58 protein-coding genes, 7 tRNA genes and 1 riboswitch (2 of these 66 running past the window's edge) are annotated in these 56480 nt (G+C 58.4%); of the genes, 51 read left to right on the forward strand and 14 right to left on the reverse strand.

From position 1 onward, the window contains the following. From AC0CW1_RS03240 to AC0CW1_RS03345, 22 genes are all read left to right on the forward strand, one after another. Window positions 1–118 carry the final stretch of a competence/damage-inducible protein A gene (locus AC0CW1_RS03240; protein WP_488181645.1) on the forward strand. It extends 1166 nt beyond the left edge of the window, so only the last 118 of its 1284 coding nucleotides appear in the window; the start codon falls outside the window, past its left edge; it ends in the stop codon at window positions 116–118. 101 nt (window positions 119–219) lie between these two features. Next, window positions 220–1842, forward strand: coding sequence for a DEAD/DEAH box helicase (locus AC0CW1_RS03245; RefSeq protein ID WP_488181646.1), 1623 nt, complete (start codon window positions 220–222; stop codon window positions 1840–1842). A gap of 59 nt (window positions 1843–1901) precedes the next feature. Next, window positions 1902–2660: a DUF881 domain-containing protein gene (locus tag AC0CW1_RS03250; RefSeq protein WP_488181647.1), complete on the forward strand. Its 759-nt coding sequence runs from the start codon at window positions 1902–1904 to the stop codon at window positions 2658–2660. Next, complete coding sequence (locus AC0CW1_RS03255; protein WP_488181648.1) at window positions 2657–3655, forward strand: DUF881 domain-containing protein; 999 nt, start codon at window positions 2657–2659, stop codon at window positions 3653–3655. Before AC0CW1_RS03250 ends, AC0CW1_RS03255 begins: the two co-directional genes overlap by 4 nt. A 298-nt stretch (window positions 3656–3953) precedes the next feature. Continuing rightward, on the forward strand, window positions 3954–4991 hold the full coding sequence (recA, locus tag AC0CW1_RS03260) for a recombinase RecA (RefSeq protein WP_488181649.1): 1038 nt from the start codon (window positions 3954–3956) through the stop codon (window positions 4989–4991). Then, a complete protein-coding gene (locus AC0CW1_RS03265) occupies window positions 4988–5578 on the forward strand; it encodes a regulatory protein RecX (protein WP_488181650.1) in 591 nt (196 codons plus the stop codon). Before recA ends, AC0CW1_RS03265 begins: the two co-directional genes overlap by 4 nt. A gap of 360 nt (window positions 5579–5938) precedes the next feature. Continuing rightward, window positions 5939–7468 (forward strand): ribonuclease Y, encoded by a 1530-nt coding sequence (rny, locus tag AC0CW1_RS03270; protein ID WP_488181651.1) that lies wholly within the window; start codon window positions 5939–5941, stop codon window positions 7466–7468. A 147-nt stretch (window positions 7469–7615) separates the two neighbouring features. Continuing rightward, window positions 7616–8137 carry a hypothetical protein gene (locus tag AC0CW1_RS03275; protein ID WP_488181652.1) on the forward strand — a complete coding sequence of 174 codons (522 nt, stop codon included), beginning with the start codon at window positions 7616–7618 and terminating at the stop codon, window positions 8135–8137. A gap of 128 nt (window positions 8138–8265) precedes the next feature. Next, a complete protein-coding gene (locus tag AC0CW1_RS03280) occupies window positions 8266–9048 on the forward strand; it encodes a TIGR00282 family metallophosphoesterase (protein ID WP_488181653.1) in 783 nt (260 codons plus the stop codon). Between the two features lie 215 nt (window positions 9049–9263). Beyond that, a complete protein-coding gene (locus AC0CW1_RS03285; protein ID WP_488181654.1) occupies window positions 9264–9533 on the forward strand; it encodes a stage V sporulation protein S in 270 nt (89 codons plus the stop codon). 174 nt (window positions 9534–9707) lie between these two features. Continuing rightward, window positions 9708–10667 (forward strand): dipeptidase, encoded by a 960-nt coding sequence (locus AC0CW1_RS03290; RefSeq protein WP_488181655.1) that lies wholly within the window; start codon window positions 9708–9710, stop codon window positions 10665–10667. Window positions 10668–11078: 411 nt separating this feature from the next. After that, window positions 11079–12260, forward strand: coding sequence for an LL-diaminopimelate aminotransferase (locus tag AC0CW1_RS03295; RefSeq protein WP_488181656.1), 1182 nt, complete (start codon window positions 11079–11081; stop codon window positions 12258–12260). 101 nt (window positions 12261–12361) lie between these two features. Then, window positions 12362–12637 carry a hypothetical protein gene (locus AC0CW1_RS03300; protein ID WP_488181657.1) on the forward strand — a complete coding sequence of 92 codons (276 nt, stop codon included), beginning with the start codon at window positions 12362–12364 and terminating at the stop codon, window positions 12635–12637. A gap of 13 nt (window positions 12638–12650) precedes the next feature. After that, window positions 12651–12822: riboswitch (cobalamin riboswitch) on the forward strand. 92 nt (window positions 12823–12914) lie between these two features. Then, window positions 12915–14213 (forward strand): cobalt-precorrin-5B (C(1))-methyltransferase CbiD, encoded by a 1299-nt coding sequence (cbiD, locus tag AC0CW1_RS03305; RefSeq protein ID WP_488181658.1) that lies wholly within the window; start codon window positions 12915–12917, stop codon window positions 14211–14213. After that, a complete protein-coding gene (gene cbiE / locus AC0CW1_RS03310) occupies window positions 14126–15391 on the forward strand; it encodes a precorrin-6y C5,15-methyltransferase (decarboxylating) subunit CbiE (protein WP_488181659.1) in 1266 nt (421 codons plus the stop codon). The genes cbiD and cbiE overlap by 88 nt, the downstream gene beginning before the upstream one ends. After that, entirely contained in the window at window positions 15392–16108 is a 717-nt protein-coding gene (gene cobI / locus AC0CW1_RS03315) for a precorrin-2 C(20)-methyltransferase (protein ID WP_488181660.1), read from the forward strand. Then, the gene (cobM, locus tag AC0CW1_RS03320) at window positions 16105–16872 is read left to right on the forward strand and encodes a precorrin-4 C(11)-methyltransferase (RefSeq protein WP_488181661.1); all 768 of its coding nucleotides are present in this window, start codon (window positions 16105–16107) and stop codon (window positions 16870–16872) included. Before cobI ends, cobM begins: the two co-directional genes overlap by 4 nt. Continuing rightward, on the forward strand, window positions 16869–18128 hold the full coding sequence (locus tag AC0CW1_RS03325; RefSeq protein WP_488181662.1) for a cobalt-precorrin 5A hydrolase: 1260 nt from the start codon (window positions 16869–16871) through the stop codon (window positions 18126–18128). The genes cobM and AC0CW1_RS03325 overlap by 4 nt, the downstream gene beginning before the upstream one ends. Continuing rightward, the gene (cobJ, locus tag AC0CW1_RS03330; protein WP_488181663.1) at window positions 18125–18814 is read left to right on the forward strand and encodes a precorrin-3B C(17)-methyltransferase; all 690 of its coding nucleotides are present in this window, start codon (window positions 18125–18127) and stop codon (window positions 18812–18814) included. Before AC0CW1_RS03325 ends, cobJ begins: the two co-directional genes overlap by 4 nt. Further along, a complete protein-coding gene (gene cobK / locus AC0CW1_RS03335; protein WP_488181664.1) occupies window positions 18811–19599 on the forward strand; it encodes a precorrin-6A reductase in 789 nt (262 codons plus the stop codon). The genes cobJ and cobK overlap by 4 nt, the downstream gene beginning before the upstream one ends. Before the next feature lie 13 nt (window positions 19600–19612). Beyond that, entirely contained in the window at window positions 19613–19978 is a 366-nt protein-coding gene (locus AC0CW1_RS03340; protein WP_488181665.1) for a sirohydrochlorin chelatase, read from the forward strand. Further along, window positions 19978–20598 (forward strand): precorrin-8X methylmutase, encoded by a 621-nt coding sequence (locus AC0CW1_RS03345; protein WP_488181666.1) that lies wholly within the window; start codon window positions 19978–19980, stop codon window positions 20596–20598. The genes AC0CW1_RS03340 and AC0CW1_RS03345 overlap by 1 nt, the downstream gene beginning before the upstream one ends. A gap of 95 nt (window positions 20599–20693) precedes the next feature. Here AC0CW1_RS03345 and AC0CW1_RS03350 read toward each other — a convergent pair whose 3' ends face one another. Continuing rightward, window positions 20694–21299, reverse strand: coding sequence for an HD domain-containing protein (locus AC0CW1_RS03350; RefSeq protein WP_488181667.1), 606 nt, complete (start codon window positions 21297–21299; stop codon window positions 20694–20696). A 46-nt stretch (window positions 21300–21345) separates the two neighbouring features. Between AC0CW1_RS03350 and cobU the strand changes: the two genes are divergently transcribed. From cobU to AC0CW1_RS03405, 11 genes are all read left to right on the forward strand, one after another. Then, window positions 21346–21930 (forward strand): bifunctional adenosylcobinamide kinase/adenosylcobinamide-phosphate guanylyltransferase, encoded by a 585-nt coding sequence (gene cobU, locus AC0CW1_RS03355; protein ID WP_488181668.1) that lies wholly within the window; start codon window positions 21346–21348, stop codon window positions 21928–21930. A gap of 113 nt (window positions 21931–22043) precedes the next feature. Further along, window positions 22044–23669: a cobyric acid synthase gene (locus AC0CW1_RS03360; RefSeq protein WP_488181669.1), complete on the forward strand. Its 1626-nt coding sequence runs from the start codon at window positions 22044–22046 to the stop codon at window positions 23667–23669. Between the two features lie 6 nt (window positions 23670–23675). After that, entirely contained in the window at window positions 23676–24836 is a 1161-nt protein-coding gene (gene cbiB / locus AC0CW1_RS03365) for an adenosylcobinamide-phosphate synthase CbiB (RefSeq protein WP_488181670.1), read from the forward strand. After that, entirely contained in the window at window positions 24836–26413 is a 1578-nt protein-coding gene (locus AC0CW1_RS03370; protein ID WP_488181671.1) for a cobyrinic acid a,c-diamide synthase CobB, read from the forward strand. The genes cbiB and AC0CW1_RS03370 overlap by 1 nt, the downstream gene beginning before the upstream one ends. Continuing rightward, window positions 26413–26985: a cob(I)yrinic acid a,c-diamide adenosyltransferase gene (locus AC0CW1_RS03375; RefSeq protein WP_488181672.1), complete on the forward strand. Its 573-nt coding sequence runs from the start codon at window positions 26413–26415 to the stop codon at window positions 26983–26985. Before AC0CW1_RS03370 ends, AC0CW1_RS03375 begins: the two co-directional genes overlap by 1 nt. Before the next feature lie 113 nt (window positions 26986–27098). Then, entirely contained in the window at window positions 27099–28154 is a 1056-nt protein-coding gene (gene cobT / locus AC0CW1_RS03380) for a nicotinate-nucleotide--dimethylbenzimidazole phosphoribosyltransferase (protein WP_488181673.1), read from the forward strand. A 1-nt stretch (window position 28155) separates the two neighbouring features. Further along, on the forward strand, window positions 28156–29073 hold the full coding sequence (locus tag AC0CW1_RS03385; protein ID WP_488181674.1) for an adenosylcobinamide-GDP ribazoletransferase: 918 nt from the start codon (window positions 28156–28158) through the stop codon (window positions 29071–29073). 32 nt (window positions 29074–29105) lie between these two features. Beyond that, complete coding sequence (locus AC0CW1_RS03390; RefSeq protein WP_488181675.1) at window positions 29106–30023, forward strand: GHMP family kinase ATP-binding protein; 918 nt, start codon at window positions 29106–29108, stop codon at window positions 30021–30023. After that, window positions 30020–31147: a threonine-phosphate decarboxylase CobD gene (gene cobD, locus AC0CW1_RS03395; protein ID WP_488181676.1), complete on the forward strand. Its 1128-nt coding sequence runs from the start codon at window positions 30020–30022 to the stop codon at window positions 31145–31147. Before AC0CW1_RS03390 ends, cobD begins: the two co-directional genes overlap by 4 nt. Further along, window positions 31144–31785, forward strand: a complete 642-nt coding sequence (gene cobC / locus AC0CW1_RS03400) for an alpha-ribazole phosphatase (protein ID WP_488181677.1) — start codon at window positions 31144–31146, stop codon at window positions 31783–31785. Before cobD ends, cobC begins: the two co-directional genes overlap by 4 nt. 31 nt (window positions 31786–31816) lie before the next feature. Beyond that, window positions 31817–32113, forward strand: a complete 297-nt coding sequence (locus AC0CW1_RS03405) for a DUF1232 domain-containing protein (RefSeq protein WP_488181678.1) — start codon at window positions 31817–31819, stop codon at window positions 32111–32113. 131 nt (window positions 32114–32244) lie between these two features. Here the strand turns inward: AC0CW1_RS03405 and AC0CW1_RS03410 are convergent, their stop codons facing one another. Next, the gene (locus AC0CW1_RS03410) at window positions 32245–32544 is read right to left on the reverse strand and encodes a stalk domain-containing protein (protein ID WP_488181679.1); all 300 of its coding nucleotides are present in this window, start codon (window positions 32542–32544) and stop codon (window positions 32245–32247) included. Window positions 32545–32724: 180 nt separating this feature from the next. Between AC0CW1_RS03410 and guaB the strand changes: the two genes are divergently transcribed. From guaB to AC0CW1_RS03440, 6 genes are all read left to right on the forward strand, one after another. Continuing rightward, a complete protein-coding gene (gene guaB / locus AC0CW1_RS03415; protein ID WP_488181680.1) occupies window positions 32725–34182 on the forward strand; it encodes an IMP dehydrogenase in 1458 nt (485 codons plus the stop codon). A gap of 12 nt (window positions 34183–34194) precedes the next feature. Further along, window positions 34195–34596 (forward strand): hypothetical protein, encoded by a 402-nt coding sequence (locus tag AC0CW1_RS03420; protein ID WP_488181681.1) that lies wholly within the window; start codon window positions 34195–34197, stop codon window positions 34594–34596. Beyond that, on the forward strand, window positions 34593–35408 hold the full coding sequence (locus tag AC0CW1_RS03425; protein ID WP_488181682.1) for a Cof-type HAD-IIB family hydrolase: 816 nt from the start codon (window positions 34593–34595) through the stop codon (window positions 35406–35408). Before AC0CW1_RS03420 ends, AC0CW1_RS03425 begins: the two co-directional genes overlap by 4 nt. Before the next feature lie 66 nt (window positions 35409–35474). Continuing rightward, window positions 35475–36584: a ParM/StbA family protein gene (locus tag AC0CW1_RS03430; protein WP_488181683.1), complete on the forward strand. Its 1110-nt coding sequence runs from the start codon at window positions 35475–35477 to the stop codon at window positions 36582–36584. Then, window positions 36581–36931: a hypothetical protein gene (locus AC0CW1_RS03435; protein ID WP_488181684.1), complete on the forward strand. Its 351-nt coding sequence runs from the start codon at window positions 36581–36583 to the stop codon at window positions 36929–36931. The genes AC0CW1_RS03430 and AC0CW1_RS03435 overlap by 4 nt, the downstream gene beginning before the upstream one ends. A 13-nt stretch (window positions 36932–36944) precedes the next feature. Further along, window positions 36945–38939 (forward strand): ribonuclease J, encoded by a 1995-nt coding sequence (locus AC0CW1_RS03440; RefSeq protein ID WP_488181685.1) that lies wholly within the window; start codon window positions 36945–36947, stop codon window positions 38937–38939. Between the two features lie 178 nt (window positions 38940–39117). On the opposite strand, the gene AC0CW1_RS03445 is transcribed toward AC0CW1_RS03440, so the two are convergent. Continuing rightward, window positions 39118–40011, reverse strand: coding sequence for an NlpC/P60 family protein (locus AC0CW1_RS03445; RefSeq protein WP_488181686.1), 894 nt, complete (start codon window positions 40009–40011; stop codon window positions 39118–39120). 492 nt (window positions 40012–40503) lie between these two features. Between AC0CW1_RS03445 and AC0CW1_RS03450 the strand changes: the two genes are divergently transcribed. Together AC0CW1_RS03450 and AC0CW1_RS03455 are read left to right on the forward strand one after the other, a co-directional pair. Then, window positions 40504–41268 (forward strand): MCP four helix bundle domain-containing protein, encoded by a 765-nt coding sequence (locus tag AC0CW1_RS03450; RefSeq protein WP_488181687.1) that lies wholly within the window; start codon window positions 40504–40506, stop codon window positions 41266–41268. Window positions 41269–41273: 5 nt separating this feature from the next. Continuing rightward, complete coding sequence (locus AC0CW1_RS03455; RefSeq protein ID WP_488181688.1) at window positions 41274–42221, forward strand: methyl-accepting chemotaxis protein; 948 nt, start codon at window positions 41274–41276, stop codon at window positions 42219–42221. 177 nt (window positions 42222–42398) lie between these two features. Here the strand turns inward: AC0CW1_RS03455 and AC0CW1_RS03460 are convergent, their stop codons facing one another. Next, window positions 42399–42644, reverse strand: coding sequence for a hypothetical protein (locus AC0CW1_RS03460; protein WP_488181689.1), 246 nt, complete (start codon window positions 42642–42644; stop codon window positions 42399–42401). Window positions 42645–42857: 213 nt separating this feature from the next. On the opposite strand from AC0CW1_RS03460, the gene AC0CW1_RS03465 reads away from it, so the two are divergent. The 4 genes from AC0CW1_RS03465 to AC0CW1_RS03480 are packed head-to-tail and all read left to right on the forward strand — an operon-like array spanning window position 42858 to window position 47826. Next, the gene (locus tag AC0CW1_RS03465) at window positions 42858–43913 is read left to right on the forward strand and encodes a YheC/YheD family endospore coat-associated protein (protein ID WP_488181690.1); all 1056 of its coding nucleotides are present in this window, start codon (window positions 42858–42860) and stop codon (window positions 43911–43913) included. 4 nt (window positions 43914–43917) lie between these two features. Beyond that, the gene (locus AC0CW1_RS03470) at window positions 43918–45252 is read left to right on the forward strand and encodes a YheC/YheD family endospore coat-associated protein (RefSeq protein WP_488181691.1); all 1335 of its coding nucleotides are present in this window, start codon (window positions 43918–43920) and stop codon (window positions 45250–45252) included. Further along, window positions 45249–46355: a YheC/YheD family endospore coat-associated protein gene (locus AC0CW1_RS03475; RefSeq protein ID WP_488181692.1), complete on the forward strand. Its 1107-nt coding sequence runs from the start codon at window positions 45249–45251 to the stop codon at window positions 46353–46355. Before AC0CW1_RS03470 ends, AC0CW1_RS03475 begins: the two co-directional genes overlap by 4 nt. Further along, entirely contained in the window at window positions 46333–47826 is a 1494-nt protein-coding gene (locus tag AC0CW1_RS03480) for a putative amidoligase domain-containing protein (RefSeq protein ID WP_488181693.1), read from the forward strand. Before AC0CW1_RS03475 ends, AC0CW1_RS03480 begins: the two co-directional genes overlap by 23 nt. A 45-nt stretch (window positions 47827–47871) precedes the next feature. Here the strand turns inward: AC0CW1_RS03480 and AC0CW1_RS03485 are convergent, their stop codons facing one another. Beyond that, window positions 47872–48702, reverse strand: coding sequence for a methyl-accepting chemotaxis protein (locus AC0CW1_RS03485; RefSeq protein WP_488181694.1), 831 nt, complete (start codon window positions 48700–48702; stop codon window positions 47872–47874). Between the two features lie 308 nt (window positions 48703–49010). Here AC0CW1_RS03485 and gap point away from each other — a divergent pair, with 308 nt between their 5' ends. The 3 genes from gap (at window position 49011) to corA (ending at window position 51340) form a co-directional block, all read left to right on the forward strand. Continuing rightward, the gene (gene gap / locus AC0CW1_RS03490; protein WP_488181695.1) at window positions 49011–50015 is read left to right on the forward strand and encodes a type I glyceraldehyde-3-phosphate dehydrogenase; all 1005 of its coding nucleotides are present in this window, start codon (window positions 49011–49013) and stop codon (window positions 50013–50015) included. Between the two features lie 56 nt (window positions 50016–50071). Continuing rightward, the gene (locus AC0CW1_RS03495; RefSeq protein WP_488181696.1) at window positions 50072–50242 is read left to right on the forward strand and encodes a DUF2197 domain-containing protein; all 171 of its coding nucleotides are present in this window, start codon (window positions 50072–50074) and stop codon (window positions 50240–50242) included. Between the two features lie 126 nt (window positions 50243–50368). Beyond that, entirely contained in the window at window positions 50369–51340 is a 972-nt protein-coding gene (gene corA, locus AC0CW1_RS03500; RefSeq protein ID WP_488181697.1) for a magnesium/cobalt transporter CorA, read from the forward strand. 253 nt (window positions 51341–51593) lie between these two features. Here corA and AC0CW1_RS03505 read toward each other — a convergent pair whose 3' ends face one another. Further along, window positions 51594–52526, reverse strand: coding sequence for a S8 family peptidase (locus tag AC0CW1_RS03505; RefSeq protein ID WP_488181698.1), 933 nt, complete (start codon window positions 52524–52526; stop codon window positions 51594–51596). 187 nt (window positions 52527–52713) lie between these two features. Between AC0CW1_RS03505 and AC0CW1_RS03510 the strand changes: the two genes are divergently transcribed. Together AC0CW1_RS03510 and AC0CW1_RS03515 are read left to right on the forward strand one after the other, a co-directional pair. Further along, window positions 52714–53442, forward strand: coding sequence for a hypothetical protein (locus AC0CW1_RS03510; protein ID WP_488181699.1), 729 nt, complete (start codon window positions 52714–52716; stop codon window positions 53440–53442). Window positions 53443–53567: 125 nt separating this feature from the next. Further along, entirely contained in the window at window positions 53568–54296 is a 729-nt protein-coding gene (locus AC0CW1_RS03515) for a cytochrome c biogenesis CcdA family protein (RefSeq protein WP_488181700.1), read from the forward strand. A 161-nt stretch (window positions 54297–54457) separates the two neighbouring features. Here AC0CW1_RS03515 and AC0CW1_RS03520 read toward each other — a convergent pair. From AC0CW1_RS03520 to AC0CW1_RS03555, 8 genes are all read right to left on the reverse strand, one after another. After that, window positions 54458–54533 (reverse strand) — tRNA-His (locus AC0CW1_RS03520). An 8-nt stretch (window positions 54534–54541) separates the two neighbouring features. Beyond that, window positions 54542–54616: transfer RNA gene (locus tag AC0CW1_RS03525), tRNA-Gly, on the reverse strand. Between the two features lie 4 nt (window positions 54617–54620). Then, window positions 54621–54696: transfer RNA gene (locus AC0CW1_RS03530), tRNA-Lys, on the reverse strand. A 20-nt stretch (window positions 54697–54716) separates the two neighbouring features. Continuing rightward, a tRNA-Gln gene (locus AC0CW1_RS03535) sits at window positions 54717–54791 on the reverse strand. A gap of 4 nt (window positions 54792–54795) precedes the next feature. Then, window positions 54796–54880: transfer RNA gene (locus tag AC0CW1_RS03540), tRNA-Tyr, on the reverse strand. A gap of 6 nt (window positions 54881–54886) precedes the next feature. Further along, window positions 54887–54962: transfer RNA gene (locus AC0CW1_RS03545), tRNA-Phe, on the reverse strand. Window positions 54963–54964: 2 nt separating this feature from the next. Beyond that, a tRNA-Glu gene (locus AC0CW1_RS03550) sits at window positions 54965–55040 on the reverse strand. Window positions 55041–55154: 114 nt separating this feature from the next. Then, window positions 55155–55346 (reverse strand): hypothetical protein, encoded by a 192-nt coding sequence (locus AC0CW1_RS03555; RefSeq protein ID WP_488181701.1) that lies wholly within the window; start codon window positions 55344–55346, stop codon window positions 55155–55157. Between the two features lie 219 nt (window positions 55347–55565). On the opposite strand from AC0CW1_RS03555, the gene AC0CW1_RS03560 reads away from it, so the two are divergent. Beyond that, window positions 55566–56480, forward strand: the 5' portion of a protein-coding gene (locus AC0CW1_RS03560) for a PAS domain-containing sensor histidine kinase (protein ID WP_488181702.1). Its footprint extends 537 nt past the window's final position; the window shows 915 of its 1452 coding nt (coding positions 1–915); it begins with the start codon at window positions 55566–55568; its stop codon lies off the right edge, out of view.

Raw genomic sequence — 56480 nt, forward strand, 5'->3', positions numbered from 1 at the left:
CGGCGATCGGGTGACGATCAAGGAAAAAACAGCCTTCACCGTCCTCAACCGGTTGCGGCTCTACCTGCTGGGGGACGAAGGGAACGCCGACCGTCCCAGGGAACAGCGGAAGGGTTGAGCAAAAGCAGAGGGGCTTGAGAAGGCAAAGGGGTTCCTTATTAAAAGTCAGACAACAACCCTTAAGATAACTGTTGTAAGAAAAAATGAAGGAGAGCAAAAATGTCAGAAAACAAGAACATAGCAAACGATCAGGACAAGTCAAAAGATAAGGTGAGATTCGGTGAGATCGAGCTGAGCCCGAAGGTGGGCAAGGCCATTTTCGACATGGGCTTTGAAGAGCCCTCTCCCATCCAGGCCAAGGCAATCCCCGTCATCATGCAGGGCAAGGATCTGATCGGCCAAGCGCAAACTGGCACCGGCAAGACAGCCACTTTCGGCATCCCCATGGCGGAAACGCTGAACCCCCGCGACGGGCGCGTGCAGGCTCTCGTCCTTTGCCCCACCCGTGAGTTGGCCATCCAGGTCGCCCAAGAGATCAGCAAGATCGGCCGCCACAGCGATCTGAAGTCCCTCCCCGTCTACGGCGGCCAGTCCATCGACCGCCAGATCCGGGCGCTCCGCTACGGTGTTCAGGTCGTCATCGGCACACCGGGCCGGATCCTCGACCACCTGAGCCGCAAGACACTGCGCTTGAACAACGTGCGCATGGTCGTCCTCGACGAGGCCGACGAGATGCTGGACATGGGCTTTATCGAAGACATTGAAGCCATCCTCAAGGAAACGCCTGAGGAACGGCAGACGTTGCTCTTCTCGGCCACCATGCCGGGGCCGATCCAGCAACTGGCCCGCCAGTACATGAAAGAGCCTGAGTTTGTCACCATCTCCCGGGACAAACTGACGGTTCCCCTCATCGAACAGGTCTACTACGAGTGCAAGGAGTCCCAGAAGGTGGACGCCCTCTGCCGCATCCTTGATATGGAGGAAATCGGCTCGTCGATCATCTTCTGCCGGACCAAACGGGGCGTCGACGAACTGGTGGCCGCCTTGGAAACGCGCGGCTATTTCGCCGAAGGCCTTCACGGTGACCTGACCCAAGCCCAGCGAGATCGGGTGATGAAGAAGTTCCGCGACGGCAAGGCCGAACTGCTCATCGCCACTGATGTGGCTGCCCGCGGCCTTGACGTGGAGAACGTGACCCACGTCATCAACTACGACATACCACAGGACCCTGAATCCTATGTCCACCGCATTGGACGGACTGGCCGGGCTGGCCGCAAAGGGATCGCCATCACCTTGATCAACTACCGCGAATACCGCCAGTTAAAGCTGATCGAGCGGATCACCAAAGCTCGCATCCAGCGGCGCGATCTGCCTTCCATGGCTGATATCGTTGAGCGGCAGAAAGAAGCCCACAAGATGAAGATTGTCAAACTCCTCGACGCCGGCCATTTTGGCGAGTACAAGAGCATCATCAGCGAACTGGCCGAGGACTACGATCCCATGGAGATCGCAGCGGCCACCCTCAAGCTGCTCGTCGAAGGCCCCGAGGCGGAAACGGAGAAGGATGAAGCTCCTGACTTCGGCAACACCGGCGCCGAACCGGGGATGGTGCGCCTGTTCATGAACATCGGTCGCGCCCAGGGCATCCGTCCTCAGGACATCGTTCGTGCTATCGCTGAGGAGGCCGGCATTCCCGGCAATGTGATCGGCGTTATCAACATTTATGATAAGTTCACCTTTGTTGAGGTGCCCGAGGATGTGGCTGGCCGCGTCATGGGCGTCATGCACCAGAATATGATCAAAGGCCGTAAGATCAGCGTCGAACCGGCCAAAGCCCGCTAGAACCAGACAGAGGCCGGAACGCCCGGCCTTTCCTGGCAAGGGGAGAGGGGGAGCGAAGCATGCAATGGAATCGGCGCAACCAGGCCATCGCCGTGGTGACCCTTGTTTGCTTTTTCATCGGCCTCTCCACGACGGTCCAGTGGCGGACCCAGACAGAGATCGTCCGCCAGTCCTCCGCCGCTTCGGTCGACGAACTGACATCGACGCTGATCCAGACGGAGCGCTCCAAGGAGGCGCTGACGGCCCAACTGATGGAACTGAAAGGCCAGTTGGAAAAATACCGCGAAGGGGAGAACTCTAAGCAGGCCCTCCAGCAGTCCCTGGAAAAGACGCGCGTCACCGCAGGACTGACGCGCGTCGAGGGGCCGGGGGTGCTCATCACCCTCAACGACAGCCCCAAGGCGCAGCAACTGGAGACGATCCGAAAGGATGACCCCAACAACTACTACATCCACGACGCCTACCTGCGCGAACTGGTCAACACCCTCTGGACCGGCGGCGCCGAGGCGATCAGCATCAATGATCAGCGGCTGATCAGCACCTCGGAGATCTTCTGCGGAGGGACGACCATCTTCGTCAACGGCGAGTACATCACACCGCCCTTTGTCATCAGCGCCGTGGGCGATCCGAAGACGCTGACGGCCTCCGTCAATATGGCGATGACGACGCTCTTTTTGAAAAACCTGCGCCAGCAGTACGGCATCGTCTTTGATGTCGTCCCCAGCGACAGCATCGAAATCCCGGCGTACCGGGGAGAGGTCAAGTTTCAATACGCGAAAGCGGTGCAGGACAACCATGCGGCGGGGATACAGCCATGAATGTGATCAATGTTAAGATGCGATGGAAAAAATGGCAGGTGGCCGCCACCATCGTGGCCCTGGCTCTCGGCATCCTGCTGGTCACCCAGTTTAACACGGCTACCCTGATCGCTAAGGGGCGTTCCGAGATTCAGGAACGGCGCAACTCGCTCATGGCCATCATGGAAAAGATGGAGAACGACAACGAAAGTTTGGAAAAAGAGGTAGCTCGCACAAAGGCAGAGATCGCCAAGTATGAGCAGGTTGCCAAGGGCGTCGTCGGCGCTGGCCTGTCTGACGAGATCGACCAGTTGCGCATCCTCACCGGCTACTACCCGGTCAAAGGCCCTGGCATCCGTCTGACCTTGGACGATCACCTCGTTCCCAACCTTTCACTGGACATCTTCGACTTGATGGACATCGTCAACATCCTCCGCTACGGCGGTGCGGAAGCGATCGCCATCAACGGACAGCGCATCGTGGCCAACACGGAGATCTATGTCTCTGGAAACAACATCCTGATCAATAAGACACCGATCAGCAGCGGCCGCAATCATGTCTTTGTCATCGATGCCATCGGCAATGCCGATGAGTTGTCCCGCTACCTCCAGGTCACGGATGGTAAACTCGCCAGTCTGAAAGAAAACAAGATCGATGTGAAGATCCTCAAGCAGTCTGAGGTGGAGATCCCGGCATACTCGGATACGCTTAAGTTCCGCTACGCCAAACCAGTCATCAATAAAGCGGAGCCGGCTGTTGTCGGCGCGGGGAGAAACGTCGGCGGTGATCAATCGCCAGCGAGAGAACCGGCTCAACCGGCAACCCAAACGGGAACCGGCCGGACAGGGGGGACGGCAGGCGGCGGTAAAACCTCAGGGACAAAGGGCGACGCCGGAACCGCTGGAGCCGGCGGCAGCGCGGGAATCACCGGCGGGAACGGAACGTCTGGCGGAGCAGCAGGCCCGTTGAGAACGACCACCGGCGGCGGGACGAACAGCGCCGGCGGACAACAGTGACCTGTCCTGTCGGGCGGCGCCAACCCCTTGTAGAACCGTGGGTCTCGTTTAAGGAGGAGAAGCTGTGCGCGCTTTTTTCGCCACCTGTTGGTGCCGCGATTGCCGCTTCACCTCGTCCAGTCTCTCCGACTCGTAGAAAGCCGATTGACGCCTCAAGGGCCGCAGTACCGCACCTATCGCGACATCCTTTTCGGTTGAAAAAAATGTTTTAGTTGACATTCCGTGGGAAATAACGGTATATTCAAATCGAATCGACAGAGTTGGACAGGCTCCTAATCGAAAAAGGAGGACACGGCAGATGGCTGGCGATAACAAACTGCAAGCGCTCCAACAAGCCTTGAACCAGATCGAAAAGGCTTTCGGCAAAGGCTCGATCATGCGGCTCGGCGAAGCGACGGCAAAACTCTCGGTGGAGGTCATCCCTACCGGTTCCATCGCCCTGGACATGGCGCTGGGCATCGGCGGTGTCCCACGGGGACGGATCGTCGAGGTCTATGGCCCTGAATCTTCCGGTAAGACGACGGTGGCCCTACATATCATCGCCGAGGCCCAGAAGATGGGCGGCATGGCGGCCTTTATCGACGCCGAACATGCTCTCGATCCGGCTTATGCTCGCAATCTCGGCGTCGATATCGATAACCTGCTCGTCTCCCAGCCTGATACAGGCGAACAAGCTTTGGAGATCTGCGAGGCCTTGGTCCGCTCCGGCGCCATCGACGTGGTCGTCATCGACTCTGTTGCCGCCCTCGTTCCCAAGGCGGAGATCGACGGCGAGATGGGTGACGCCCATGTGGGCTTGCAGGCGCGCCTCATGTCCCAGGCGCTGCGCAAACTGACGGGCGTCGTCTCCAAATCGAAAACCTGCTGCCTCTTCATCAACCAGATCCGCGAAAAGGTCGGCGTCATGTTCGGCAACCCCGAAACGACGCCGGGTGGACGGGCGCTCAAGTTTTACAGTTCCGTCCGGTTGGAGGTCCGCAAGGTCGACACGCTCAAGCAGGGCTCTGATATGATCGGTTCCCGCACGCGGGTGAAGGTCGTCAAGAACAAGGTGGCCCCGCCCTTCAAAGTAGCTGATTTCGACATCATGTATGGCGAAGGCATCTCCCGCGAAGGCAGCCTCGTCGACCTGTCCGTCGATATGGGCATCGTCGAGAAGAGCGGCGCCTGGTACTCCTACAAGGGTGACCGCCTCGGCCAGGGCCGCGAGAACGTTAAGGAATTTCTGCGCAATCACCCTGATTTGGCGTCAGAGATCGAAAGCATCATCCGAGGACGCACCGAAAGCGCTCGTCTGGCTGCTGCCGCCGCGCCTGCCGCAGGAGACAACGAGTGAGCGTAGCCATAGGTTCTACGGGATTCAACGGCAGGCGGGGAAAAGGAAACAAAGAAAAGCAAGCTGTGACGCCAGAGGAGGCCTGGACAAAGGCGCTCCTCTGGCTTTCTCGTCGTTCCCTGAGCCGTCGCGAAGTGGAGACGCGGTTGCGCCGTGCCGGTCTTGCCGAGGAGAGCGCCGAGGAAATCATCGAGGATATCGTCCGGCGACTGCAAGAGCTAGGCTATCTCGATGACAGCCGTTTTGCTCGTTCCTTCGCCCGCTACCGCGTGGAAACATCCTCCACGGGCTCCCAGCGCTTGTTCCGGGACCTGGCCGTCCGCGGCATCGAAGAGGAGGAAGCGAAAGCGGTCATCGATGAGTTCCTCCCGGAAGCAGAAGAAGAGGCGCGGGCGCGCCGGCTTGCAGAAAAAAAGTTGGCCGAGTGGGCCCGGTCGGGACGACTCGTCGGCGATGACGAGCCGGGGCGATGTGCTCTGGCCGCCCGCCTGGGACGGCATCTGCAGCAGAAGGGTTTTCCCCTGTCAGTGATCTACCGTCTTCTGGACAGTCTGGAGGCGGAAGGGCGATTCACTTTTGATGTTTAGGCCTGCCACCGGGGTTGGCATGGACAACTTGACACAATATCTGAAAAATATTAAAATAGTCAAAGGGATGAAACTATTTCGTGGAGATTTCACATCGCTTGTGACGGGCGTTTCTTATATATTACATTCAACAGCGTTCCCTACGTGTGAGGATATAGGAGCATCTCGACCCTCTCCGGGTGCTGTGATGGGCATATAAGAAAATAGGCGTCACAGCCTGTCATGTGTCAGGCTGTGAGTCATTCGTCATCAACGCAGGTGGAATGAACCCTCCCGAAACCGAGTTTCTTCTCGGTTTTTTCTATTTTGCCAACTACTTTATTTATCGTTAAGCGGAATAGCAAGGAGGTGAAATATAGAATGGAATGGATTATTGCTGGCCTATTGGCCGTCATCTCTTTTGTCGGCGGGATTTTTTACCGGAAGTCCATCGCGGAAGGAAAGATCGGCTCCGCTGAAGACCGGGCGCGCCAGATCGTGGACGACGCCGTGAAAGAGGCGGAAGCAAAACGCCGCGAAGCGGTCCTGGCGGCTAAGGACGAGGTTCACCAGATGCGCACCGAGGCGGAACGGGAAAACCGGGAACGCCGCAACGAGTTGCAGCGTCTGGAACGTCGCTTGCTTCAGAAGGAAGAGACCCTGGACCGGAAGATGGAATCGATGGAGCGCAAGGAAGACAACCTGCAGCGCCGTGAAGATGAAATCGAAAAGCTCCGGGCTGGTCTCGCGGATACGCTGCAAAAGCAGGTGGCGGAACTGGAACGGTTGTCCGGCTTGACCTCAGAAGAGGCGCGGACGCTGCTCCTGTCCAATATTGAAGATGAAGTCAAGCATGAAGCAGCCATGATGATCAAGTCGATCGAGAACCAGGCCAAGGAAGAGGCGGAAAAGCGCGCCCGCGAGATCATTTCGCTGGCGATTCAGCGTTGCGCCGCCGACCATGTGGCCGAATCGACAGTCTCTGTCGTGGCCTTGCCCAATGACGAGATGAAGGGCCGCATCATCGGTCGTGAAGGACGGAACATCCGGACCCTCGAGACACTGACGGGCATCGATCTGATCATCGATGATACGCCGGAAGCGGTCATTCTCTCCGGTTTCGATCCCATCCGCCGCGAGGTGGCGCGGATCGCCCTGGAGAAGCTGATCCTGGACGGGCGGATTCACCCGGCTCGGATCGAGGAAATGGTCGAGAAGGCTCAAAAAGAGGTGGAAACGCGCATCCGTGAGGAGGGCGAACAAGCCACCTTCGAGACAGGCATTCATGGTCTCCATCCCGAACTGATCAAGCTCCTAGGCAGGTTGCGCTGGCGCACCTCCTATGGGCAGAACGTGCTCAAACACTCCATCGAGGTGGCCCACCTGGCCGGCCTGATGGCCTCCGAGTTGGGCGTCGATCCCGTCCTGGCTCGCCGCGCCGGTCTGTTGCATGACATCGGAAAAGCGGTCGACCATGAGATGGAAGGCAATCACGTCAGCATCGGCATCGACCTGGCTAAGAAATACCGCGAATCGCGGGAGGTTATTCACTGCATCGCCGCACACCATGGCGATGAAGAGGCGCGCACCATCGAGGCCGTCCTTGTGGCGGCGGCGGATGCCGTATCGGCTGCCCGCCCGGGCGCTCGCAGGGAGACCCTCGAATCCTACATCAAGCGGTTGCAGAAGCTTGAGGAGATCGCCGACTCCTTTGAAGGCGTCGAAAAAGCCTTCGCCATCCAGGCCGGACGCGAAATCCGCATCATGGTCAAACCGGACAAGGTGGATGATGCCGAGTCGCTCCGTGTCGCCCGGGAAATTGTCAAACGGATAGAATCTGAACTGGAATATCCCGGTCAAATCAAAGTCGTCGTCATCCGCGAAACCAGAGCGGTTGACTACGCCAAGTAAACCGTTGTCGAGCGAAGGCCGATCCGCTGCGGGTCGGCCTTCCTGTTTTGCCAGCAGCTTTCCCCAGGTTCGCGGACGAATAGGGAAGGATTTTGCCATCCTATGTAGAAACTGTTCACATTCGAACGCCGCGAGGAGTGACCCATTTTGAGCTTGCGTTTTAAACAAGGACCGGAAGTGAACGGCAGCATGGGACTGCTTATCTCGATTCTGGTCCGCTATCCGGAAGTGGGTACTGTCAATTATGACCCGGCTCGCCGGGTTTTAAAGTTCACCTTCCTGCTGCAGCGCGAGAGCGCTAAGGACAAGCTGCCCACGATCGCCCAGGGCGTCAAGACGGCTCTGGAGGTCTTTCACGAACTGGAAGGACTCTCTCCATCAGTCACCTCGGTCGAACCGCGTCACGGCGACGGTCTGGCTAGCCTTGAGGTCTACCGCGATGTGGAGACCCTCTCGTTGAATGAGATCGCCCTCCTGATCGACCTACTGAACCAGCAGGCCGGCCAGGCCATCCTCTCGGAAGACGAGGGAGAAGCCTTGCATGAAGAAGAGCGCTTGTGGCAGGAAGAGCTCATCTCCCATATGCTCGACAGTTTGAAAAGCGGGGGTTATGACCAACAGGTCTACGCCTTCCGGGAAGAAGGCCGGGTCATGGTCTATAATAAGTAAGACTTCCAGACTTGGGACATAGCCGGATCGGTTCTATGGGAAACTGTGGTTGACAGCAGCCACAGTTTCCGCCATAGTGGGGGAGAAACTGTAAGAAGCAATAGACGAATGTTGGAGGCCGAAGGGATTTGCGCATTCTGTTTATCGGCGATATTGTTGGCAAGCCGGGGCGGCGGGCCGTGGAATTGATGGTGCCGAAGCTGGTTCGGGAACGGGCGATCGATTTCGTCATCGCCAATGGTGAGAACGCTGCCGGCGGCAACGGCATCACCCGGGAGATCACCCATGAGTTGCTCGACCGGGGGATCCATGTGCTGACGATGGGCAACCATGTTTGGGACAAACGGGAGATCATGGACTTCATCGACAGCGAGCCGCGCCTCATCCGCCCGGCCAACTACCCTATGGGCGCACCAGGGCGGGGATGGGGCGTTTTCACACTGCCTAACGGCAAACGGATCGCCGTGGGCAATTTTTGCGGTCGTGTCTTTCTCGATAACCTCGACTGTCCCTTTTACGGGGTGGGACGCATGCTCGAATCGCTGCATGGCCAGACCGATTATGTATTCATCGACTTTCACGCCGAGGCCACATCGGAGAAGGTGGCCTTTGGCTGGCACCTGGATGGCCGGGCGGCGGCGGTGGTGGGCACCCACACCCATGTGCAGACGGCTGACGAGCGTATCTTGCCTGGCGGGACTGCCTATATCAGCGATGCGGGTATGACGGGCCCTTACGACTCCGTGCTGGGAGTGAAAAAAGAGGCGATCCTGCGCAAGTTCATCACCGGCCTTCCCGTCCGCTTTGAGACAGCGACGGGACCGCTCCAGTTTTGCGGTGTCATCATCACCTTAGCCGATAAGGGCAAAGCGACGAAGATCGAACGGGTCTTTGAGAAACTCGACGGGTAAAAGAAAAGCGTCACCAAAAACCACTCCATTCCATAGGTTCGTATAGGAGACAGGCGTCCCACAGACAGAAACGTTTGTGGGCTTTTCTTGAACTTATTTGGACAAATTAACAGGATAAAAATGGAGAAAAAATAGATTGAAAAAAAACAATTTTCGTTGTAATCTAGAAACACACATTAGTGGAAATTACATGAAAAAAACAGGGAGGCCGTGACATGGAAGTGCTCAAAGTATCAGCCAAATCTAGCCCGAACCGAGTGGCAGGCGCCTTGGCCGGCGTATTGAGAGAGAGAGGCGGCGCCGAGATTCAGGCCATCGGGGCGGGCGCCCTGAACCAGGCAGTCAAGGCGGTGGCGATTGCACGCGGCTTTGAAGCTCCTCGGGGGGTTGACCTTATCTGCATCCCCGCCTTTACCGATATCCATATCGACGGCGAAGAGCGGACGGCGATCAAACTGATCGTGGAACCGCGTAATAGGGCATAAAAACTGCGTCAAAGGAATCAGGATAATGAAGGGTTACGTACATAAAGTCAAGGTCTACCTGCCTCACGTGGGCAGGTCTCTTGCTTTCTGGACTTTGTTTTCTATCGCTGGGGGGTGACCATTGTTTTTTCAAAGATGTGAGATGAGTTTTAGGTTGCGAGAGGGGGATGAGGCTTGTTTCCCGTTGTCGATGCCCATTGTGACACCCTGTTAAAGGTCCGCGACGACGGTTTTTCCTTTTCCAGCAATGACCTTGCTGCTATCTGCGCCAATTCACTGCAGGCGGGGGGCGTGGTTCTCCAATTTTTTGCCGCTTACATCGGTGAAGCTTACAAACCATCCGGCAGTCTCCGGCGTACATTGGAGTTGATCGAAGCCTATCACCGGATGGTGAAGGAGAATCGTCAATCTCTCTTTCCCTTGCTGTGGAAAGGGGAACTGGCCGATGCTGGTCCGCGCTGCGGCGCTTTGCTGGCGATTGAGGGAGGGGAAGCTCTCGCCGGGTCGCTGGCGCTGTTGGATGTGTTCTTTCGTCTCGGTGTCCGTTCCATCGGTTTAACCTGGAATCAGCGCAACCTTCTCGCTGACGGGAGTTGGGAGGAAGGGACCAAAGGGGGCTTGACCCGTTTTGGACGCCAGGTGGTTGAGCGGATGGAGAGCCTGGGCATGGTCATCGATGCAGCCCACATCGCGGCAGCCGGTTTTTGGGATCTCTGTGCCCTTTGTTCGAGGCCCTGGCTGGTCTCCCATACCTGTTGCCGCAGTTTATGCGATCACCCCCGCAACATCGACGACCGCCAGATCTATGCGCTGGCTGAGCAGGGTGGTGTCATGGCGATCACCTTCTACCCGGAGTTTCTTGGGGAGTCGAGGGCTGATGTGGAAGGCGTCGTCGATCATATCGAGCAGGCTTTTCAGGCTGGAGGAGGTTATGAACACGTCGGTATCGGCAGTGATTTTGATGGCGCTGACTGTTTCGCCCGCGGCTTGGAAAGGGCTGATTGTTTTCTCCGTTTGTGGGATGCTCTGGCTCGAAGGGGTTTTTCAGACAACCAGATCGGGGCTGTCGCCGCCGGCAACCTGATGCGCCTGTTGAACCAAACCCTTCCGGAGCGACCGGTTGATTCGCCCTGAATCCGCCAGTTAGGCAAAACGTCTAAAAGGGTAAATTCAAGTGTATGTGTTGCTGAACCGCAGGTAAAGAATAGAAACAAGCAACGGGACGAAAGGGGAGGCCACATGGAGCGTCGAGACCTCCATTGTGAAAATTGTCTGTACGCCGATCGTGTTGGTGATTGTCTGCCCTGTAATGAATGCATCGATGGCAGTGAATACGAGTCATCGATAGAAAAGGAAATGGACTGAAGAGGAAGCGCCGGGGAGCCGGCGCTTCGCTGTTTCAACGCTTGCGTTTCGTCATTTCTCGTTGACTATCGCCGTAGCTCTGGGAGACCTGGCAGCCTTTCCGACAGGGAAACCTTGAAACACCCCCGGGATGGGACTAGAATGAGAGATGAAGATTCTTTATCGGGGGAGATACATAGCATGTTTGAATGGAAACCGGCCCGCCGGATGGACAGCCTCTCGTCGGCCATGTTCTCGCGAATGGACGCGTTACGGCAAGAGGTGGAAGCTGGCGGCCTTGATGTGATCAACCTCAGCATCGGCAGCCCCGATCGCCCCCCAGCCCCCCATGTCCGGCAGGCGCTGATGGATGCGCTGGCGCGCGATGACGCCTACGGCTACGCTTTGACGGATGGATTGATCGAGTTCAAGCGTGCCGTCGCCGATTGGTACCAGGAACGGTTCGGCGTCACCTTAGACCCGAAGACAGAGGTCCTCTCGCTGATGGGTTCCCAGGATGGGCTCGGCCATCTCGGCTTGGCCTTGCTTGATCCCGGCGACATCGCTTTGGTCCCCGATCCGGGATACCCCATCTATACGGCGGGCGTCCTCCTCGCTGAAGGTGAGCCTTATCCGCTTCCACTGGAGCGGGAACAGAACTACCTGCCGGACCTGGATAGCATCCCGGAAGACATTCTTCGCCGGGCCAAGCTGATGATTCTGAATTACCCCAGCAACCCGGCGGCGGCCACGGCGGAGTTGGACTTTTTTACCCGCGTCGTCGAATTTGCCCGCCGCAACCGTATCATCGTCCTCCATGATATCGCCTATTCGGAACTGGCCTATGACGGCTACCGCCCGACAAGTTTCCTGCAAGCGCCAGGGGCGAAAGAGGTAGGCATCGAATTTCACTCTGTCTCTAAGTCCTACAACCTGGCCGGATGCCGCTTGGGCATGGCCGTCGGCAACGGCGAAGTCCTTGCTGTTCTGGCCAACCTGAAATCGAATATCGACTACGGCGTCTTCAAGGCGGTCCAATGGGCGGCTGTGGCGGCCTTGCGGGGGCCTCAGGAGATTGTCGAGGAAAATGCCAGGGCCTATCAGCGCCGACGTGATGTGCTCGTCGACGGCTTGGCCCGCATCGGCTGGCAGATGGATAAGCCGAAGGCCTCCATGTTTGTCTGGGCCCCGGTGCCTAAAAGGTTTGCCTCCTCCTACGCTTTCGCCGAGGAATTGCTGCGTGAAACGGGTGTCCTCGTCGTCCCGGGCAATGCTTTTGGCGAGCGGGGCGAAGGTTATGTGCGCATTGCCCTGGTTGTTTCTGAGGCGCGATTAGGTGAGGCCGTCGAAAGGATCGCCAGGCGGTATCGTTTCGAAGATTGATCGAAGTCTGTCTTGATGGTTGATCGAAGTCTCTCTTGTGGGATAGTTCGCCTGCCTTTGACATAAAATGGTGATAAGACACAGGCAGGAGGGCGGGACCCATGGGAGAAGGTATTCGCGAATCGCTGGAAGCGCTAAAGGATGAAGTGGACTACCTGCGCTCACGGCTGAATCAATTAAGACTCAGTCGCCGTGTGTTGATGGCCTTGTTGGAGACGGTGGACAGTGAACGGCGGGACGCCATCGCTCGCCTGGAGGCGGAAAATCGCCGCCTGCGCCGTTTGCGGCGAGGCGATGTCGAAAAAATCTCCCTGATCCGCAGTGACGACAGAAAAGTTCTTTGGATTTGCAGGAATGATTCAAAAGACGGCGAATAATTTTATGTATCACATTACGCATATTCGGGGCAGGCGTCACGTATGACGCAGGGAAGTCGGTGTGAATCCGACGCGGTGCCGCCACTGTGATGGGGAGGGCGCTTCTATAGCCACCGGGGAACCGGGAAGGCGAAGCGTGCCGATGAGCCTAAGCCAGGAGACCTGACTGCCCCCACCGCAAGAACCCGCGCGCTACGGGGGAGGTGACCGGACCGGGGAATGGTCATTTAATTCCTCAGGTTTTCATTTGTGTCAAATCCCACACCTTGCTGAGGGGGTGGGTTTTTTTTATGGGCGGGGAGAGTGGGAACAACTGCGAAAAGGCTATACGACGGGCTCCTGCGCCGCCGCTGCGGCCAAGGCGGCGACAGGGCTGATCTATGGAACCCTTGCCGAAGCATCCGATGATAGGACTGAGCTTCCCGCTGTTTCGAAGGGGAATGTATTTAATATGTTCCGCAAGGTGGATCGCTCCTTGCGAGCCGATCCATCTCAAGCGGATGAAACTTTCCTGCCCGATGACGAATTGCTGATGGTGGAGATCCCCTTGCCTCAAGGCGACCGGCTGATAGTCCGGGCAGAGCGGATCGACGACCATGAACCCTCAGTCATCGAGACTGGAAAAGTCACCTGCCAGGTGATCAAGGACGGCGGCGACGACCCTGACGCGACCCATGGCATGGCGATCCGTGTAACTGCATGGCCTGCCCCGGAAGGGATTCACATCGACGGGGGACTGGGTGTCGGACGGGTGACCAAACCGGGTTTGGCCGTTCCGGTGGGGGAAGCGGCCATCAACCCGACGCCGCGCGCCATGATCACCGACGCTGTCAAAGAAGCGCTTCCACCTGGCAAAGGGGTTCGCCTCATCGTCTGGGCGCCGGAAGGGGAGCGGGTTGGGCCATCCACATTGAACCCCCGCTTGGGCGTCGTCGGCGGCATCTCCATCTTGGGGACGACAGGCATCGTCAATCCCATGTCCGAAGAGGCCTTCAAACACAGCCTGGAACCGCAGATCGATGTGGCCTTGGCGGCCGGACACCGGACCCTTTTTCTGACGCCCGGCCATATGGGCCGGCGCGGTTTGGAGCAGCGGGGGGCGCCCGCTGACGCTATTGTGCTGATGAGCAACTTCGTCGGCCATATGCTGGACACCTGCGCCAAGAAGGGCGTTCAGGAGGTTCTCCTCTGGGGTCATGTGGGGAAGCTGGTCAAGGTGGCTGGCGGCATCTTTCACACCCACAGCCATGTCGCCGACGGGCGCAGAGAGATCATTGCCGCCCATGCAGCTCTCTGCGGATTGCCCTTGGAAATTGTCCGAGCGCTGTTGGAGGCCAACACGGCCGAAGCGACGGTGGAACTGCTCAAAGGGGCCCGACGTCTGGACTTGTTTCACCACCTGGCTGACGTGTCCGCCGAAAAAGCGGCACAACGCTTTGGAAGAACCGTTTCCGTCATATTCACCGATTTGAAGGGAGAACCGCTAGGGTGGAGTCGCCATGCAACGCTTCCGGGACTAGACCGGGATTTCCGGTCACCGTCGTCGGCATCGGTCCCGGCACAGAAGAATATTTGACACCGGCGGCGCTGCAAGCGGTCGAGGAAGCCGAATTGCTCGTCGGAGGTCCTCGGGCGCTGGCGCTCTTCGCCAGGTATGACAAACCTGGCAGGATCATCGACCGCCATCTCGATGATCTGATCGATTACATCGCGGCGGAACGTCTGTCCCGGCGCGTCGCTGTTCTCGTATCGGGCGATCCCGGCTATTACAGCCTCTTGCCTCGTCTGGTCCGTTCCCTTGGGGCCGACACGCTTAGGGTCATCCCGGGTCTGAGTTCCTTGCAGATGGCTTTCGCACGCCTCAAACTGCCCTGGCAGGAGGCTGCCTGGAAGAGCATGCATGGTCGACCTATGGGGGATGCCCTTGCTGCCCTGACCCATGCAGGGTGGGTTGCCTTCCTGACCGATCCGGACCATTCGCCCGAAGCGATCGCTGCTTACCTTGACGCACAAGGGGAGGGGGAACGGCGCGCCTTCGTGACGCGCAACCTCGGTTATAAAAATGAATCGGTTGAGGCTGGCACTGTACATACAATTGCACTCGCGAAAACAGGTGCATATCGACCGTCTCTTTTGATCGTACAGGGCGGCGTTGAGGCCAAATCGAACAGCAAACCGCCTGCCATCGGTTTGCCTGATGATGCCTTCGTCCGCGGCCAGGTCCCCATGACTAAGTCGGACATCCGGGCGCTCACGCTGGTCCGTGCCCAGGTCGGGCCAGGGGATATCGTCTGGGATGTGGGCGCCGGCACCGGTTCGATCAGCGTGGAAGCAGCCTTGCAGTCCCGAGGTGGAAAGGTTTTCGCCGTGGAGCGGGGCCAGGCCGGCTGCGATCTGATCGAAGCCAACGGCCGCAAGCATGGCGTGGACAATCTCGTTGCCGTGTTGGGCGAGGCGCCGGAGGCGCTGGCCGATCTGCCGGCGCCCGACGCGGTGATCGTCGGCGGCTCCGGCGGAAAACTGCCGGAGATCCTGGAGACCCTTTGGCGCCGCCTGAAGGCGGGCGGCCGGCTGGTCCTCAACGCCGTCACTGTCGAAACGGTCTTTACCGCTACCCAATGGCTGCGGGAAAAGGGGATCCCTTTTCAGGCCAGTCAGATCCAGGTGAACCGGTTGGAGCCGGCCGGTTCCGTTCACCTGTGGAAAAGTCAGAATCCTGTCACCATCATCTGGACCCGAAAGGAGAGTGGCTGAATGTTGGGCCGATTTTACGGCATCGGCGTCGGGCCGGGCGATCCGTCGCTCTTGACGCGGCGGGCCGTCGCCCTGTTGGAGACGACGCCGGTGATCTTTACGCCCCGTGGCAAGGGGGGCGGCGAGGGTGTGGCGCTGACCATCATCCGGGACATCCTGCCCGAGACCGCAGAGGTGGCGTCGCTGCACCTGCCCATGACCCAGGATGACCGCCTCCTCCGGGATGCCTGGAAGGAAGCGGCGCAACAGATTTACCAGGTGCTCGCTGCCGGGAAGGATGCGGCCTTCGTCACCATCGGCGACTGCCTGCTCTTTTCCACCTATGGCTACCTGTTAAAAGCGCTCCGGGAGATTGAACCGGCTGTATCTGTCGAGAGCGTCCCCGGCGTCACCTCTTTTTCCGCCAGCGCTTCCCGGCTCAACCTCCCTCTCGCCGAGGGAGAGGAGCCCTTGGTCGTCGTACCGGCTTTGCGTGACCCTGAGGAACTGCGTCCCTTGTTGCGGCAGTTTCCCAACCTTGTGCTGATGAAGGTGGCCTCCCGCTTCGATGAGATCTATCGGGTGTTGCAAGAGGAGGGGCGGGCCGAATCGGCTGCCTTTGTGGCCCGCTGCGGAACGCCGGAGGAGCGGATCGTCTGTGACCTGGCTTCCCTGGTCGAGCAAAAGCTCGATTATCTCAGTCTGTTGATTGTCAAAGAAAAGGGGATGTCGATTTGATCAGTTTTATCGGAGCGGGACCGGGCGATCCTGATTTGATCACCGTCAAGGGGCAGAAGCGCCTTGCTGAGGCCGATGTGGTCATCTACGCCGGAACGCTCGTCAATCCGGACGTCCTTTACGTCTGCCGCCCTGACGCAGAGATCCATAACAGCGCCTCGATGACTCTGGAGGCGGTGCTGGATGTCATGAAGCGGTCCGTGGCCGAGGGAAAAAAAGTGGCCCGGGTGCATACGGGCGATCCGAGCATCTACGGCGCCATTCGGGAACAGATGGACACCCTCGACGAACTGGGCATCCCCTATGAGGTCATCCCCGGCGTCAGTTCCTTCTTGGCTGCCGCGGCGAGCCTGCGCAAGGAGTTTACCCTCCCCGACGTCTCCCAGACGGTGATCATCACTCGCCTGGCTGGACGGACACCGGTGCCAGAGAAGGAGTCCCTGGCCGGACTGGCCCAACATAAAGCTTCCCTCTGCATCTTTCTCAGCACCCACCTTCTCGATCAGGTGACAGCCGAATTGATCGCCGGCGGCTATCCCGAAGACACGCCAGCCGCCGTCGTCTACAAAGCCTCCTGGCCTGATGAAAAGGCTGTCCAGGGAACCTTGCGGGATATCGCCTGCAAGGTGGCCGATGCCGGGATCTCCCGCACGGCCATGATCATGGTGGGCCAGTTCCTCGAAGGGCCGTACCAGCGTTCCCTCCTCTATCATCCCGAGTTTACTCACGGATACCGGGAGGCGGAACGGGGGAGCGGCGAGTGAACGTGCTGGCGCTGACGCCGGGCGGGAGCGCCCTGGCCCGGCGCATCGGCAAGGTTTTTCCGGAGGCGCGGCTGTGGTTGCCTGCCGACGGGACCATCATGGATGAACCTGTTGAGGCTGCAATCTCTTACTGGCACCTCCCCTTGCGGGACACCTTCGGACAGATCTTCTCCGAGGGAAAGCCGATTCTTTTCATCGGCGCCCTCGGCATCCTTGTCCGCCTGCTGGCGCCGCGGATTGCCGACAAGCGCACCGACCCCCCGGTGATTGCCCTCGATGAAAGGGGCTGCTTTGCGATCAGCGTCCTTGCTGGCCACTGGGGCGGGGCGAACGAACTGGCGGAAGAGGTGGGCCGGCGCACCGGCGCTGTGCCGGTGATCACCACTGCCACTGATGTGGCCGGATTGCCAGCTATCGATACCTTCGCCCGCCGCTGGGGCGCCCGCATCGAACCATGGACATCTGTGAAGAAAATCGCCTCGGCCCAACTGCGCGGCGACACCATCGAGTGGCTGGCGGATGAACGGTTCTTGCCGGTGTTGACGTCTTTAGAAGCGGCTTTTCCCTGGCAACCCCTGCGGGCGCCGGAAGCTTCGGGGGTCCTCCCCTCGAAGGGGACAATCCTTGATGAAGCAAATCCGGAAGCAACAAATCCGGAAGCAGCAAATAGGGAATCGGCAACTCTGGAAGCAAAAACTCCTGAAGCAGAAACTCCCAAAGAGGAAACTCCCGAATCAGTAACCCAGGAAGCAGCTAACCGACAAGAAGGTCCACAGCGGGTTTTATTATCCGCTCACTGGGAGGAACCGGTTGCCGATCTCCGGCTCTTTCCTCGTTGTCTTGTCGCCGGAATCGGCTGTCGCCGCGGGGTTTCCCTGGAACAGGTGGTGCAAGCCCTCCGGGAAGCCTGCGAGGCAGCCGGTGTCCATCCCCGTTGCCTCGCCGCTATCGCCAGCGCCTGGGTGAAAGCCGATGAACCGGCCCTCATCGCCCTGGCGAAAGAATATGAAGCGCCCTTCCGCACTTTTTCCGCCGAAGAAATCCAAGCCTACTGCGCCAGCCACAGGGAGATCGGCGGTTCCCGATTTGTGGCCGATGCGATTGGAGTGAAAGCCGTATGCGAACCGACTGCACTGTTGATACATCCGCAAGCGCGTCTCCTGTTGAAGAAAAAGGTTGTCGGCCCAGTGACAGTGGCACTGGCCGAGGTTCCCTGGCCGTCATCGGACTGGGACCAGGCAACCGGGACCAGATGACGGGACGGGCGCTGCAAGCCATCGCCCAGGCCGACGTGATCGTCGGATACATCACCTATGTGAAATTGATTGAAGACCTGATCGAGGGAAAAAACGTGCAGGCCTCCGGCATGCGCAAGGAGATCGACCGGGCGCTCCTGGCCGTCGATCTGGCCCTGGAGGGCAAAGCCGTTGTCGTCGTTTCCAGCGGCGACCCTGGCGTCTACGGCATGGCCGGCGTGGTCCTGGAAGCGGTGCAACAGCGGGAAGCCCAGGGAAAAGTCACCATTGAGGTGATGCCCGGCGTCACGTCGGCTACCGCCGCCGCCGCCGTCCTAGGCGCGCCGTTGATGCACGACTTCGCCGTCATCTCCCTGAGCGACCTGCTCACCCCCTGGGAACTTATCCGGCGGCGCGTTGAGAACGCCGCTGCCGGCGACTTCATCATCACCCTCTACAACCCGAAGAGCACGAAGCGGGTCCACCAAATCGAAGAGGTGCGGGAACTGCTGCTCCAGCACCGCCCGCCCGTGACGCCTGTGGGCATCGTCCGCAACGCCCGGCGGGAGGGGGAGGAACGGGTTTTGACTACCCTGGGCGAGTTTTTGGAACATCCCATCGACATGTTCACCGTCCTGGTCATCGGCAACTCTCAGACTTATATCCGAGACGGCTGGATGATCACGCCGAGGGGATACCGCTGGTGATCTGGGTTGTCGCCGGAACGCAGGACGCCCGCCAGTTGATCGAAGCGATTTGGAAAGCCGGATTGCCGGTCATTGCCAGCGTAGTCAGTGAGTATGGCGCCCACCTTCTTCAGGAGGCTTTTTCCGAGACAGTACTGGTCCATCAGGGGGCCTTGGACCTTCCGGCGATGGCCGCTTTCGTCAAGGAAAAAAAGATCGTTGCTGTCATCGACGCCACCCATCCCTTCGCCCGCGCCGTGTCGGAGAATCTGATCCAGATGGCGGCGGGGGAGGACATCGCCTATCTCCGCTATGAACGGCCTTCCGTGGGCATTGACGAACACCGTGACATCATCACGGTGAGGAGTTGGCAGGAGGCGCTAGAAGCGCTTGATGCGGCTGCAGAAGGGGAGACGGTGTTCCTGGCCACCGGCAGCCGGGCGCTCCCGCAAGTGGTGCCTCAACTGTTGCAAAAAAAGCTCCGTCCCATCGCCCGTGTCCTGCCTGATTTGGATTCGCTGCGGCAATGCCTGGAGTTGGGACTTAAGCCGGACCAAATCATCGCCATGCAGGGCCCCTTCAGCGAGGAAATGAACCGGGCCATGTTCGTTCAGACAAAGACACGCTGGCTTGTCACTAAGGAGAGCGGCGCTGTCGGAGGCGCCGACGCCAAGCTCCGCGCCGCTGCTGAATTGGGGCTGAAGACGATCCTCCTCTGCCGGCCCGTCCTGCCCTATCCCCAAGCGACGAGCGATCTTCCGGAAGCCCTGGCTTGGGCCAAAGGGTGGCTGGAGCTGAAGAAATAAGGAGTGTGTAACGATGAAAACAGGGATTTTGATGATCGCCCACGGTAGCCGCCTTCAAGAGGCCAACAACCATGCGGTGAACATCGGCCGCATGGTCCAGGAAAAACACGAGATCGAACCCCTGGTTGTCTGTTTTATGGAACTGGCCAAACCGAGCATGGCCGAAGGGCTGGCTCAACTGGTCGAAGCAGGCGTCGATGATGTCAAGGTGATCCCGCTCTTTTTGTACAACGGCGTTCATATTCAAAAGGACATCCCGGAAGAGTTGGAAGAACTGCAAAAGCGCTACCCGAACATCCAGGTGACGGTGGGACGTCCGCTGGGCGCCGATGAGCGCATCGCCCAGTTGATTTATGAACGAATCCAGGAGGTCAGTTAATGGACTACATCACCGATCCCCGCGCTATTGAGACAAAAAGCATGGAGATCATTGACGAATTGATTGGGCCGTTGCCTGTTTCGGAAGAGGAGCGTAAGGTGATCAAGCGCGTCGTCCATACGACAGGCGACCCGGAGTTTACCAAGCTGGTCAAATGGAGCACTGGCGCCGTTTCCATCGGCATCGCCGCCCTGGCCCGGGGAGCGTCGGTCTTCACCGATGTGAACATGGTCCGTGTGGGCGTCAATAACCGACTCCTCTCCGACAAGGGGGGCGATTCCGTCTGCGCCATCAACGACCCCCGTGTCGTCGCCGAGGCGCAACGGACCGGCAAGACGCGGGCCATGACCGCCTTCGACATACTGGCGCCGGAAATGAACGGCGCCGTCATCGCCATCGGCAACGCGCCGACGGCCCTTTTCCACCTGCTGTCTCTGGTGAAAGCTGGCCAATGCCGTCCGGCGCTGGTCGTCGGCACACCGGTGGGCTTCGTCGGCGCCGCCGAATCGAAGGAAGCCTTGACCGAGGCCGATATTCCCTATATTACAGTGACAGGAAACAAAGGCGGCAGCACTATCGCCGCCGCCATCGTCAATGCCATGTTGTTGCAGATGCCTTAGCTGTTTGTGACAGATCTCCTAACTTTATGTTCTAGACGCCGACTTGCCTAAAAAGCGTGAAGGCTGATTTCATAGCCTAACTGGCTGTATCCCGGCTAACAGCGGTTATCAGCCTCTTGTAGCAGCGACAAAAGCTTGTCCGTCTTCCCTTGGTCCGCTTCCGCAACGCCGGCAGGACCGTTCCCCGCAGGGGAATGGTGATGACGCCGGATCAGTTGCACCAAATCAGGCGCCCAGCGTCGACGCTCCGCTTCCTCCGCGCCGAGAGAGGCATGGCAGGCGAGGACGGTCAGCGGCTTCCCCAACAACGTTCCCAGCAGCGGCCAGCCATCAAAACCAGCGCCATCCTCCCGCCTAGCCTGTGCGCCGACGAGGACGTAGAGGATGCGGTGGGCCAAGCCGATTCCTGCGTTGCGCTTGCCCATGTCATGGAGCAGGGCGGCTTTCAACAGCAAGCGCTCTTCCTCGGCAGATAGCCCGTTGGACTCGTCACTCCGGGTGGCCGCGAGACGGCAGAGATGGGCCACGTTGAGGGCATGGCGGCGGTCGGCGGGGGCCATGGTAAAGAAAACGGACTGTTCCTCTGGCGTGAGGAAGGCGTCGACCCAAGCCAGTTCCTCCTCAGAGAAACGCGGTCGCCAGGCCTGAAGGACCTGTCGGCAACGGTATCTGATTCTGGGAATCATTTTGGTGGTGATCATGTCTGTATTCATGCAATCAGTATATCACGAAGAGGCGTTGACATTGATGCATATTCAGTCTGGAGAATTGGTGCTGGTCACCGGTGGCGCCCGGAGCGGAAAAAGCGTTTGGGCGGAACAACTGGCTGCTGAGGCGGCGGGCGCAACGCCGGAGCAGGTGGTCTACGTGGCTACGGCCGGTGTCTTCGACGAGGAGATGCGCCGCCGCGTGGACACGCACCGGCAGCGCCGCCCCGCCGCCTGGCAGACTGTCGAAGAACCGCTCGATCTGGCGCGGGTGCTCGACGAATGGGATGAGGCGGGGCGGGTGCTCCTCATCGACTGTCTGACATTATGGACGACGAACCTGCTGCTGCCCCAGTACAATGAAGCAGACTGGGGCGCCCAAAAAGAACAGGCCCTCGTCGACTTGGCCCGGCAGACGGCCAAGCGGGCCAGGGACTCCCAGGCGACGGTGATCGCCGTCGGCAACGAAGTCGGCTGGGGGATCGTTCCCCCTGATCCACTTAGCCGCGCCTTCCGCGACGCGGCCGGCCGGGTGCAGCAGGCTTTTGCTGCCGAAGCCCTCCGAGTGTACCTCACCGTCTCCGGCTGCCCGTTGCAGATCAAAGGGCCGCCTTCACAAGCGTGACCGGGCAAAAGCAAGCTGCGCCTTCAAAAGCGCCTTCGACCAAATGGCGAGACGCTGACCGGCAGGTATCCTGATAGCAAGGCCCCGTTCAGGGGAAGGGAGCGGAGTCACCTATGGCCAAAGCCATTATGATGCAAGGCACCAGTTCCAACGTCGGCAAGAGCGTGCTGGCGGCGGCCCTTTGTCGCATCTTCTACCGCGATGGGCACAAGGTGGTGCCCTTTAAGTCCCAGAACATGGCCCTCAACTCCTATGTCACCCGTGACGGTGGCGAGATGGGGCGGGCTCAGGTCGTTCAGGCAGAAGCAGCGGGGCTGGAACCGCAGGTGGAGATGAACCCGATCCTGCTGAAGCCGACGGGACAGGCCTCCTCCCAGGTGATCGTCCTGGGACGCCCCATCGGCAACATCAGCGCCCGCGAGTACCACTTAGAATATGCCACGTCAGCCCTCGACACGATCCAGGCCTGTCTCGACAAGTTTCACGCCGAGTATGACGTCATCGTCATCGAAGGCGCCGGATCGCCGGCTGAGGTCAACTTAAAAGCCCGCGATATCGCCAACATGCGGGTGGCCAAGATGGCCGACGCGCCGGTACTGCTCGTAGCTGACATTGACCGCGGCGGCGCCCTGGCTTCTGTCGTGGGCACCCTGGCGCTGCTCGACCCTGATGAGCGGGAGCAGGTCAAAGGGATCGTCATCAATAAGTTTCGTGGCGACATCTCGCTACTCCAACCGGCCGTCGACTTTTTGGAGGATTACACGAAGATCCCTGTTCTCGGTGTCATCCCTTACTTCCGGGGGTTAAACATCCAGGAGGAGGACTCGGTGGCCCTAGAAAAAGCGGAACGGCAGGTCCCTTCGGGCGAAATGCTCGACATCGCCGTTATCCGCCTGCCCCGCATCTCCAACTTTACCGATCTGGACGCCCTGGGAGCGGAGGGCGTGGCCCGGGTCCGCTATGTTGAAGCAGCCGGTGAAATGGGCAAGCCCGATCTAGTCATCCTCCCGGGCACGAAGAACACGATCGAAGACATGCGCTGGCTTCGCCAAAAGGGGATCGACCGAGAGATCCAGGCCCACGCTGCGAAGGGCGCCCCGGTCTGGGGGATTTGCGGCGGCTATCAGATGCTCGGGAAAGAAATCGCCGATCCCTGCGGGGTGGAAAGCTCCCTCCCGTCCATCGCCGGATTAGGCCTCCTTGATATGGTGACGACGATGGAGGCGGAAAAAGTGACTCGCCTGGCCACGGCCACCCTATGCGGACCGGGACCCTTCTTGTCGCCTTTGCAGGGCCTGACCGTCCAGGGCTACGAGATTCATATGGGTCAAAGCACCCCAACCGGTGATCAGCCGGCCTTCTGCCGGATCCGGCAGCGCGGTGATGAGGCGGTGGACGTCATCGACGGCCTGGTCGGCGGCGACGGCCTGGTCATCGGCTCCTACCTGCACGGCATCTTCGATAACGAACCGCTCCGTCATCACCTGCTGAATACCCTGCGTCGGAAAAAGGGTCTACCGGAGATCGATTTTGCCGGCATCCCCTCGATCAGGGAACGGCGAGAACAGGATTATGACCGCCTGGGCGAGATCGTCCGCCAGAGCCTGCGCATGGATTTGCTCTATGAGATCGTCGGATTGGCGGGACCGGACGGCAAACAGGGGTTTGCAGGTTCTGAGCGAATAGGCTCTCAGGGGCTTGGCGACGCTCCGGGGACTACCAGTCCGCAGGTCGGGTGACCCCCCATGAACCCACCCCTGCCGCTATTGCTGAATAAACTGCTGCTCTTTCTCGATTTCGGTCTCTCTATCGGCGCTCTCACCTTGCTACTGGCGCTCGTCTATGACAGCCTGGTGGGTGACCCGCGCTGGCTGCCCCATCCGGTCATCGGCATCGGCAAGCTGATCGCTTATTTAGAAAAAAGACTCTACCCCTCGGCGAATCGGAACAGCGTATCGAACAGCGCAGATGATTACCAATCAGCACAAGTCGGGAAGGGCGTTTCTGACAATGCGGGGACAAGCGCTCCAACTCGCGCAAATCACTCGGCCTTTGTCCGGGGAATGGCGCTATCGATTGCCACGATAACCGTCACCTTCATCGTTGCTCTTCTCGTAATGCTGGCTCTTCATCTGGCCGGCTTCGGAACGCCGGAGGATGACGCAGCCTTGACATGGACGTGGTCGACAATCCTCGGGAAACTGGTTGCCGCCATCCTGCTCGGGATCGCCTTCGCCGGGCGTTGCTTGGCTGAGGCCGCCCTGGAGATCAAAGGGCTCCTCACTCAGGGAAACTTGGTGGAGGCACGGCGGAAGCTCTCCTGGATCGTCGGTCGCGACACGGCGGACCTCGATGAAAGCGAAATCGTCCGGGCCACTGTGGAAACGGTGGCGGAGAACACCGTCGACGGCATTACCAGCCCGCTCTTTTACGCCTTGCTGTTCGGCATCCCTGGCGCCTACGCCTATAAGGCAGTCAACACCCTCGATTCCATGATCGGCTACCGGAACGACCGTTACCTCTGGTTCGGCCGCTTCGCTGCCCGTCTCGATGACGTCGCCAATTACATCCCTGCCCGGTTGACGGGCCTCTGCATGGTCCTGGCAGGGACGCTGATGGGCTTCCCGCTCAAACGCATGATCGCCACCTGGCAGGTCGACGCCCGCCGTCACCCGAGCCCGAATAGCGGTATCCCGGAGTCGGTCATGGCCGGCGCCCTGGGAGTGCAGTTGGGTGGCTTGAATTACTACCGGGGACGGCCTTCCCACCGGGCAACGATGGGTCAGCCGCTTGTCAAGCTGGAGGCCCGCCATATCGACCAAGCGGTGCGGGTGATGGCGCTGACGACAGCCCTCTTTGCCCTGGCCGGTTCGGCAATTCTTTTCGGATTAGGAAAGTGGTTGTAATGATCCCTTCTGTCGTGATCGCCGGCGTCCACAGCGGCGCTGGAAAAACCACCGTCACCATGGGCCTTTTGGCGGCCTTGCAGCGGCGGGGGCTGACGGTGCAAAGTTTTAAGACAGGACCCGATTACATTGATCCTACCTTCCATCGCTTGATCACCGGTCGGACCTGTTCCAACCTGGACACGTGGATGATGGATGGGGACACGGTCGAGCGCCTATTCCGGCGGGCTGTCGAAGGGGCGCAGGTCGCTCTGGTCGAAGGCGTCATGGGACTCTTTGACGGCGCCGCTGGGGAGCCGCCGGGCGGGGCCGGGAGCACAGCCGCCCTGGCGGAGTTATTGCGAGCCCCCATTGTCCTGGTCGTGGACGCCCGTTCAGCCGCCCAGAGCATCGCTGCTGTCGTCTATGGCTTTTGTCGGCTCAAGCCGTCTCTTCCAGTGGCTGGGGTAGTGCTCAACCGGATCGGCTCGGCGCGGCACGGCCGGATGGTGCGCCAGGCGGTGGAGCAGGCTTGCCGGATCCCGGTCCTGGGCTGTCTTCCGCGCGACGCGGTCCAGCCGATGCCGGAACGCCACCTGGGGCTCGTGTCGGCTGTCGAAAAGACGGCTTCCCTCGAAACCTACTGGCAGTCTCTGGCCGATGTGATCGAGGAACACTTGGATGTGGACCGGCTCCTAGAGCGGATGGCTGACTTCGCCGCCGGCCACCAGGCAGGAAATATGGGAGCGGCACAGGAATGGTTAGGTGTGGAAAGCCAAGCAGGGATCGGGCGGCAAAGGGAGAAATTCCCCTTTTATCCGTCGAAGGAACCTCAGGAATCCGCTTTAGCGGATCGGCGGGAAGCGGCCCTCGCGCTTCCACGAGCGCGGGTGGCGATCGCCCGCGACGAGGCCTTTCATTTTTACTACGAAGATGCCTTGCGCGATCTGGCCGAGCGCGGCATTGAGTGGATCCCCTTCCGGCCGGTCGAGGGCGATCCGATACCGGGGGGCATCGACGGCATTTATCTGGGCGGAGGCTACCCGGAACTCTTCCTGGAGCAACTGGCGGAAAACAGCGCGTTTTTGCGGGAACTGGCTTACCTGCACCGGAACGGGATGCCTATCTACGCTGAGTGTGGCGGCTTTATGACCCTCTGCCGGTCCATTCAAGACAGCAACGGTCGCGAGTATCCCTTGGCCGATCTCGTCCCGGCTACCTGTGTGATGGGTAAAAAGCGGCGCGCCCTGGGCTATGTAACGGCCGAGATCGCGGGAGACAGCCTGCTCGGTCGCCCTGGTGACCGGTTGCGCGGCCATGAGTTTCATTACTCCGACGCCAACTTCGCCCCGGATGCCCTTTCGAGCCCCGCCTTCATCCTCGCCAAAACGAGCGTCTCCGGCGAGACGCCGGAAATCCGCCCCGACGGCTACAGTCAAGGCACCTTGACAGCTTCCTATTTTCACTTTCACTTCTCCGCCTTTCCAGCGGCGATGGATCATTTCGGTAAGCGCCTCAGCCATCGCGCCGCTGGTGTTCAATCGGGACTGACAGTGGGCCGGCTCGGCCGCTTTCAGCGGGAAGGGGGGAGCCTTTGATGAACCGCGGACTGATCCAGGTCTACACCGGCGACGGCAAAGGCAAAACGACGGCGGCCCTGGGGCTCTGCCTGCGCGCCGCCGGTCACGGCAAGCGCTGTGAGATCATCCAGTTTCAAAAAGGCAGTTCTTACATGGGGGAACTGTACGCGATCCAGCGGTTGCCTCAGATCAGCATCACCCAGTTCGGCTGGGGCTGTCCCCAGGGGGCGCTGATCCGATCTGGAGCGGCCCACTGTGTCAACTGTGGCGACTGTTTCCGCCGCAACCGGGCGCCGGACAATCCCTGGCCTCGCCTCGGTCTCGACTATGCCGGCGAGGTGCTGCGGGGGGGGCGGGCCGACCTGGTCGTCCTCGACGAGGTGAGCTACATCATGACCCGGGGCTATGCGACTGCGGAAGAGGTGCTGGCCCTGTTAAACAGCCGCCCGTCGGGGATGGAAGTGGTGCTCACGGGACGGCGCATGCCGCCGGAAATCATCGAGCAGGCCCACCTGGTCACAGAATTGATTCCGCAAAAACACCCGCTCGCCGATGGGGTCAGCCCTTCCCGGCGGGGGATTGAATATTAACGCGCAAATTCACCTGCGATTCATTTACGGTACGGACCAGTTTGTCACGGGTAGCATGGATTGGATGAGGTATGATTTCATTTTTGATGGAGAATGTAAGGGAGGACTCGACGATGACACTGGAAGCCCTGATCGAACAGATTAAACCCCTGAACACAGAAGCCATGGAAACGGCGCAAGTTCACCTGGACGACCTGACCAAACCGCGGGGTAGCTTGGGCGTGCTCGAAGACATGGCCAAACGGCTGGCTGGGATTTTTGGCGAGATCCCGAAGGAAACCCTTCGCAAGGCCATCATCCTGATGGCCGGCGACCACGGCGTCATGGAAGAGGGGGTCAGCGCCTTCCCGCAGGAAGTGACGCCTCAGATGGTCTTCAATTTCGCCAACGGCGGCGCCGGTATCAACGTCTTGGCTCGCCACGCCGGCGCCGATCTGATCTGTGTCGACTTGGGTATCGCCGTGGACATGCCTGATCTGCCCGGCCTGTTGCGCCGCAAGGTGGCTTATGGGACGAAGAACATGACTAAGGGGCCGGCCATGACCCGTGACGAGGCGATTCAGGCCATCCTCACCGGGGCCGAGGTCGTCGCGGAGGCTGTTCAGCGTGGGATCCGTATCGTCGGCACCGGCGAGATGGGCATCGGCAACACGACGCCGTCGGCCGCCATCATCGCTTGTCTGGGCGGCTTCGCTGTCGAGGATGTGGTCGGACGGGGCACCGGCGTCAACGACAAGCAACTGCAGGTCAAGATTGACGCCATCAAAAGAGCCCTGGAACTGAACCAGCCCGATCGCGCCGATGGCCTGGACGTGCTCGCCAAAGTGGGCGGCCTGGAGATCGCCGGTCTTGCCGGTGTCTGTCTCGGCGCAGCTGCCCAAGGGATCCCGGTGGTCATCGACGGCTTCATCTCCGGTGCGGCGGCGGTGATCGCCGGTACGATCTGCCCGCAGGCCCGCGACTACATGATCGGTTCCCACCTCTCTGAAGAGCCCGGCCATAAGTTCATGCTCGATTACCTCGGCCTCAAGCCGATGCTGATGATGAATTTCCGCCTCGGCGAGGGTACCGGCGCGGCTTTGGGCATGACCGTGATCGACGCGGCCATCAAGATTTCCAACGAGATGGCCACCTTTTCAAGCGCCGGCGTCAGCGAATCGCTCGATTGATATGTTTGTCCGGCCATGGCTGCGTTTTCGCCTCGCCCTCTCTTTTTTCACCCGCCTGCCGGTAGGAGCCATGGGGGAGAGCGGCGATGAGGACTTCGGCCGATCCTTTCTCTACCTTCCTGCCGTCGGCCTGCTGCTCGGCCTGTTGCTGAGCAGCGGGGCGGCGATTATCAGCAGCATTTTTCCGCCAGTGGTCCTGCCGCCCCTGTTGCTGGGGTTGCACCTGTACCTCACCGGCGGGATTCACCTGGACGGCTTCATGGACACCTTTGACGGCATCTTCTCGGCCCGCAAACCGGAACGGGTGCTGGAGATCATGCGCGACTCTCGTGTGGGCGCCCACTCGGTGCTGGCCGTGACGGTGCTGTTGATGACGAAGGCCGCCGCTATCTATGCCCTCTGGCAGATGGGCGGCCCAAACCACATCCCGGAGCAGTGGCCTGCCTGGAACTGTCTGTCCGGACTGTATTTTGGACAAGCCGATCTTTTAGCTCATCAAGGGTTGGTTCAATACGGAATTGGACAGCAGGGGGTTGGTCCGGATCAGGCATCTGTTCAAGGCTTCAGTCCCTTGCTGCTCACCCTGCTGTGGATGCCCATGGCGGGGCGCTGGGCCGTCGTCTACATGATGAGCCGTTTTCCCTACGCCCGGAGCCAGGGGATGGCATCGCTTTTCAACCGCTATATCGACGGATCAGTGCTGGCGGTGGGGACGATCTTTGCCGCAACCGTGGTGGGGCTGGTTGCCGGCCTCGCCGGTTGGGCCGCCCTGGCACTGCTCTGGCTCTTCTTCCGCTGGTGGGGAGGGAAGCTCACCCGTTTTCTCGGCGGGCTGACGGGCGATATCTACGGCGCCACCTGCGAGATCGGTGAGGTGCTACTTTTGTTGATGGCACTTCTCCTGCTAAAAATGAGTTGAGGCGATTCGTGGCCCGGAAGGAGGCATCTGACGTGTACGCACAGGCGCAAATACCGGCAACTTGCGGTGAGTTGGCCCAGGGACTGATCGGAGACCGCTTCCTGCACCTCACCTGTCCCATTGATGCCTGGGTCACGGCCAGTGCCTTCCTGACACCAGGGAGCGGCCGAATCGACGGCCTCGCCGCTCGCCCCAAGGCCGCTCGGGCTGTCTCCGCCTTGCTGGCTGGGTGGAAGCTGGCGGGCCGCTTTGACATCCAGATTGAAGTGGACAATCCGCTGCCTTCGGGCAAAGGAATGGCGACGAGCACCGCCGATATCTGCGCGGCCACCTTCGCCGTCGCCCGGGCTCTGGGACGGGAACTGACAGCGACCGAGATGGCCGGCATCGCCATCGCCGTGGAGCCCTCTGACGGTCTCTTTTTCCCCGGCATCGCTGTCTTCGATCACCGGAGCGGCTCCTGGGGGGAGACGGTCGGGATGCCGCCCGTTCCGCCGCTGCATATCCTGGCCTATGACCTGGGCGGAGAGGTTGATACGGTCGAGTTCAACAGCCGGGCCGACCTGCTAGAAGCGAACCGTCAAAAGGAAGTCTTTGTCCGGCGGGCTTTCGCCTTGATCACCCAGGGCTTGCGGACCGGCGATCCGGGACGGATCGGGGAAGGGGCTACCTTGAGCGCCCAGGCCAATCAAGGGATCCTGCCCAAAGAAGCCCTTACGGAGATCATCGGCGGCGTCCGATCCCTTGGCGCCGTTGGGGTCAATGTAGCTCACAGCGGAACCGCCCTTGGCGTGCTGGTGCCGGAAGGCAAGCGCCAGAGGATCGGTAGGATTGCTGCATGGATAGAAGGGCGCTGCCCACGCTGGAACCGCCTGGGCAGCTACCGCCTCGTCGGCGGCGGGCCGCGCTATACCAACGCCAGCCGGCTGGGGAGGGACGCAGCGTTATGACGGAGCAAGATAAGATCAAGTCGCCTTCCTACCGTCACGGCGGCGACGTGTGGAGCGCCGCCCGGAATGGCGGTGTCCCCTTTGGGGAGATCCTGGACCTGAGCGCCAATATCAACTTTTTAGGCCTCCCGCCATCGGTGCGCAAGGCCATCGAGGAAAGCATCGACCAGGTCGTTCACTACCCGGATCCCAGATGCCGCCAATTGATCGACGCCCTGGCCGATCACCTCTCTGTTCCACCGGCGTCGATCTGCGCCGGCAATGGCGCCGTCGACCTGCTCGATCATTGGCTCCATGCGGTAAAAGCCCGCCGTGTGCTCATCCTTGAGCCGGCCTTCGGCCAATACGAGCGCGCCATCATCGCCCAGGGCGGAGAGGCGGTGCGCCTGCGGCTCGATGAAACGTGCCAGTTCCGCCTTGATGTGGAGGCATGGAAAACAGCCCTCCAGGAGGAGGGCTGTGACGCGGCGATCTTATGTACGCCCCACAACCCGGCGGGCTGGGTTTGGACGGCGGAAGAAAAAGAGGCCGTCCTGGCTTATGCCGCGTCGTCGCCGGTTCGCCTGCTCGTGGACGAATCTTTTCTCGACTTTGTCCCCGGCGGACGGGCCTTAAGCTGTTGCTTGGAAGCGTCCGGGAGCGACCGTCTGGCCATCCTTTATTCGCTAACCAAGTTTTTTGCCATCCCGGGGCTGCGCCTCGGCGCGCTGATCACCCACCGGGACATCATTCACGCCATCATCAGTCGGCGCGACCCTTGGGTGGTCAACCACCTGGCCCAGGCAGCTGGTGTGGCCGCCCTGGCTGACCGGGAGTATCACTGTCAGACCTGGGAGCAGCTTCCTCGGGAGCGGGACTACCTCTTTCAGCAGATTGCCGGACTGCCGGGGCTGACGCCGCTAGCCTCTGACGCCAATTTTATCCTTCTTCGTGTCGAGGAAAGTGGCATCACCTCGACAGAATGGACAGATCGGCTGCGCCGCCAGGGGATTTTGGTGCGCAACTGCAATACCTTTTTATCATTGGGAGAACGCTACTTGCGACTGGCCGTTCGAGACAAGGCGGCCACCGACAGGCTGATCGAGGCCATGAGGGCGGTGCTCGCAGAGGAGGGAATGCTTTGACCCGCATCTACTTGATCCGCCATGGCGAGACAGAATGGAACCTGGCGCGGCGTTACCAGGGACACAGCGACGTAAAGCTGAGTGACAAGGGGCGGGAGCAGGCCCGGTTGCTGGTGCGGCGGATGGCCGGGGAAAAAATCGACCGCGTCTTTGCCAGCGATCTGAGCCGGGCTGTCGAAACGGCGCAAGCGATCGCTGACGGTCACGGCAAAGAAGTCATCCTGGAACCGCGGTTCCGGGAGTGCAATTTTGGCGCCTGGGAAGGCTTGACCTTTCCCGAGATCGAGAAGGCTTACCCGGAGGAGATCAAAATCTGGCACAGCGCGCCGGGCAAGCTGCACCTGCCGGGCGGCGAGAGCTTTTCCATCGTCCAGTGTCGCGCCGTTGAAGCGCTGATGGAAGTGGTGAAAAAGCACGAAGGGGAGAGGATCGCCATCGTCGCCCACGGTGGAACGATCCGGACCTTGCTCTGCGCTATCCTGGAAGTGGATCTCGACCGGGCTTGGCAGCTCCGCCAGGACAACACGGCGCTGAACATCATCGAGTTTTACGACGGCAAGGGCATCATCGAGCGGATCAATGATGTGACCCACCTGATCCCAGGGGCTTTTCCCAGCGGCCAAAGGGGGGTAGAATAGTACTGGAATCAAATTGGATGGGGGGATTCATGTGCCGTCCCTTCAGTCGCCCGGTTTTTGGCAACGGATGCGGCTGCTGTTTAACCTGCCCCGCTCCACCCGGTTGCTGTACGCCCTGTTGAGGGACAACCGGGTGCCGCTGGTCAATAAAGCGCTCTTCGTCGGTATCAGCGTTTTATACCTGCTCTGGCCGCTCGACCTGCTTCCCGACCTGGTTCCGCTGTTGGGGGAGTTGGACGATATCACGGTCATCCTGTTTTTGATTGACCGCTTTGTCGCTTCTGCGCCGACGTATGTGGTTTATGAGCATCTGGACCGGTTTGAATAGACTGGAGAGTTACTGTCCCCCAAACGCTAAAGTCTAAAACAATCTTACAAACTGTAAGCCAATCAGCAAAGAACCTTCTATCTTGCTTACAAAAGATGAGAAGGTTTTTGCTTTTTTATCCCCCGGCGGCGCTACGCAATATCACTGCCTGTGTTTCCCCAGACCACACCGCCTATACCGCCAGCGCCTTCGCCAGTCGCCCACGGGAACCATCCGCTGGCTGTTTTGACCATCTCCGGGGCCGTGTCCATCGTCACTGTGCCACCGTCGACCAGTATCTGGTTGCTGCTGATACGAAACTGGAAGACCTGGTTTCCATTAAAGAAAATCGCCGTCTGGCTGTAACCGTCCCAGTACATGTCCTTGTTGTTGACGCAGACGCTGTCGACGCAGCGACGGGGGGAAAAAGGAACTGCTGCCAGCGTTGCCAACGCTTCGCGATGGCAGAAATAATTTTCAAAGCCCCCTCTTTTTGTGGTAAAATGAAGGGTAAGAGTCTGGGGGCAATTCCACCGGTCGAAGATGGTTTCTGCAACCTTGGATAATCCGAATAAATCGGAGTAGAGTAGAAGAGAGGACAAGGGCTCTGGTCCTGGAAAGGAGATGGTCACGTGAGTGACTTGCTAAACATTGTAGAAGGTTTGACTTTTGATGACGTGCTGCTCGTACCCGCCAAATCGGAGGTGCTTCCCCGGGATGTAGATACACACACCTGGCTGACCCGGCGCATCCGTTTGAATATCCCCCTCATGTCAGCCGGTATGGATACGGTCACCGATTCGCGCATGGCGATCGCCATGGCACGGGAAGGCGGCATCGGTGTCATCCACAAGAACATGACCATTGACCAGCAGGCCCACGAGGTCGATCGGGTCAAGCGGTCGGAACACGGTGTCATCACCGACCCGATCTACCTGTCGCCGCAACATAAAGTGACGGACGCGCTGGCGATCATGGAGCGGTATCACATCTCCGGCGTGCCCATCGCCAATGAAGAGGGAAAACTGGTCGGCATCTTGACCAACCGGGATCTGCGCTTTGAAACCAACTTCGATAAGATTATCGAGACTGTCATGACCAAGGACAACCTGGTCACGGCGCCTATGGGCACGTCCCTCGCCGAAGCGAAAGAGATTCTCCGTCACCACAAGGTGGAAAAGCTCCCCATCGTCGACAATGAAGGCCATCTCAAAGGCCTGATCACCATCAAGGACATCCAAAAAGCCCGTCAGTATCCCAACTCGACCAAGGATGAGCGCGGACGTCTGCGCGCCTGCGCCGCCGTCGGCATTACCGCCGACACGATGGAGCGGGTGAAGGCCCTCGTCTCTGTCGGCGTCGACGCCATCGTCGTTGATACGGCCCACGGCCATTCCAGGGGCGTCTTGAACACGGTGGAGAAAATCAAGGGCGAGTACCCGCAGATCGACGTTATCGCCGGCAACGTGGCCACCTATGAAGCGACAGCCGACCTGATCGCCGTCGGCGCCGACTGTGTCAAGGTGGGCATCGGCCCCGGCTCCATCTGCACGACGCGGGTCGTCGCCGGCATCGGCGTGCCCCAGATCACGGCCATCGCTGAATGTGCCCGAGCCGCCCGGGAACGGAACGTCCCCATCATCGGCGACGGCGGCATCAAATTCTCCGGCGACGTGACCAAAGCCATCGCCGCCGGTGCCAATGTGGTCATGATCGGCAGCCTGCTGGCCGGCACCGAGGAAAGCCCTGGGGACATCGAGATTTACCAGGGGCGGAGCTTCAAGGTCTACCGCGGCATGGGCTCCCTGGGCGCCATGAAGGAAGGCTCGAAAGACCGCTACTTCCAGGAAGACGACAAGAAACTGGTCCCCGAAGGCATCGAGGGACGCGTTCCCTATAAAGGCCCCCTGGCCGACACGGTCTTCCAACTCGTCGGCGGCCTGCGCTCCGGCATGGGCTACTGCGGCTGCGCCAACATCGAAGACCTGATGACGAAGACCCGCTTTATCCGGATCACCGCCGCTGGCTTGCGGGAAAGCCATCCCCATGACGTGACCATCACCAAGGAAGCCCCCAACTACAGCCTCTAGGAGCGTGCGCCCATGGGCAATTATCACTTGGCTGGCACGGAATATGTCACCTCTGACCCCCGGGAAAACATCCTGGGGGTCGCCCTCGCCTCCCTGGTCGGCCAAAAAGGGACCCTCAGCCTGAAAACAGGCCAACATACGGCGATCTGGCGAGGCGTCTGCGCCATCGACGCCGTTATCCGGCGGGAAGAGCGGATCGAAGAAGGCCACTTGACTGTGGAGCAAGTGGCCTTCCAATTGATCCCTCGGACTTTGACGGAAGAAGCGGGGCAGAAGGAGCAGGGGAGCAACCCGCAAAAGAAGCCCGAGTGGGAGATCACCCTGCCTGTCGACCAGTTTGTGGAAATCGAAGCCTTCTGCCGGGAGACAAACCTGCATTTTCAAGGCTACACCTGGTCATGGAGGCCTCGATGAGCCCCCTCCGGCTGGTGGCATTGGACTTAGACGGCACGCTTCTCGACGAAAAGCGACGAATCCCTGAAGCGGTCGTCCAGCGGATCGCCGAACTGCGCCGGGCCGGTGTCATCTTTGTCATTGCTACGGGGCGGATCTACCCATCAGCCCTGCGTTACGCCCAACAGCTCGCCTTGCAGGCGCCCATGATCACCTGCAACGGCGCCGTGATCCGCCACCCGTCTGATGGGCGCATTATCCACCACCGCGTGCTCGATGCGCAACAAGCTTTGGCGGTGCTGCAGTTTTTGCAGGAAAAAAAGAGCGACGCATTGCGCTACTCCTTTCACGGCGATAAGGTCTTCACCGACACGCCCCACGAGTACACCACCAACTATGAGCAGGGGCTTGGTATGTCCTTCACCCTCGTCGACGATCTGGCGTCCCACCTGGAGGGCGCTCCCGATCGCCATCCGACCATGTTCGTCCTGATGACCGATCCGGCGATCACGCCGGCCTTGACCCAGGAAATCCTCGAACATATGAACCACACCGTCGCCATCACCAACTCCCACGACTACTTTATCGAGATCCTCCATCCCGAGGCGTCCAAAGGGGCTGCCCTAGCCCACCTGGCATCGACGTTATCCATTGAACAAAGTGAAGTGATGGCGATCGGCGACAACCAGAACGACTTGACCATGATCCGCTGGGCCGGCGTAGGGGTCTATGTGGCCAACGCCCCCGAGGCGCTTCACCATGAGGCCGATTATGTCACCGCGGCGCGCAGTTCGATGGGCGTGCTGGAGGCGTTGAACCGCTTTTTTCCTTAAGAGGATTTGACAATTGATTTGTCGAAAGAGACGCTAAAGTACAAGTACCGGAGGATTTGAAGCGCCATGAGCATACAAGGGGCCCGAGTGCGACAGTTGCCGGGATTTGAATCCGGTGAGGGAAAGAATCTGACCGTTGGACTCGACATCGGTTTCGGTTATGTGAAGGTGGTTGCCGGAAACGGCCGCTGGGCGCTGTTTCCCAGCATCGTCGGCGAAGGCCGAGAACTGCATATCCTGTCCGGCTTCGGTTCCAATGACCCGCTGGACAACCTCGTCGTCGATGTTGACGGACGGCGCTATTTTGTGGGCAACCTGGCCCTGCGCGAGACGGAAGCGGAACTCGATATCGACCCCGACAAGATCTTCAACATCGACTTTGAAGTGCTCGTCTATACGGCCCTGGCCCTGGTCAGCGACAAGCCTGATCAGGATGTGAACATCTACCTAGGCCTGCCGATTAACTTCTACCGCACCCAGAAGGCCCGTTTCGAGGACAAGCTGCGGGCCCACCAGATGTCCCGCTTCGTCAAGATCCATGGGCAGGACGTGCGGTTGATACGCATCCGCGACTTTGAGATCTTCCCCCAGGCCGGGGGTGCCATCTTCAACCAGATCCTCGACTTCCGTTCCGAGGTTCGCACGCCCCGTCTGGCCCGTGGCAAGATCGGCATCATCGACGGGGGCACGAAGACGACTGACTGTATCTATATGGAAGACCTGAAATTCGTCGACCAGCGCAGCTTTTCCGTCAATGACGGCGGGACCCACAAGATTCTCATGGATATTCGGGACTTTTTAATGAAAAACTTTGATCATTACTACCCTCGTTTGGCCGAAGTCGACCAGATGCTCCGGGAGCGGAAGGTGGAGGTCAAGGGGAAGGTCTATGACCTTTCCTCGGTGATCGACGGGTCAGCCTCGCGCGTGGCGAGAAAAATCGTCCGTGAGATCGCAGCGAAGTGGCCGAACCACATGGAATTCCGGGCCATGATCCTCGTCGGTGGCGGCGGCTATGTGATGTACCCCTTCCTGAAAGAAACCTTCCCCGACATCCTGCTCGTCCAGGACGAGTTCCAGGGCGAAGCGGTGACGGGCGATTGGAACGTTATCCAGTTTGCCAACGCCCTGGGCTTCTTGAAACTGGCCGTGATGCGCTACGGAGAAAACAAATGAGGCATTACCGCATAGACCTTCCTTTGGATGAGTGCAATCCTCGGGAGGCGCCGCTCATCTGGTGGCTCGATCAGATGAAGGATCCTGGCGCCGTCATCCGCCAGATCCTGATCGGCAACGGCATTCCGCCCTGGGTTGTTCAACAGCCGTCGCCTGCCTTTTTCGCCAGCCTTCCTTCGACTGCTGGGAGCGATGCAACTCTAGGGACCTCGACCGGCGCGATGGTGGAGGATGAAGAAGAAGCCGACGAACCGCTCCTGGCGGGTTTGTCTGAGTTGGATGCGGCGAATGAAGAAGAACTCGATCCTGAAACAATAAAAAAGGGATTGCAAAACGTATTCGGTTAATAAAGGAGATACCATGAGCGTAGAACAAGAATCCAATGGCAACGGCAAGGCCAATGCCGTCAGCAACGGCGGCAGGGGCAGGGGCAGGGGCAACGCTGCCGCGAAGGCTGAGGGCAACGGCAAAGGCAATGCCGGGCCCGTCGCCAATGCTGGCGCGAATGTCAACGCTAACACAGCCAATGCCAATAACAATGGAAATGGCGGGAACGAAGCGGGTAACGGCGTCCCTGCTCCTGCCGGCAATGGCGCCGTTGCCGCCGCTGGAAATGGCAACGGGAAAGCGCCTGCGAGCCGCGCCAAAAAGAACGGCTACCGTCCCCGCCGGGGCAAGACCAAGCCGAAGGTTAAGTCGACCTTGCCGACGGTCAGCGTCATCCCTCTCGGCGGCGTCGGCGAAGTGGGCAAGAACATGCTCGTCATCGAGTATGGCGATGATATCATCGTCATCGACTCGGGCGTCAAGTTTCCCGGCGAAGAACTGCTAGGCATCGACCTGGTCATCCCCGATATCACCTATCTCGTTCAAAACGCGGACAAGGTGCGGGGGATTTTTCTCACCCACGGACACGAAGACCACATCGGCGGTCTGCCCTTCACGCTCAAACAAATCCAGGTGCCCGTCTACGGCACCCGGTTGACCTTGGGCCTTGTCAAAAACAAACTGACCGAACACGGCCTGATCCGCGACGCCAAGCTCCATGAGATCACCGCCGACGACGTGGTCAACGTAGGCGCCTTCCAGGTGGAATTCTTCCGCGTCAACCACTCCATCCCTGACGGCATCGGCATCGCCGTCCGCACCCCGGCGGGGCTGATCGTCCACTCGGGCGACTTCAAGCTCGACCAGACGCCTGTCGACGACAAGGTTCTCGAATTCAGCAAACTGGCCCGCTACGGCGATGAAGGCGTCATGCTCTTCATCTGCGACTCCACCAACGTGGAGCGGCCGGGCTATACCCCGTCGGAACGGACCGTCGGCGACACCTTCCGTTCCGTCTTCGCCAAGACGGACAGCCGCATCATCATTGCCACCTTTGCCTCCAACGTCCACCGCATCCAGCAGGTGATCGACACGGCGGCCGAGTTCAACCGCAAGGTAGCTGTCGTGGGCCGCAGCATGGTGACCGTCGTCGACGTGTCTCAGCAGCTCGGCTACCTGAACATCCCAAAAGGCATGCTGATAGAGGCTGAGGAGATCGACCGCCTCCCCGACAACCAGGTCACCATCATCACCACCGGCTCCCAGGGCGAGCCGATGGCGGCACTGACCCGCATGGCCACCAACAACCACCGCCAGGTGGCGATCCGCCAGGGCGACACAGTGATCATCTCGGCCACGCCGATCCCAGGCAACGAAAAGCTCGTCTCTCGGACCATCGACAACCTCTTCCGCATCGGCGCCGACGTGGTCTACAAGGAAGTGGCCAATGTTCACGTCTCCGGCCACGCCGCCCAGCAAGAGATCAAGCTCATGCTCAACTTCCTGCGCCCCAAGTATGTTATCCCCTTCCACGGCGAATACCGGCACCAGGCCACCTTCGCCAAACTGGGACAGACGATGGGCATCCCTGACGAGCATATCCTGCGCGTCAACATCGGGGAACGCTACGAAATGAATGAGGAAATGGCCCAATTGACGGGAACCGTCGAATCCGGCAGCGTCATGGTCGACGGCATCGGCGTCGGCGACGTGGGCAACATCGTCCTGCGTGACCGCCACCACTTGGCCCAGGACGGCGTCGTCATCGCCGTCGTCACCATCGACAAAGAAAACGGCAACGTCCTCGCCGGACCAGACCTCGTCTCCCGCGGCTTCGTCTTCGTTCGCGAGGCGGGGGACATGCTCGGTGAAGCCAAGTCCCGCGTCAAGGAAGCCTTGACCGGACGGAACACGGGGACGACGGAATGGTCGGTGTTGAAGAACCTGATCCGGGATACGCTCAATGAGTACTTCTACCAGAAGACGAAACGGCGGCCGATTGTGTTGCCGATCATAATGGAGATCTGAGATAATATATAAAGTAAAAACCCTCTTATACTTAACTAAATTTAAGCGAAGAGGGTTTTTATTTATTCAAAGGCACGGGCTTTACATAGTTTACCAGGAAATTTTAGTTCAAAAACCGCATGTTATTACATATTATAACAAAACGTCACTTTTCATTTGAACAGGTAAATGTTTTTCATCATATTACTCTTCGAGCACAAATGTAGGTATTCGAGTAATACTTATCATTCATATTGCTAATAATAACCCCTTTATCCGAGGTAGAGCAGTGTAAAAACTTCCCATCGCCCAGATAAACTCCTACATGGCCGATCCGGTCAATGCCCTTATTGTTTTTCGTTTCACTGTTCCAGAAAAACACCAAGTCTCCACTGCGGAGCTGATTTTTTTCGATACTTTTGCCTTGCGTCGACTGCTGAGCGGCAGTCCTTTTTAATTGGATGTGATTTACCCCAAACACGTATTGCGTAAAGCTAGAACAGTCGAAGGCCGAGGGGTTCATCGATTGGGCGCCGTATATATAGGGTTTACCGAGCAACTTTTTCCCGGTGGAGATGATCGCTTCGGTGTTTTTCTGCCATTCCGTATTGGGAGAAGGTTGCTTGGCAGGTTGTGTTAAATCGAGCTTGGAGGGCTGATGTAAAATGCTCGGTTGCATCACCGTTTGGGCTGAAGTCGTAGACGGAAAAATTTGAGGCTGCTGGCTAGTCTGCGGAATAGTCTGCGAGCTTGTTTGCTGGCTCGCAGCTTGGCTCGTCAATTGGTTCATCGATAGGGTTATCGATTGGTTCGTCATAGGCTGGCTCGTTGCTTTGACCGTAGCCTGACCGGGAAGAGTTAACACCTGACCGATTTTTAAGGCGTTCGGATTTTTTAATTGTGGGTTCGCTTCAATTAATTTGTTGATATTGACACCGCTATGCCGGGATATCGCCCATAAGGTGTCGCCCGATTTTACTGTATAAGTTAGTGTATTTGCGGCAAAGGCGTGGTTCGGGATAAACGTGAAAAGTAATGTCATGACAATGGGGCTGATCCATCGAAAACAGATCTTATCGCATCGTTGAAACACGGTTCGCTCCCCTTTGCTCGGAATGTTGCTATAGAGATGAACTTTCTATTGCCTTTTTTCGACATAGAAAAAGTAATTCCTCTTGTTTCCCTTTCATTTTACCTTCGATACCGACAACTGGAGACGATAATTGCCGTATCGCATAATGTCATCCAACAACCGCTCCAGCCTCTCCGGGTGTCACGGATGCCACGCTTCGCCTGTTCGAAGACAGGGACATGCTTAACGAACGACCATTCTATACAGTCCGGTACGTTAACCGGGCTGTTTCTTTTTTCGAATGCTCAGCAAGGCGGTCTATGCTGAGCGGTTATTTTTTGTGTTCGCAGACCGTATTGTAGGTGCAGGGAGATTTAATTTCATTGCAAGTATTTAATCTAATTGGATTATTTGCTAAAATGTGGTTACCAAGCAGTAGTGACGGTTCCCTTTATCCAGGATTCTCTATCGGGATCCATAAACAATGGAATCTTTCGACATGGAGGCGAACTTATGCAAGCATTCCGTGATTTAAAAACGATGTCCAAAATCATCAGCCTGCTTGTTATGACGGCCCTGTTTATGGCGGCCGTTGGGTATATCGGGTATCATTATGCGAACGAGATCAGCGCTGATATGGATGATATGTATCGCAACCGTTTGCTGTCCGTCAAGTGGTTGAATGCGTCTGACGCTAATATCCACAAAACGGAAGCGATTACGATGCAAATCCTATTGGCGAATCCCGATAAGTATTCATCCCAGCAGCTTCATAAGGAAGCCTTTGAACTGTTGGCGGAAGCGGACAAACGGATGTCCGACTATGAACAGAAGAAGCTTGACCCATTTGAGACCGATAAACTGGCTGAGTTTAAGGCGAATTACCAAGTGTACCAGTCGGAGCGTCAAAAGGCGATGGAGCTCGCCTTAAATGGGCGAGAAGAGGCCGCCTACACCTATTATCTGCAAAACGCCGCCAAGTTTTTGGAGCAACTCAATGCCGCCATTGACGAATTGGCTGACTACAACGATCAAGTGGCGGAGCAACTCAATCTTCAGGGCAAAGTGAAGAGCCGCTTTGCTGACGCCATGATTATCGGGATCACCGTTCTGTCAGCGGTGCTCTCGATGACGCTCGGTTGGTTCATCGCCCGGATGATCAGCCGTCCTCTCGTAGAGATTGTGGATCGGATCAGGCTGGTGGCCGGCGGCAACCTGACATTAGAACCGGTGAGAATGGATACGAAAGATGAGATGGGTAGCTCGGCGGCGCGCTGAACAGGATGCTGACGAGTTTACGAGTTCTGATCAGTCAAGTCGGCGAGTCGGCCAGACAAGTCGCGGCTTCCTCGGAAGAACTGTCGGCTGGTTCCCAACAATACGCCCAGGCCAATAGCCAGGTGGTTGCATCGATTAACGAGGTGGCTCAGGGCGCCGAGCGTCAGGTCGCTGTCGTGATGGAGACCTTGGGCGCTGTCGAAGAGATGACAGCCGGCATGCAACATGCAGCCGACCGGGCCAATGCGGTTGCCAACCTGTCTGATCAAACGGCTGCCACCGCGAACGATGGCAGCAAAGCCGTCGACGCGACCATGCAACAGATGACGATTATTGAAAAGACCGTGACGAGTTCCGCCGAGGTGATCGCCAATCTGGGCGAGCGGTCGAAAGCGATCGGACAGATTATCGGCGCGATTTCGGCCATCGCCGCACAGACCAACCTACTGGCTCTAAACGCTGCCATTGAGGCTGCCCGAGCGGGAGAGCAGGGAAGAGGCTTTTCCGTTGTGGCGGAAGAAGTGCGCAAGTTGGCGGAACAATCGAACGAAGCGGCGGCCCAGATCAGCGATTTGATCATGCATGTCCAGGAGGATACGCGAAAAGCCGTCGATGCCATGAGCGTCGGAACCCATGAGGTCAAAAGGGGAACAGAAGTTGCCCATAGGGCCGGGAAAGCCTTTATCGATATTGTCGCCCTGGTCCATCAGGTGTCCGATCAGGTGCGTGAGATTTCTGCTTTGATGCAGAACATGGCGACTGGGAGCCTTCAGGTCGCCGCTTCTGTTCGAGAGATCGATCAGATCAGTAAGGCTTCGGCCAGGCAGAGTCAGAACGTCTCGGCGGCAACACAGGAACAGTCGGCTACGATGGAACAGTTTGCGGCTTCGACCCAGAGCCTGGCGCGGTTGGCCATGGAGATGCAGGGAGCTGTCAGCAAGTTTCAGATCTAAGCGAGAACCAATGCTCGGCTTTTTCGACGGCCTAACTTGCTCCCAAGGGATATCGAAGAGCGCTATATCAAGAGGCGCGCCGATGAGAATCATGCCTTTGACCATGTGCATTTCGGCCTGGACTGTCATCGAATGTAGCTACAGCCAGTGGATCGGCTAATCAATGGGCAAGGCAACTCATCCAGATTTATCAGGGCTGAGTGACAATCCTTGCCAAAAGGCGATGGCGATGCCTGACCAGACGAAGGTGGCGTATGAAGAATCGACGCCGGCGCAGATCGAAAAGGTGACGCCGGCAAGGCTGACGGCCAGGTAACTGGCGAAGCCTTTTGTCATTTGTTGAGGTTGGGGGATGCAATTCCGCAAAGCATACCCCATGGCAAAGGCTATCGCCACTGTGACGGCGAGGATGAGCAAAGGCATAGCGTCACCACCTCTCAAAAGCCTCGAAGACAACGTCCCCTCAATTGGGGGCGTTGTTTTTATGCTCTCCCTTGTCACCTTTTCACAATCCCAAAAGCGTCCGCGCGTCTCACATCTAAGATGCTAACTGCTTTCAGTTGTCTCACCACCCAGGGGGACTGCACATATAGTGCTATAGACTTGGGGAGGGGGTGTGGACCGATCGTTCTCGGTATGCTCGTTCATCCCCGAACCATTCGGGAAAACTTCCGGGGCAACCGGCTCTTCTTCGGGCAGTTGGCGCTATTGGGCAAGAAGATGGGCATCACCCTCGTAATTTTCCAGCCAAACCATGTGGATTGGAGCCGCAACCGACTTAAGGGTTATGTCTTGGACAGTCGGCGGCAGCGTTGGATCCTCCGGCGAATGCCCCTGCCGGACGTGGTCTATGACCGCTATTTTCCTTATGATCTGACAACGTCCAAGGTGGTCTCCTGCCGGAGCGCCTTCAAAAAGCGGGCGATTCCCCTGTTCAATCCCCCTTTTGGCGGCAAATACGGAATCTACCGGCGCTTGCTCGGCGACCCGGCCATCGCCCCCCACTTGCCGGAAACGGGGTTACTGACGGGGGAGCGGGAGTGGCTTGCCATGCTGGCGGCATGGCGGAAGGTCTACCTCAAGCCAGATAAGGGCGCAAAAGGCAAGGGGATCATCCGTATGTCCCTGGCTGGTGCGGAAGGAATTGTCGTGGAGCCAACAGGCGGGCAGAGGCAGCAGTTGCGTCGCAAAGCGGCCTGGCGATGGCTCAAACTCCGGACAGCGGGTCGGCGCTACCTGATCCAGCGGGCTATCGAAACGGCGCGCTGGAAGGAGCGGATTTACGACCTGCGCGTTCTCGTCCAGCGGGAGAGGAACGGAAAATGGGCGGTCACCGGGGGCAGTGCCCGGGTGGCCAACAATGGGATCACCTGCAACCTGCATACCGGCGCTAGCGCGACGCCCCTTTCCCTTGCCCTGGCGGAGAGCGGCGTCGGCGTGACGGAGGAAGAGGTATTTGCCCTATCCATGCGCATCGCCCATACCTTGTCCCTGCTCTATCCGGGTTTGGCGGAACTAGGGCTCGACTTCCTCATTGGTCGCGATGGCAAGGTATGGTTTTTGGAAGCCAACTCTCGTCCCGGGCGAAGCATTTTTCATCGGATCGGTGATATGCAGGGACGCCTGACGGCAGTCCGTCGGCCCTTGGAGTATGCTCAGTATCTGGCGGGGAACGTCAACAAGGCCGGGTGAGCGTATGGGGAGAATCAATCTAACGGTCCACCAGGCCAGGACAATCGGCGTAAATCCTGAGGGAGAAGTCGTTGTCCGCGCCGGCGTCCTCTCCCGGCGCGCCGCTGTCCGCATCGTTTCAGTAAAACGGTCGTTCCCGCTCTCACCGGAATTGCTTTCCAGCTTACGCTGGCCCGCCGGTCTGCCCTACCGGTTGAACTACTCCCAAAGAGAGCAGTCTTTTGTCGCCGGTCCGTTGCTCGGTATTTTTTCCTACCGTTATCCAAATAAACCCTACCTTTGGTCAGCCCATGTAAAAGAAACGCAGCGCTACGCCCGTGAGATGGGTGTCATCGCCGTTGTCTTCAGTCCCCAGGATATCAACTGGGAGGAGGAGACGGTGACCGGTGTCATCCTCATGGGCGATGAGTGGCGAAAAAAAACCCTGCCCATCCCTAAGGTTATCTATAACCGAATTCCTTCCCGCAAGGTGGAGAACCTGCCCGAGGTCAGCGACTGCAAAAGCCGGTTACTGGAGATACCGGGTTTGATCCTCTTCAATCCCCGTTACCTTGACAAATGGGAGACCCACCGGTTGCTTTTGCAGCATTCCGCTGTTCGGCCACTGCTACCGGAGACGCGGTTCCTGCAAAAAGCCGAGGATATCTGGCCCCTGCTTAAAGAACACCGTGTCGTTTACATCAAACCGATCCATGGGACCCAAGGATATGGCATCTATCGGATCGGTCTTCACCCCTCAGGGGGGTATTCTTGGATCAGCCGCCACTCGACGGCCACCATGGGTCTGGCCTACACGCGGAGCGCCATCGAGGCCAAGATCAAAGGGTTGCTCGATCGGACCGCCTATGTGGCCCAACAGGGTTTACGTCTCGCCTTGATCGAGGGTTCGCCCTTCGACATCCGCCTGCTGTCGCAAAAAGACGACCAAGGGATCTGGCGGATCACGAAGGCCTTCGGGCGAATCGCCCCGCCGGGCAAATTCACCTCCAATCTCAGCCAGGGCGGCAAGGCGATGGGCATCCTCAACTCCTTAAAAGCGGCATCGTTGCCACCGAAGCGCAAACGGCAGGCGATCCTCCGAGAGTTGCAGCGGTGGGGGGAAACGTTGCCGCGCATCCTCGAAGAAAGCACCGCCATGACCTTGGGCGAACTGGGTTTGGACCTTGCCCTTGACCGAGGAGGCAAGATCTGGCTGCTTGAGATAAACGCCAAGCCCTTTAAGCGGCTCGACGAAGGGGAGGGCGATCCGCGTCTCGTCCGTCTAGCGATGGAGCGGCCTATCGCCTATGGGCGCTTCCTAGATGGCTTTGGCGACGAAGGAGGGGACCGGTCTCCATGATGGGACCTTACGTGGGGATCCTAGCCGCTGGTGAGAGGTCGTCAAAAACGCCCTTTGGCAAGTGGTCGCCAGCCATCGCGGAAACGGTTAATTCCTTGCGCCTGCGGGGACTCAATGCGGTCGCCGTAGCTGTTGAAGACTTGAGTCTGGATCCTGCTATCAAGGTCTGGCGTCCGGGATTGAGGCGGGGCTGGAAGGCGCAGCGCAAGCGGCCACCAAAAATTTTCTATAACCGCATCCTCAACCGCAAACGGGAGCGCCAGCCTGAGGTGCAGGCGCTCCTGAGCGCTTTGACGCGGCGCGGGGACATTCTTTTCAATCCCGGCTACCTGTCCAAGGCTGACATCTACCACTACCTTTCCTGCAGCCCTGTCGCCGGTTGCCTGCCCGAGACAGGACTGCAGCCAGCACCGGCCGATGTGCTGGCCATGCTAGTCCGCCAGCAGTGTGTTTATTTGAAACCCGTCGACAGTTGCGGCGGCAAAGGGATCTTCCAGATCCGCCAGAACGGGCACACCTGGCAGGTGACGGAGGTCCGCAAGCAGAGGGCGCTACAGTTTTCCTTCCATGAAGAAGCGGACCTGCTCGCCTGGCTCGGTAATCAGCTGCACCGGCGCGAGTACCTGTGCCAACAGGCGCTGCCCTTAGACCGCATCGATGATCGCCCCTATGACTTCCGTGTTCTCGCCCAAAAAGACGGACGGGGCCGCTGGATCTACGTCGATTCTGGCATTCGTCTCGCTGCCCCCGGTCACGTGGTTACCCACCGCCCCAATGGCGGTCAAATCCTCCGCCGGGAGCAACTGCTGCGCGCCCGTTTCGGCCGTTTCCGCTGGAAAGGCATCGAATCGCAGATGGCGGCTGCGGCGACGGCAGCGGCCCGCGCTTTGGAGGAGAGGAGTGGGGAAAAATTCGGGATCGTCACCTTGGATATGGGCCTGGATCAATCGGGGGAACGCGTATGGATCCTGGAGATCAACGCCAAGCCGGGACGTTTTGACGAACCCTGGATTCAACTGAAAAGCGACTTCCTGCTGGCGTCGTACGTAAGACACCTGGCGGCCCGGAGGGGGGAGTTCCATGAGAATATATATTCACCATGACCCAACTTCAAGCGTATCGGAATTGGCGCGCAGGCTGGCCGCCCGCGGCGTCAACGTCTCCACCGGCCGGCAGGCGCCGGAAGAACCGGCGGACTGGTGGATTGAATGGGGAACAGGGAGGGAGAGTCAACCGGCCGCCGCACAGCGGCTGTTCAACATCCAGGCGGTTGCGTCCCCGGCGACCGATTACGAAGAAGTGGAAAGGGTGCTGCAGAAAAACCACCTGCAAGCGCTGCTCGGGGAGGACCCCAGCCGGTGGCCCCTCTCCGTCTGGCCGAAGGAATACCTGATCTACCTGTGGGATTGTCGCGTCGTCGCCATCCAGCGCAAGGTGCTGATTACCCAGCAACTGCGCGACCTGCTGCCCAACAAATCGGTGGCGCCCGCTTTCCATTGGGTCGAACAATTGACGCCCTGGGAGGAGGAAAAGCTGGTCGGTACTGCCATCCGGGCGCTGCACTGCCTGGGGCTAGATTTCGGCAAGGTCCACCTGGGCGTCAACCGCTCACGGGGCCCCATCATCCTGGGGATCGATCCGGTGCCGGTCGTCCGCAAACGTCTGGCCCAGGCATACGCTGACGCGATCACCGCTTCCATCCGGGAGTGGCAGGAAAAGGCCGTTGTGACCATTGGATCTGATCCGGAATTCATGCTGTCCCTCGTTCCCGGGCGGCGCATGGTGCCGGCCTCTCGGTTCTTTCCCCGGACCGGAACGGTCGGCTGCGACAACCGGCGCGCCTTTGGCGCATCGGACGACCTGCCTTTGGCCGAGGTTCGCCCGGCGCCGGCTGAAAGCGCCGCTGAGGCGCTCCAGCAGTTGCGCGCCGTCCTCCATGAGGCGAACCGGCTCTGCCCCTACGCTAACATCGACTGGGTGGCCGGTTCGGAGCCCTACCCCGGCTACCCGACAGGCGGCCACATCCACTTTGGCGGCCTCCAGCCGAACAGCCGCCTGATCCGCGCCCTCGATCAGTACCTGGCCTTGCCACTTCTCTACCTGGAAAACCCAGAGACGGCAGCCCGACGGCGCCAGTTCTACGGCGCCCTCGGCGATTTTCGAGTAAAACCACACGGCTTCGAATACCGCACACCGGGTTCGTGGCTGGCATCGCCGGAAACAGCCTGGATCGCCCTTCACCTGGCGGCTGTCGTGGCCCAGCACTACCGCAGGCTGGAACGGTGGGATTTCCTGCAGCCGGAAGCGCAGGACGCTTTTTACGGCGGGAAGCGCAAGGAACTCATGCCGGTGCTGCGGCAGACGCTGGTAGAGTTGATCGCTGTCGACGATTCGGAGCCGATGCGCCGCCTTGCTCAGCGTATCTGGACCATGGCCGAAGAGGGAGGCTACATCCAGGAGGATGTGGATATTCGCCGCGCCTGGAAGCTGCCTGTGGGCATGCACCGTTACCGGTTCGTCCCCCGTCCCCGGTACTCTATCTCCTGGCTTGGCGGCAGCGCCAACCGGATCTAAAAAAACCCTGCCGGGTCACGCCCGACAGGGTTTTCTCATGAATAATTACACGAGGTCTTGCGCCATTTCAGCGAGTTGCTCCGCCATCCGGCTGATCTGGTCCAGTGACTGGGAGATGTTTTCGGCCATGTGCACCTGAGCTTGGGTGATTTTATTCAACTCCTCGCCTCCATTGGAAACGGCATGGATGAGTTGGTGGATGCGGCTCAGCGTGTTGGCGATCTGGTCAGCCGAACTGGCGCTGTCCGTGGCGAGTTTTTGAATCTCACCGGCGACAACGGCAAAACCGAGACCCAGTTCGCCGGCGCGGGCCGCTTCGATGGAGGCGTTCAATCCCAGCAGGCGCGTCTGGTTGGCTACCTTGCGGATGAACTTGACCACATCGTCGGTGGCGGCGACTTTCTCTTTCGCTTCCGCTGATGTCTCATTCAGCGCAGCGTTGGCCTGGGCCAGATCTTGGGAGGACTTAGCGATGATGCCCGCTGAGGCATTGATCTCCTGGACAGAGGCGTTCAACTCTTCCGCCATCGACTGCAAAGCCACTTGGCGGTGGATCGGGGTGGCGAAGGCCACGGCTCCAATGATCTCACCGTTCAAACCGGGGATCGGCCAGCCAATAGCGATGTAGTCCACGCCGTAGACAGACTTGTCCACCTTGCGGATAACGCGCCGGTTTTCATTGACGGCCACATAGGCGGCCGTCGTCGAAGGAAGCACATCGCCGGGACGGAGGCGCAGATTAAGGTCAGGGGCAGGGTTGTAGGAGAGGACCTTCAAGTTACGATCGCAAATGGTGACAGAGGCCGCATGAGGTAGGATGTCATTGATGTATTTGTTGACCGCCACAAAGTGGTCCAGCAGGGTGATATCGCTCATCTCGATTCCTCCAATTTAATAACACTGTTTCGTAATTGAATATCTGCTTAATCTGCGAAATTTATCTGAATATATCACCAATTTGGGCCTCATCTGCAATTTATCATAACACATCTGCCATGCCGGTCAACGATCGATTTCATTTCACAAAATGTTCGTCCATGTTCAAGAGCAACGCTCGTGAAAAAAGTAGCATATATAAAAATAAAGACATACTAATTGCCCTTTTTTGCCCAATAAAAGGAGGGAAATCAGGAGTGCAGGTCGAAATAGTGTCACCGAATTGTTACGTAAGGAGTGCATTATTGTTGGCCGTAAAAGTGGGGATCAACGGCTTCGGCCGTATCGGGCGCAACGTTTTCCGGGCGGCCGTCAACCGCGACGATGTGGAGATCGTCGCCGTCAACGTTACCTCCGATCCGCAAACAACTGCGTACCTGATGAAGTATGACTCCGTGCATGGCACCTTCAACGCTGACGTCAAAGCGACGGAAGACAGCATTATCGTCAACGGCAAGCCTGCCCGCATCGTCTCTGACCGCGATCCCGCCCGGTTGCCCTGGGGCGATCTGGGCGTTGATATTGTAATCGAGTCAACAGGGAAGTTTAATAAAGGGGAAGACGCGGCGAAGCACCTCGTCGGCGGAGCCAAAAAGGTGATCATCACGGCGCCGGCCAAGAATGAAGATGTGACCATCGTCATGGGCGTCAACGATCACATCTATGACCCGGAACGACATCACATCATCTCCAACGCCTCCTGCACGACCAACTGCCTGGCGCCGGTGGCCAAGGTGCTTCACCGCGAATTCGGCATCGTCGAAGGCTTGATGACGACGGTCCACGCCTTCACCAACGACCAGCGCATCCTCGATGACGCCCACAAGGACCTGCGCCGCGCCCGCGCCCTCGACCTGTCGATTATTCCCACGACAACGGGCGCAGCCAAGGCCGTTTCCCTCGTCCTCCCCGAACTGGAGGGACGGTTGAACGGCTATTCCCTGCGTGTGCCCGTGCCGAATGTCTCCGTCATCGACCTCGTCGTTACCTTGGAACGTCCTATCGACAAGGAGACGATCAACGCCGCTCTACGCAATGCGGCGACAGGGGAGATGGAGGGGATTCTCTCCGTCTGTGACGAGCCGCTCGTTTCCAACGATTTTCTGGGGACCCACTACTCGTCGATCGTGGATGCCCTGTCTACGATGGTCACATCGGGCCGCATGGCCAAGGTGGTCGCCTGGTACGATAACGAGTGGGGCTATTCCTGCCGCGTCCTCGATCTGGCCGCCAAGGTGGGGCAAGGTCTCTAATTTTGTAGGAAGATCGCGCTCCTCTGTCGAACCTTTCTGAGGTGAGGAGGTGCCTTATGGAAGCGCGCTGCATGCTCTGCGGTAAGAAGGACGAAATCGACAAAAACCATCCTAAGTGGTCTGATTTTCAAGGTAAAACGAAGATTATCGGATACATATGCCTGCGCTGCACGGCCAAAATCAATTTCGAAGCCAATGAGTCGCAAAAGGTGCCCAAACCGATGTAGGAACGGCGAAAGCCGTTTCTCTTTTTTGGGGATAACTGATCCGAATGCCTCTTGGCGTATTGACAGGATGGGCGGGGAAAGGTACACTGGATCCGGGTCAGGCGGACCCCCGGGAGGGAGAACGAAATGATCAAGACCTATATCTTTGACGCGCAACAAGACAAGGTCCTCCATGACATCCACCTCGATCAAATGGAGCAATGGCTCGCTTCCCCCGACAACCTGATCTGGATCGACCTCTATGACTATGACGCCGACGAGGTCAACCAGGTGGCCCGCGTCTTCGACTTTCACCCACTGGCCATTGAAGACGTTCTCCATGCCAGTCCCCGGGCCAAGGTCGACCGGTATGACCGGTACTTTTTCTTCGTCTTTCACGCCTTGCGCTACGATGAAGAGAGCGACGACGAGTTGACCCTCTTTGAACTGGACGTTTTCCTGGGCAAAAACTATATCGTCACCTTGCACCGTTCCGCCCTGCCGGCTGTCGGTCGAGTCGCTTACCACTGCCTGCGCGGAACGCGGCTGATGAACCGCGGACCCGATTACCTCATCTACGCTATCGTCGACGGCATCATCGACGAGTACTTTCCTATCGTAGAACGCCTCGGCGACCGGATCGACGAACTGGAGGACGAACTCTACATCAACCCGGCCCGTGAGACGACGGACGAGATGTTAGCTCTAAAACGAACCTTATTGCTCCTGCGCAAGACCGTGTTGCCCCAGAAGCGGATCTTCTCCAACATCAACGGCCGCTACTCCTTCGAGGTGAGGGAAGACAACCGCCCCTACTACCTCGATTTGGTTGACCATATCGAGCGGATCTCCGACACCATCGACACCTACCGCGACCTTGTCAACAGCGCCATGGACACCTACTTCTCGATCATCTCGAACAAGACGAACGAGATCATGCGGGTGTTGACGATCATCTCGACCATCTCTATGCCACTGACGGTCGTTACCGGCGCCTTCGGGATGAACGTGCCCATCCCTGCCCATGAGAACCCTTTCATGTTCTACGGCATCTGGATGAGCATGGCTGTCCTGTCAGCAGGGATGCTCTACTGGTTCCGGCGAAAGAAGTGGATATGATTGCTGCAAAACCGCAGCCCTTGGAAGGCTGCGGTTTTATCTTTACATTCAATTAATTCAAGGCGCCTCTTTCCCCTTTTTTACAACGGCTTTATGATCAAAGCAGTCGTAAAAAAGGGGCAATGGGGAATTGATCATCCATAACAAGTCAACCATCCTCGGCGTACTCCCCGTAGACGGAGAATAACGAAAAGACGCCATTTCAACTCCGGAATGACGTCTTATGTTTTGTTCTCCCTACTCGCCATAAAGACTAAAATCGGAAAAAGCCGTACCCGTAATCCTTCCGGTCGCCAATCATTACGGCGTGTTCCAGCATAATCCGACGCACCTCGGTCGGGGGAGGGAGGGCGCTGGCCTTCTTTCTTTTTTCCGCCATCAGCAGCGCGGCGGCGCCGGTGATGTGAGGCGCAGCCATACTGGTGCCAGAGAGGCGCACATAGCGGTTCAAGGGGTAGGTGCTTAAGATGTTGACACCGGGCGCGGCCAGAAACAACTCTGGCCCCTGGCTGGAAAAGGCTGCTCGCTTGACGTTGCGATCGACGGCGGCCACGGTCAGCACCAGATCGGCCCAGCGTCCCGGATAATCGATGGAGTCCTTGCTAAAGGTTTTTGAGGCGTCATTTCCGGCAGCAGCTACAAAGGTGATTCCCGCCTGATTGGCCTTCTCCAACATGGCGCGCAATTTGGCGTTGGGCTTTTGGCTGCCGAAGGACATGTTGAGCACATGAATCCCGTTGTCCAGCGCCCACTCGACAGCGGAGATGACATGCTCCTGGCCGCCTTCGCCCTTTTCGTCGAGAACCTTCAGCGCGTAAAGCTGGGTCTGGGGCGCGACGCCAACGATGCCGATGCCGTTGTCGGAACCGGCGATGATCCCCGATACATGGGTGCCGTGACCATGATCATCGGCATAGTTGTCATTCTTATCGAGGAAGTTGTAGCCCCCCCGGATGTTCTCTTTTAGATCAGGGTGCGCCCGATCGACGCCAGTATCCAAGACGGCGACACGGATGTTCTCCCCCTTGGAACGCAGCCATTGCCGGGGGGCGTTGATCAGCTTGACACCGTAATCGACCACCTGCCCCGGCACCCGGTCCATGATCCGGTGGATGGTGAGGGGAAAGAGGTGGTTTTTTCCATAGGATGGCAGTCCGGCGCCTCGGCCAGCGACGGTTTCTATCATGTAAGAAAGCTCCTTTCCCACAAACAACGACGATTTGTCGTGATCCAGTTTATGGAAAAGCAAGGCGGATCGTTCCTGGCCAGTTCGACAAAAGTGGTGAAAAAACGAAAGAGGAAAGCGGAGGGAATCGACGAATATGAGTGGTGGATAAAAATGGAAATTACAACCAGAGGTGGTTGCCATGGGAATGTTGGTAAAACTTTTCCAAAGGCGCGGCAGCGGTTACCCACCGGCGGGAGAATTGTCATTGCCGCCGGGATTGGGGATCTCCGACCAGCGAAACGGCGCCGGCTATGCGAGCTTCCGTAAGCCTGGGAAGCAGGAACCGATGCTTTATGACGAAGAAGAACGGCGGCTGCTGCGAGACATCAACCTGTCGCTGATCATTATCAAGATGACCTTCCAACTGGCCGATGACCGGCGGTTCGCCTCAGGCATGGTAGCCCGCCACCTGCAACCCTTTGTGGTCCTCGATATGGACAGGTCGCGCAAAGAATACCTGCAATTGCTGGCCCAGGTGGCGCGCGACGAATCGGCGAATTTCGCCACCAAAGCGGGCTTTGAGAGCTTTGAAGCTTTGGGGCGGCGGTGGCAGAAATCGGGCAAAGACCTCTATGATCAGTCCCTTTTGATGGGGCCCATGGGAGAGCAGTTTGAGAGCAAGCTCCAGCACATCCTGCGCAAATACGCTAGGATGGCGGATGCGCCCTACCTGACGATGGTGACGCGGTTGCCGGCGGAGCCGCTGCGGATCGAGATCCCGCGCTTTCAGGTCATCCGGCCCTTTGTGATCGGTGGCATCCCTTGCTCCAGCTTCGAGGACGCCCGACTGCTGGCCCAGATGCTGGCGCCTGCCATGGCCCGTGATGAAAAGGACGGACTGATCGAACACTTCACAAGCCACTACATTGAATAGTTGGTTGCTTGTCTCAAGGTGGTTCTAAGGCAGCCTAGAGCAAATCTGAAAAAAAGCTTCCCTATCTTGAACCCCACGGGATTCTGCGGTACACTGTGATGGAGAATAGGGGGGAGGGGTATCCTATGGACTCGGTTTCCATCACTGTCGCTTTTCTCGCGGGGATCGCTTCTTTTTTATCGCCCTGCGTGCTGCCACTCGTGCCGGCCTATGTGACCTATCTGACCGGCTCTGTCGTCGCTGAACTGCCTCAGGGAGAAGCGGCGGAAGGAGAGAAAAAACAGCCGAACCATCCTTTTTGGCGCGCCATCGCCTTCGTACTCGGTTTTTCCGTCGTCTTCATCGCCTTGGGAGCGACGGCGACGGTGGTGGGCAAATGGCTGATCCAGTATCAAGGGGTCTTGCGCGTCGCCGCCGGCGCGATCATCGTCCTCTTCGGCTTGCATCTGAGCGGGTTGCTGCCGATTCCAGGACTCTACCGAGAGGTTCGTTTTGGCGGTAAGCCGAAGACAGGCGGATGGCTGGGCGCCTTTCTGTTGGGCATGGCCTTCGCCGCCGGCTGGTCTCCCTGCGTGGGACCGATCCTGTCGGCCATCTACATTTATGCGGCCACCGGTGAGACGCTGGGCCAAGGTTTGGCGCTGCTAACAGCCTACTCTACGGGTCTGGCGGTTCCCTTTCTGGTGACGGCCTTGTCGATAGCCAGGTTTGACTTCTGGTTCCGGCGGATGAGCCAGCACCTGACCAAAATCTCCATGACCAGCGGCGTCGTCATGGTGGCTGTCGGGATTTTGATCCTGACTGACCGTTTGGGCAGGATGAGCGCCTATCTTGACTTTTTGCCGAATTTTTGAAGAAAAATTGGGGCTGTGAACATAACCAGCTTTCGGCGGAGTCCATGGATGTATTTAAACGAAAAATGACCCGGGAATGAGCCCGGGTCTTGTCGATTGCCTGCCGTCTGATAACAAAAATAACAAAAACTGCGGTTATTTGCCGCAGTTTCTTGTCTAGATGGGGCGGCTGATGGGAATCGAACCCACGAGTCCCGGAGCCACAATCCGGTGCGTTAACCACTTCGCCACAACCGCCATAAAAATGGAGCGGAAGACGAGATTCGAACTCGCGACCCTCGCCTTGGCAAGGCGATGCTCTACCGCTGAGCTACTTCCGCAACATGGTGATCCATGCTGGACTCGAACCAGCGACACCCTGATTAAAAGTCAGGTGCTCTACCAACTGAGCTAATGGATCATGGATAGCGAGGGGGAAAATGGCTGGGGTGGCTGGATTCGAACCAACGAATGGCGGAGTCAAAGTCCGCTGCCTTACCGCTTGGCTACACCCCAGTGATGGTGGAGGGAGAAGGATTCGAACCTTCGAAGGCAGAGCCGGCAGATTTACAGTCTGCTCCCTTTGGCCACTCGGGAATCCCTCCGTGCTATGGTGCCTCGGGGCGGAATCGAACCACCGACACGAGGATTTTCAGTCCTCTGCTCTACCGACTGAGCTACCGAGGCGTTGGTGACCCGTAGGGGATTCGAACCCCTGTAACCGCCGTGAAAGGGCGGTGTCTTAGACCGCTTGACCAACGGGCCAAATCGCGAACGCAAGAGGTATTATAGCGGATTCACGAAGGCAAATCAATATTATTTTCGACGGAAAAATTAGAAATATATTCATCCTGATTGAGTAGCGACCGCCGGAGCGTCCTAACGACCCTTTGGCGGTTTTTTTTGCGTCTTTTGGGGTTTAGCAACGGTAGTATCTTTTGCTTTTTTTGACGGATCCAACTTCCCGGCAGCCTGCATCCGACTGATTTTGATTCGCGCGGCTATATAGCCGATCAGCAGCGCCAAGGCGATGGCCCCCATGTAGAGCCCGATCGATTCGCTGACAGACATGGCGGATCCCCTTTCGGTTTCGAACTTTCTTTCACTAATGTAACCGAACAAAGAGAAATAAACAAGGTTAACGGCTGGAAGACATTCAAAACGGATGTGCTTTCGAATAAAAAATCACAAAATATTACAAAAAATCAAAGGAAATGCTCCCTTATTAGTCGAACTAAGTACCGTATCGTTACTTCCTTTCTGATAGGCACATAAAGGGAGGTGGGAAACATGTGCCCCGGCTTGTCGGATGACCACCGACTTATCTTTGAACATGCTGCCGTTGGTTTGTGTTTAAACGACCTGGAGGGGAGATGCCTGAAGGCAAACCAAGCATTCTGTTCCATCGTTGGCTACTCGGAACAGGAGTTGCAGCATATGCGCTTTCAGGACTTTTCCCACCCTGACGATTTAGAAGCAGAAAAGGAGTATCTGCGGAGACTCCATTCTGGCGAATTGGACGGCTATACCTTGAAAAAGCGGTACATCAATCGTGAGCGGTTGATCTGGGTGCAGATCACAATTGTTCCAATTCATGATCAACAGGGCCGACTCGCCCACACCCTGGCGCAGGTTCAGGACATTACCGAGGAAAAAAGGATCGAGTCAGAATTGCATTCCCAGGCCCTATTGCTGCGGGAAGCGCGGGACAGCGCCGAGAACCAGATCCGGCAGTTTTTTGAGCTTTCGGTCGATCTCATGTGTGTCGTCGGCATGGATGGCTCTTATAAGCAGATCAACGGCGCCTTCACCCATGTCTTCGGCTACACGGAAGAAGAACTGATGGCAGCTCCTTATCTAAACTTTATCCATGAAGACGACCGGTTCAAAGTGAAGGCGCTGAACTGGGACATGTTCAAGAGCCAGCCCTTGCGGGATTTGGAAGTGCGTCATCGATGCAAGGATGGTTCTTATCGTTGGATTTCCTGGAATTCAGTTGTCAACCTACAGACGGGCCTGATTTACGGCGTTGGTCGCGATATTACGACACAAAAACAGATGGAGCAGGAACTCGTCTCCATCGATCGTCTCAATATTATCGCCCGTATGGCCGCCGGGCTCGGTCACGAGATCCGCAATCCCATGACCACCGTTCGCGGTTTTCTTCAGATCATGTTGAAGAATGAGAAAAAACCGGAGAACCGC

Source organism: Heliomicrobium sulfidophilum, from assembly GCF_057715735.1.

Bases quoted from the DNA above. Each gene is read 5' to 3' on its own strand.
- AC0CW1_RS03245 (WP_488181646.1), top strand. From the start codon at position 220: ATGTCAGAAAACAAGAACATAGCAAACGATCAGGACAAGTCAAAAGAT.
- AC0CW1_RS03250 (WP_488181647.1), top strand. From the start codon at position 1,902: ATGCAATGGAATCGGCGCAACCAGGCCATCGCCGTGGTGACCCTTGTT.
- AC0CW1_RS03255 (WP_488181648.1), top strand. From the start codon at position 2,657: ATGAATGTGATCAATGTTAAGATGCGATGGAAAAAATGGCAGGTGGCC.
- recA (WP_488181649.1), top strand. From the start codon at position 3,954: ATGGCTGGCGATAACAAACTGCAAGCGCTCCAACAAGCCTTGAACCAG.
- rny (WP_488181651.1), top strand. From the start codon at position 5,939: ATGGAATGGATTATTGCTGGCCTATTGGCCGTCATCTCTTTTGTCGGC.
- AC0CW1_RS03285 (WP_488181654.1), top strand. From the start codon at position 9,264: ATGGAAGTGCTCAAAGTATCAGCCAAATCTAGCCCGAACCGAGTGGCA.
- AC0CW1_RS03295 (WP_488181656.1), top strand. From the start codon at position 11,079: ATGTTTGAATGGAAACCGGCCCGCCGGATGGACAGCCTCTCGTCGGCC.
- AC0CW1_RS03300 (WP_488181657.1), top strand. From the start codon at position 12,362: ATGGGAGAAGGTATTCGCGAATCGCTGGAAGCGCTAAAGGATGAAGTG.
- cobI (WP_488181660.1), top strand. From the start codon at position 15,392: ATGTTGGGCCGATTTTACGGCATCGGCGTCGGGCCGGGCGATCCGTCG.
- cobJ (WP_488181663.1), top strand. From the start codon at position 18,125: ATGACGGGACGGGCGCTGCAAGCCATCGCCCAGGCCGACGTGATCGTC.
- AC0CW1_RS03340 (WP_488181665.1), top strand. From the start codon at position 19,613: ATGAAAACAGGGATTTTGATGATCGCCCACGGTAGCCGCCTTCAAGAG.
- AC0CW1_RS03345 (WP_488181666.1), top strand. From the start codon at position 19,978: ATGGACTACATCACCGATCCCCGCGCTATTGAGACAAAAAGCATGGAG.
- AC0CW1_RS03350 (WP_488181667.1), bottom strand. From the start codon at position 21,299: ATGATCACCACCAAAATGATTCCCAGAATCAGATACCGTTGCCGACAG.
- cobU (WP_488181668.1), top strand. From the start codon at position 21,346: ATGCATATTCAGTCTGGAGAATTGGTGCTGGTCACCGGTGGCGCCCGG.
- AC0CW1_RS03360 (WP_488181669.1), top strand. From the start codon at position 22,044: ATGGCCAAAGCCATTATGATGCAAGGCACCAGTTCCAACGTCGGCAAG.
- cbiB (WP_488181670.1), top strand. From the start codon at position 23,676: ATGAACCCACCCCTGCCGCTATTGCTGAATAAACTGCTGCTCTTTCTC.
- AC0CW1_RS03370 (WP_488181671.1), top strand. From the start codon at position 24,836: ATGATCCCTTCTGTCGTGATCGCCGGCGTCCACAGCGGCGCTGGAAAA.
- AC0CW1_RS03375 (WP_488181672.1), top strand. From the start codon at position 26,413: ATGAACCGCGGACTGATCCAGGTCTACACCGGCGACGGCAAAGGCAAA.
- cobT (WP_488181673.1), top strand. From the start codon at position 27,099: ATGACACTGGAAGCCCTGATCGAACAGATTAAACCCCTGAACACAGAA.
- AC0CW1_RS03385 (WP_488181674.1), top strand. From the start codon at position 28,156: ATGTTTGTCCGGCCATGGCTGCGTTTTCGCCTCGCCCTCTCTTTTTTC.
- cobD (WP_488181676.1), top strand. From the start codon at position 30,020: ATGACGGAGCAAGATAAGATCAAGTCGCCTTCCTACCGTCACGGCGGC.
- AC0CW1_RS03420 (WP_488181681.1), top strand. From the start codon at position 34,195: ATGGGCAATTATCACTTGGCTGGCACGGAATATGTCACCTCTGACCCC.
- AC0CW1_RS03425 (WP_488181682.1), top strand. From the start codon at position 34,593: ATGAGCCCCCTCCGGCTGGTGGCATTGGACTTAGACGGCACGCTTCTC.
- AC0CW1_RS03430 (WP_488181683.1), top strand. From the start codon at position 35,475: ATGAGCATACAAGGGGCCCGAGTGCGACAGTTGCCGGGATTTGAATCC.
- AC0CW1_RS03435 (WP_488181684.1), top strand. From the start codon at position 36,581: ATGAGGCATTACCGCATAGACCTTCCTTTGGATGAGTGCAATCCTCGG.
- AC0CW1_RS03440 (WP_488181685.1), top strand. From the start codon at position 36,945: ATGAGCGTAGAACAAGAATCCAATGGCAACGGCAAGGCCAATGCCGTC.
- AC0CW1_RS03450 (WP_488181687.1), top strand. From the start codon at position 40,504: ATGCAAGCATTCCGTGATTTAAAAACGATGTCCAAAATCATCAGCCTG.
- AC0CW1_RS03455 (WP_488181688.1), top strand. From the start codon at position 41,274: ATGCTGACGAGTTTACGAGTTCTGATCAGTCAAGTCGGCGAGTCGGCC.
- AC0CW1_RS03460 (WP_488181689.1), bottom strand. From the start codon at position 42,644: ATGCCTTTGCTCATCCTCGCCGTCACAGTGGCGATAGCCTTTGCCATG.
- AC0CW1_RS03465 (WP_488181690.1), top strand. From the start codon at position 42,858: ATGCTCGTTCATCCCCGAACCATTCGGGAAAACTTCCGGGGCAACCGG.
- AC0CW1_RS03470 (WP_488181691.1), top strand. From the start codon at position 43,918: ATGGGGAGAATCAATCTAACGGTCCACCAGGCCAGGACAATCGGCGTA.
- AC0CW1_RS03475 (WP_488181692.1), top strand. From the start codon at position 45,249: ATGATGGGACCTTACGTGGGGATCCTAGCCGCTGGTGAGAGGTCGTCA.
- AC0CW1_RS03480 (WP_488181693.1), top strand. From the start codon at position 46,333: ATGAGAATATATATTCACCATGACCCAACTTCAAGCGTATCGGAATTG.
- AC0CW1_RS03485 (WP_488181694.1), bottom strand. From the start codon at position 48,702: ATGAGCGATATCACCCTGCTGGACCACTTTGTGGCGGTCAACAAATAC.
- AC0CW1_RS03495 (WP_488181696.1), top strand. From the start codon at position 50,072: ATGGAAGCGCGCTGCATGCTCTGCGGTAAGAAGGACGAAATCGACAAA.
- corA (WP_488181697.1), top strand. From the start codon at position 50,369: ATGATCAAGACCTATATCTTTGACGCGCAACAAGACAAGGTCCTCCAT.
- AC0CW1_RS03505 (WP_488181698.1), bottom strand. From the start codon at position 52,526: ATGATAGAAACCGTCGCTGGCCGAGGCGCCGGACTGCCATCCTATGGA.
- AC0CW1_RS03510 (WP_488181699.1), top strand. From the start codon at position 52,714: ATGTTGGTAAAACTTTTCCAAAGGCGCGGCAGCGGTTACCCACCGGCG.
- AC0CW1_RS03515 (WP_488181700.1), top strand. From the start codon at position 53,568: ATGGACTCGGTTTCCATCACTGTCGCTTTTCTCGCGGGGATCGCTTCT.
- AC0CW1_RS03555 (WP_488181701.1), bottom strand. From the start codon at position 55,346: ATGTCTGTCAGCGAATCGATCGGGCTCTACATGGGGGCCATCGCCTTG.